This window comes from uncultured Tenacibaculum sp., from assembly GCF_947502995.1.
Classification (GTDB): domain Bacteria; phylum Bacteroidota; class Bacteroidia; order Flavobacteriales; family Flavobacteriaceae; genus Polaribacter.
Map to the genome: position 1 here is coordinate 57,672 of NZ_CANNBW010000011.1, position 57,671 is coordinate 115,342.

A 57,671-nucleotide genomic window follows, 5' to 3' on the forward strand; every position below is an offset into this window, starting at 1 on the left:
ATCCTTTAACAAAACTCTTCGTTTTATTAAAAGCTTCTTCACTTACAGGTAAATCAATTACCTTTTCTTCTTTGTTCAGATTTACATATTTGAATTTCATAGCATTTATGATTTAATAAGCATCAACATCTAAAATGAAACGAATAGGGCGAAATTCTTTAACTGCTTCAAACGTAGTTCTAATTCTTTGAATCTCTTGTTTCGTTTTTAGTAATGATTGTTTCGGAGGAATTTTTATTACTAAATTTTTTATGTACTGATTTCGTACTCTAGAAACTGCAGGAGCAGTTGGTCCTAAAACATTTTCTCTGAATACGTTCTGTAAGGATTTTGCTAACCAATTTATACCATCGTTTACTCTAACATAATCTCTATGTTTTAAAGTTATCTTGATTAAACGATAGTAAGGAGGATAATGATATTGCCAACGATCTTGCAATTGTTCTTTATACATTTCCTCATAATTATTTGTAGAAACTTGCTGTAAAATTTGATGATAAGGATTATAGGTTTGTATAGCTACCAATCCTTGTTTTTGATATCTTCCTGCTCTACCAGCAACCTGAACCATTAATTGAAAAGCTCTTTCATGTGCTCTGAAATCAGGGAAATTCAACATTGTATCAGCACTTAAAACACCAACTAAAGTCACGTTTTTAAAATCTAAACCTTTAGACAACATTTGAGTTCCTACTAAAACATCTATCTCCTGAGCATCAAAAGCCTCGATAATTTTCTGATAACCAAATTTTCCTCTAGTTGTATCAGAATCCATTCTTCCAATATTATGATTTGGAAAAAGCTCTTTTAGTTCAAGTTCTATTTGCTCTGTTCCGAAACCTTTCGTGTCTAATGTAGAACTACCGCAAGCTCCACAACTGGTTGGCATAGCTCTTTGATAATGACAATAATGACACTTTAATTGATTGTTATACTTGTGATATGTTAAACTAACATCACAATTCGGACACTGAGGTGAATTCCCACAAGTTGTACATTCTACAATTGGTGAATATCCTCTTCTATTTTGAAACAAAATTACTTGTTCTTTCTCCTCTAAAGCTTCATTAATTAATTGAATTAATCGATCAGAAAAATGTCCAACCATTTCTCTTCGCTTTCTTTTTTCCTTTACATCAATCAATTCTATTTTAGGCATCAAAACATTTCCGTGTCGTCTTGTTAAATTGACCAATCCATATTTTCCTTCTAAAGCATTAAATTTAGATTCGATAGAAGGTGTTGCTGAACCCAAAAGAACTTTTGCTTTATGAATTTTACCTAAAACAATAGCTGAATCTCTAGCGTTATACCTTGGTGATGGTTCAAATTGTTTGTAAGAAACTTCATGTTCTTCATCAACAACGATTAATCCTAAATTAGAAAAAGGGAGAAAAACAGTTGATCGAGCTCCTAAAATAATTTGTGCTTTTGTTTTTTGGTTAAGTGTATTATTCCATACTTCTACTCTTTCATTCACTGAATATTTAGAATGAAAAACAGAAATTTGATTTCCGAAGTAATTCTGTAAACGCGTAATGATTTGAGTAGTAAGAGCAATTTCAGGCAACATGAATAACACTTGTTTTCCTTCAGCTAAAACTTCTTTAATCAATTTTGTATACACTTCTGTTTTTCCAGAACTTGTTACTCCATGTAATAATGTAATATCGTGGTCATTAAAAGATTCTTTAATGTCATGTAATGCTTTCTCTTGAAATTCATTAAGGTCTTTTAACGGATTTTCATCTCCTTTAAATTGAACTCTATCTGTTTGAATATGATAAAATTCAAAAATCTCTTTATCTACTAAAGATTTTAATATTTGACTAGAAACTCCTGATTTCTCTTGTAAAGTTTTAGCCTTAATAGGTTTTTTCTCTGTTTTTAATTGAAAAAAGGTTAAAACAGCATCTCTTTGTTTTTTTGCACGAGATAATTCTGATAATAAAGCTTGCAAACCTTCTTCATGTTCATAAACTTTATTAAGCCTCACATATTTGATTAACTTAGGTTTGTATGTTTCGTAAATTTCCTCTTTTACATACAATACAGATTTATCTATCAACTGGTTTATAACGGGGAATACTTTTTTTCGATCTAAAATCGCCGTTATTTCATGAATTGTTAACTGTGATTGACGTTGTAAAGCTTCATAAATCAAGTATTCTTCATCATTTAAAACATCAATATCAGTAAATGTTTCATTTTTATGAATTACAGTTTCACTTTCCAAAAGAAATGCAGAAGGAACAGCTGCTCTGTATACATCTCCTAAAGAACACATGTAATATTGTGAAATCCATTGCCAATGTTTTAACTGTCTTTCATTTACAATAGGTTTTTCATCTAAAATTTGATGAATCTCTTTAGCCTCGTAAAGTTCTGGAGGATTTTGATGGATATTAAAAACTAAAGCTGCGTACATTTTAGTTTTACCAAAAGATACAGCAACTCGCATTCCTTTTTCAAGGAAATTTGCCTCTTCTTTAGTTACCGAATACGTAAATGTTTTTTGTATTGGTATAGGTAATATGACGTCTATAAAATAAATAAGAGAAAGATTTTATTATATCAAAACTAAGCAAAATTCACTACATTGTTTACATATTTTTAAATAAGATTATGACTTCAAATGAGTGGCTAAAAAAAGGTGAATTTAGAACTGTTTTTAATCATAAAATTTTCACTGTAGATGCTGGTGAAAAAGACAAACCAATATTAGTTATTTTGCATGGTTATCCGACTTCATCTTATGATTATTATAAAGTTTTAAATCAACTTACTAAAAAATATAGAGTTATTGTTCACGATCATTTGGGCTATGGTTTCTCTGACAAACCTTTAGATTATTCCTATTCTCTCATTGAACAAGCTGATGTTGCCTTAGCATTATGGAAACAACTTGGTGTTTCTAAATTTACTTTACTCGCTCATGATTACGGTACTAGCGTAGCTACAGAAATAATTGCTCGTCTTAATAAAAAACAAATTGATATTACTATTGAAGAATTCATTTTATGCAATGGAAGCGTACATATTGAACTTTCGCAACTACGATTGATTCAAAAATTATTAAAGAACAAACTTACTGGTAAACACGTTGCTAAACTATCTAACGAGTTCATTTTTTCTAAAAACATACGAAATGTTTATTTCGACAAAAATAAAGTAACCAACGAAGAACTCAAAGAAATGTGGCTACAACTTACTCATAATGATGGTAAAGCTGTAATTCATAAATTATCCAACTACATTAATGAACGTTATTTTTTCTGGCATAGATGGATTGGAGCTTTAAAAACAACGACTATACCAACTAAAATAGTTTGGCCTAAAAATGATCCGGTAGCTGTTTACAAAATGGCTGAATTACTTCATAAAGAAATACAAAATAACACATTATACACTCTTAATAATTCAGGGCATTTTCCTATGCTTGAAACTCCTGATGAATGGGTTACGTTAATAATGAAATAAAAAGAAAATAATTTAAAGTAGAATTAATTCTTAATAGCTTAAGTTTTGTATATTAGTTATTCATAAAATTATTTAACCAAAACCTTCTATTATGTTAAAAAACTTAGGAAAAAAATTAACGAAAGAACAGCAAAAAAGTATCAATGGTGGTTACACAAACATTTTTTGTAACACGCATAGAGATTGCTGGGAAAGTATTCCTTATGCTTTTCCTGGAGACTTTTCTTGTGTAAAAAGATATGGTTCTTTTTACGGAACTTGTGTTCCTAACTAAAAAACATAAAAGAGTATGATTAGCTCCGCCTATTGGCGGAGTTTTTTATTAACTTATATTACTCCAAATCCCACTGGTACGTTGTAAAGATGTAAGTCGTTTTAACATCAAAGCGTTTTCTTCTTTTTTAAGCCCAGGATCGTCATTTAATATTTTTATAGCACATTGTCGAGCATTATATAAAATCGGACTATCTTTTACAACATCTGCGATTTTAAGATTCAAAACACCACTTTGTTGTGTTCCCATAATATTTCCTGGTCCTCTTAATTTTAAGTCTACTTCAGCAATTTTAAATCCATCAGAAGTTTCTACCATGGTTTTAATTCTAGTTTTGGCATCAGAAGACAATTTTACTCCGGTTAATAGAATACAATAACTCTGTTCTGCTCCTCTACCTACCCTACCACGTAACTGATGCAATTGACTTAAACCAAAACGCTCAGAACTTTCGATAACCATTACAGATGCATTTGGAACATTTACACCAACTTCAATAACAGTGGTAGCCACCATAATTTGAGTTTCTTTTCTTAAAAAACGTTCCATTTCATAATCTTTGTCTGCAGGTTTCATCTTCCCATGTACAATACTAATTTGATACTTTGGTGACGGAAATTCTCGAACAATACTTTCGTAACCATCCATTAAATCTTTATAATCCATAGCCTGTGACTCTTGAATTAATGGATAAACTACATACACTTGTCTTCCTTTCTCTATTTCATCTTTTAAAAATCGAAATACTCCTAAACGATGACTATCGTATCGATGTACTGTTTTTACAGCTTTTCTTCCTGGAGGTAGTTCATCTATCACAGAAACATCTAAATCTCCATAAACAGACATTGCTAAAGTTCTAGGAATTGGAGTTGCAGTCATAACTAAAACATGTGGTGGAACTCCTTCAATCTCACTTTTTTTCCAAAGTTTACTTCTTTGTGCAACACCAAATCGATGTTGTTCATCTATAATTGCTAACCCTAATTTTTTAAATTGAACTTTATCTTCTAAAATAGCATGTGTTCCTATTAAAATATGGAGTGATCCATTTTCTAAACCTTCATGAATCTCTCTTCGTTTTTTTGTTTTGGTAGAACCCGTTAATAACTCCACATTAATGGTAGTATTAGCAAGTAACTCTTTTATTCCATTGTAATGCTGATTTGCCAAAATTTCTGTAGGAGCCATTATTGTTGCCTGATAACCATTATCAATTGCTAATAACATCACTAAAAGTCCAACTATAGTTTTACCCGATCCAACATCTCCTTGTAAGAGACGATTCATTTGTGCACCAGTTCCCGTATCTTTTCTAATCTCTTTTAATACTTTTTTTTGAGCATTTGTTAAGTCAAAAGGTAAATGATTATTGTAAAAGGTATTAAACTGCTCTCCTACATTTTCAAAAACATATCCTTTAATTCTCGATTTATTGATTAGTTTTTTTACTAACAACTGTAATTGAATATAAAACAGTTCTTCAAATTTTAATCGATATTGTGCTTTTGCTAATAATTCTTGACTTTTAGGAAAATGTATGTTAAGAATCGATTCTTTTTTATGTAATAACTGATTTTCAGTTCTAAAATCAGTTGTAAATGTTTCTTCTATACTATCAAAAGATTGTTGTAATAAATTTTGAATCATGGTTCTCATGACTTTATTACTAACACCTTTATTTGATAATTTCTCGGTAGAAGGATAAACAGGTTGCATTGCCATTTGTATCTTACTTTTATATTCAGATACTAATTCCATTTCAGGATGCGCCATGTTTGCAGTTCCTTTGAACCAGTTTAATTTTCCATAAACTACATAAGGTGTGTTTACTTTTAAACTGTCTTTAATCCATTTTACACCTTTAAACCAAACTAATTCCATTGTACCAGTTGCATCAGCGAATGTTGCAACTAATCTACTTCCTCTTTTCTGTTTTACAGTTTTAATTCCTGTAATTTTACCAACTACCTGAACTTCTGAACTATTCTGATGTAATTGATTGATGGTGTAAAACTGAGTTTTATCAATATAACGATTTGGGAATAAGTGCAAAAAATCATTACAGGTTTTTATTCCTAACTCAGAATACAACAATTCTGCTCTTGCAACGCTAACCCCCTTAATATATGTAACTGGTTGATTTAAGTTCATTCAATAATTAAAAGTTAATGATCTTTTTTGTCTTCAATCTCAAATTTAATTTCTTCTCCTTCCCAATCAAAAGCACAAGATTCAACAGTCTTTTTAATGTAATCTTTTTTATAATCAATAGTTTCACCTACTTCTCTAATAAAAACAATTTTATCTTCTACCCCTTCTTTATCATTTGGAAATACTATTTTTTCCTCGAACCAAGAACCTCCATCAGCAAAACTAGAAAATGCAATACCTTTCTTTAAGCTTCCATCATTAAACCAATAAACTCCCCCACCATCTACTCCACAAGCTTCAGCTATAGCATCTACTAAAAAAATAGACTTAATATTCTTCAATCCTTTATTTCCAAATACTCTAATTTTAAAAGTTGTTGCACTTCCTAAAAAACTTGAATTTTCTTCATATTTATTAGTTTCTTTATTAAATAACCTAACTACAACTTTATCATTTTTGTTTTTATCTTTTCTAATAGACACCAAATAAAGGTCTTTATCATAAACTTTATAATCTAAAGACAATAAACTTTCATACACATATCCTTCTATGTTTTTATATTTAACTTTATACCATTCCCAAACTATTTCATTATCAGGTATTGGTTTTTCATCTTCTATTCCAGAACTTAAAACTGTAACTTCCTCTCCTATTTTTAAAGTTTTTAAAACTTTAGCATTCATATTTGGTTCTTCTCTTAAACGAACATTATCACCAAATAACATTACAGTTTCATTAATTTTAAAACGTTCACCATACATTCCTATATACTTTCCTTCTTGAGAAAAAACATTTAATACACTAAACAAAACGAATAAATAATTCAGCACTTTCATAGACAAAGTTTTAAGTTTTTACACGAAAATACAAAAACCCAATAAATCGTAGTATCTTTGCAGCCCAAAATAAAACGAATGAGACTACATAGAAATTTAGTTTTTGCTGTAATAGACAGTCTAAGAGACATTTTCAACGAAGGTGTTTATGCTGATAAAGGTGTTGAAACAGCTTTACGAAGAGACAAGCGCTGGGGCGCTAGAGACCGTAAATTTGTTGCTGAAACTATTTATGAAATTGTTCGTTGGAAACGATTATACGCAGAAATAGCTAATGTAAAAGAACCTTTCTCACGTCAAGATTTATGGCGTTTGTTTTCAGTTTGGTGTGTTTTACGCGGTATTCAATTACCAGATTGGAACCAAATTGAACCTACTCCAAATAGAAGAATCAAAGGAAAATTTGATGAATTATCAAAAATCAGAAAGTTTAGAGAATCTATTCCTGATTGGATTGATGATGTTTGCTTAAGTGAACTAGGTGAAGAAGTATGGACTAAAGAAATTGCTTCTTTAAACAAGCAAGCTGAAGTTATTTTAAGAACTAATACTTTAAATACTACTAAAGAAAATCTAAGAAGTAAATTACAATCTGAAGGTATTGATACTGAATTTATAAAAGGATATCCTGATGCATTAAAGTTAGTAGAACGAGCTAATGTATTTAAAACAGAAAGTTTCAAAAAAGGATTTTTTGAAGTTCAAGATGCTTCTTCTCAATTAGTTGCCTCTTATTTAGAAGTTGAACCAGGTATGAAAGTAGTAGATACTTGTGCTGGTGCTGGAGGTAAAACATTACACCTTGCTTCTTTAATGAAAAATAAAGGGCAAATTATTGCCATGGATATTTATGAAAGTAAATTGAAAAAACTAAAAGTTAGAGCTCGTAGAAATGGTGTTCATAATATCGACACTAGAGTAATTGACTCTACAAAAGCTATTAAAAAACTTTACAATAAAGCAGATCGTGTTTTAATTGACGCTCCTTGTTCTGGATTAGGTGTAATTCGTAGAAATCCAGATAGTAAATGGAAATTACAACCTGAGTTTTTAGATAACATTAAAAATGTTCAGCAAGAAGTATTACAGAGTTATTCTAAAATGGTTAAATCTGGCGGAAAATTAGTATACGCTACTTGTTCTGTTTTACCATCAGAAAATCAACAACAAGTCGAATTTTTCTTAGCATCAGACGCAGGAAAAGATTTTACTTTTGTGCATGATAAGAAAGTATTATCTCACATTTCTGGATTTGATGGTTTTTATATGGCGTTATTAGAAAAAAAGTAATTATGACAAAAAAACTATTCTTTTTAATCTTATTTATTTACTCTTTTGTTGGATTCTCACAACAGAGTTATTACAATGATGTAGATTTAACTAAATCTGGTTTGGCCTTAAAAGACGAATTAGCATCTAAAATCACATCTACTCACACTAACTTTTTAGTATATACTCCTGGCGTTTGGGAAGCATCTAGAAAAACAGATGTCAATCCAGAAAATGCTAATGAAGTTATTTTAATTTATGGATATAGTACTTCTGGCATAACTGCGAGAACAAGAGGTATAAACCTTAGCGGTGGTGATGCTGGTGAATGGAATAGAGAACACGTATATCCTAGAAGTTTAGCTAACCCTTCATTATCTACACGTTCACCTGGAGCAGGAACTGATGCACATAGTTTACGTCCATCTGATGTAGATCATAATAGAGATAGAGGAAATTTAGCTTTTGTAGAAAGCTCAGGAAACTCTCGAAGAGTAAATGGTGGTTGGTATCCTGGTGATGAATGGAAAGGTGATGTAGCCAGAATGATGATGTATATGTATTTACGTTATGGAGATAGATGTTTACCTACAGTAGTTGGAATTGGGAGTTCTGCTAGTACACCTGATGACATGATCGATTTATTTTTAAAATGGAATGCTGAAGATCCAGTTTCTGAAATTGAAGATAATAGAAACACTTATCATGGTGATACAGCCAACACCTATGCACAGGGAAATAGAAATCCTTTTATTGACAATCCGAATTTAGCAACTCAAATTTGGGGTGGACCTGTAGCAGAAAACAGATGGGCAACAGCTAGTATTTCTGAGGAACAAACCTTAAAAGCTCGTGTATTCCCTAATCCATCAGTTAACGGTAAAATTACTATTTTCTCTAACGAATCTGAAATTAATGATATTAGAGTATATTCTATTTTAGGAAAAGAAGTTTACGCTAAAAAGAATCCTAATTTTGATGATAAAGCTTTTGACATTGAAAATTTAAATAGCGGAATTTATCTCTTAAAAATTAAAAACAATAATAAGTTTACTATAAAGAAGATTATTATAAATTAATTTAGAAAAGGCACTCTAACGGGTGTCTTTTTTTGTATAGATTTAGATTATAAATGTAAAAAAGCCCAAGGTGAATTCCTTGGGCTTTTCAATCAACTATCAAAAACTAACTAATCACTAACTTACAGGAAGTAATTACATATAAGACGACCAATTACCAATCTAGTTACGCTTTTGAAATTGAATTAACTTTTTTTTAAGAAGTTCTCTTATTGATTTCCTAAAATTATAGGCATTCCGTTCTTTCCAGAACCAATTAATACCACTTTACTATTAGAAGACTCCGATAACTTTAATGTAGCTTCGATTCCTTTTTCTTGTAAAATCTTATCCGTTAAAGAAGCACTTAAAATACGGTTTGCAGCGGCTTTACCTTCAGCATCTATTCGTTGTCTTTCAGCTTCTTTTTTAGCTTTAGCAATTCTAAATTCATATTCCAATGCTTCTTGCTCTTGTTTTAATTTACGTTCAATTGCATTTTTAATTGTTGGAGGTAATTCTACATCACGAACTAAAACTTCATTTAATTGAATATATTGTTTGTCTAAAATTTTCTTAGTTTCAATAAAAATCTCTTGTTGAATTACATCTCTCTTACTTGAATATAATTGCTCTGGAGTATAACGTCCAACTACACTTCTAGCAGCAGATCTAATTGCTGGTTTAATTACACGATCTAAATAATTTTCTCCTTTTTCTTTATGTAATCTTGCTAAATTATTAATCTGTGGCTGATACCAAGCAGAAGCATCCAATCGTATCTCTAATCCGTTTGAAGATAATACTTGCATTTGCTCAAACAATTCTTGTTGTCTTACTTCGTAAACGTAAACTTTATTCCATGGCAATACAAAGTGAAAACCTTCATCCATATAAGGTTCATCTACAACTACTCCACCTCCAAAGGTTTTATATAAAACACCCGCTTTTCCAGAGTTAATTGTTTCTGTTGATTTCGCTATGAAAATCATTAATACAAATGCTATTGGTATTAATAATATTCCTCGCTTAGGAAAATTTAAATTTGGTTGTCTATTATTCATAATTTTAAATTTATTTTTTTTCTAATCTATCTTTAACGTATTCTATTTTAGTTTTTCCATGTGGCACAGGATTTCCTTCATCATCTAAACTTACCATAATAATTTTATCAATTGTAATAATATCTTTCCTTGTAAGTTTGTTTCGCACCTTACAACCTAAAGTAATTGAAGTTCTTCCAAACTTTACTACATCAATTCCAATTTCAATAATATCTCCTTGACGAGCAGAACTTACAAAATCTATTTCCGACATAAACTTTGTTACTGTTCTTGGAATTTCTAATTGTATAATTGCATACAAAGCAACTTCTTCATCTATCCATTGTAATAATCTTCCTCCGAATAATGTTCCATTAGGATTTAAATCTTCGGGTTTCACCCATTTTCTTGTATGAAATTTCATAAACTATTCTATTGTTCTATATTAATTGCTTGAAAACCGACTAATTCTCCATCATCAAACTGAGTAGTAATTTGAATAGGGTTACAACAAATTTCACAGTCTTCAATATATGTTTCTGATAAACTTGGATCTAATAACATTGAGATTTCCTCCCAACAATACGGACATTGAAAAAAATGTTCTTTCATTAAATTTTACCAAAGATTTTTCGTGTAAACCATTCTATTGCTAATAAAGCAATTGCTAAAAACAAAATCCATTTCCAATTAATTAGATCTTGTTCTCTCTTTTCTAACTTTTGAATTGTAACCAACTTTTCATTCGCTACTAAATCTTGTAGTAATACTTCTTTTTGATCTTTAAAAAACAATTTCCCCTCAGAATTTTCTGCTAAAACGTTTAGTTTTTTATGATTTGCATTGGAGAATTGTTCTTCTATTTGAAAATCTGCAACTTTAAACTTTCCTGATTTAGATACAGTTTGCCCAAGTACATTTACTCGATAAGTATAATCTCCAGAATCTAAACCTTCGATACTTACTTTATAAGAACTGTTCATCAAAGAAAAAGGATATACTTTCTGTTCTTTTGTTTCCTCGTTTTTCACTAGAATCTCTAAAGAAGCTCTATTATCAAACTTGTAATTTTTATCCAAATATAAAGCTGAAACATTAATCTTATCATTAGCTAAATACAAATTGTCTAGTTTTACATCTAAACGTCTTCTCTTTTTATTTGAATCTAAATATTGAACTAAGTTTCCTAAAAACTCGTCGAAAACTTCAAAAGAATTTTCTCTTATAAAACTAGAAGCTCTCCATTTCCAGATTCCTTCTCCAAAAAGTACAGCATATTTTGTATCATTTTTTTCAAAAGTCGTTAATAAAGGATTGGAAGTATTTATTCCTTTTAATCTTTGAAATAGTAATGGACTATGTTCTTTAATTGCAATTGATCCGAATTTATCTTTTAGTGGCGGAAAACCATCAAAACCAATATCTTCCTGTAAATAGGTTAGAAAGTTAGTATTGTAAACCGGGCGATAATTTTCTGTTTGATTAATTACTTTTTTATTAAAACTGTACCCTAAAGAATTAATTAAATCCCAATTCGTTTTAGAGCCTGTTACTAAAAGAAAATTAGATTGTCTTTCTTGTAAATACTTTTTAAAATATGCATTAGGTTGATAAAAAACGACTAATTGATAATCTTTTAAATCTCCTTTAAATTCATTTACTTGAACAAGTTCTAATTTTCTTTGCTTATTACTTTCTATAGATTTTTTAAGCGCACCTAAATCAGGATGAACAATTGAAGAAAGTATTAAAACTTTAGATTGCTCATCTATTACTTCTACTGTAAAATTCTTTGTGTTATTTCTTACATTTTTCTCTTTATCTAACTTAGTTAATGACGCAGAATAATAATGAATTCCTTCTTTATCTGAATTTAATTCCGCAGTAATTACAGTCGACTTTTTATTTGGTGATAGTTCAACAGTTTTACTAAAAACTTTTGTTCCTCTTTTATAAATAGAAAAAATAGATTTCACTTGTGCTCTTCCTTCATAATTAATGAAAGCTTCTACCGGAAATTTATTATTTAAATAACTATACTTATTTACGTTTAGTTGACTTATTCTAATGTCTTGATATTGAATGGTATCTCCTAACACAACAGGATAAACAGTTTTTTGAGAATTCAAAAACTCATAATCTTCACCTAAAGTCTGGTTTCCGTCTGAAAGTAAAACTATAGTTCCTTCATTGTTCTTTTGTAACTCATTGATAGACTTTATAGCCTTAGTAATATTCGTGTTTTTATCAGAAAAAGTTACACTATCTAATTTTTCAACCTGATTACCAAATGTGTAAAATTCAACATCAAACTTATCATTAACAGCATCATTCTTTTTTAAATCTTCTACAAAAGAATTCACAAAATCAGTTTCTTTAAAAAATTGAGTTGATGATGAGTTATCAACCAAAACAGACAATGATGGTTTTACATTTTTAGTGGTTGTTAATTCTATTTTCGGATTTATTAATAATAATAGAATTAAGAAAACACTTAAAACTCTTAAAAAGAATAATAAAACTGTAATTTTTGGTGTCTTTTTTACTTTAAAGAAATATTGAAAAAAGCCAACACCTAAACTTACTAATAAAGCTAAAATGATATAAACTAGAGTTTCTGTTTGCACATTAAAAAATTTGAATTGTGAAGATATGAATAACCTTTAACATAATTTATTTGAAATCTTCCTAAATATGATTTTGGTCATAAAATTTTAACTTTTCTGAAAGTAGCTTTGTATTAAAATTAAATATTATGATCACAACAGATAACACCACAATTCAAAATATTACTTACACAAAGTCTACTAATATTATTGACTTAATCAACAATAAAATTAAAGCTGAACAAGAGAATGCTTTTGGAATCACTGTATTATTTATCATGATAAGCACAATGATCGCTTCTGCTACAGCTGCATTAGCTATACATCATCAATTCTCTTTTGTTTATTTAGCATTAGCTTTAGTAACAGCTATGGGAACAAATGCAACTGCATTTAGTCAAAGTCCATTTAAATATGTAGCCTGGGCAGGAATTATTAGTATTACAACTAATATTGTTTTAATTCTAATGCAATTAATTACCCTATATTTTTAGGCTTATTTTCATAAATTTTAAAGAAGAGCATAGAAGCTATATTTCGTGCTCTTTCTTTAGCTTGATGAGCTTTTTCTCCAATAAATAATTCATCAATTGTAGTAAACCATAATTGCAACCATCTACCAAAATGTTCCTGAGAAATTTTAAAGTTAGAATTTTCATCTACATCTCTATGTTTCTCAATTGGATTTCCTTTAAATTTTCGAACAAAAAACAAATTAGTTTCCCAAAAATCAGTTAAATGTTCTAAATGATTATTCCATTCACTTTCAGGAATTGCATTGAGAAAAAAATGTCCTATAATTTCATCTTTTTTTATTTTATCATAAAAAGAAGAAACTAATAAATAAACATCTGCTCGATTAACTATTTCTTTTTTATTCATTGATCGAAATATATAAATTACTGTGGTAAAATTATATCTTTAGTACAATTAAACTTTATGATTATAGTCATAACATTATGATACCTGAAACACTTTTAATTGAATATAATGCTACTTTGAAAACTTTTGATAAAGATGAGATTATCTTTTCAGAGGGAGAATTTGCTAGAAATTATTATCAAGTTAAACATGGAATTATCAAAATGAATAACTTTAATGATGATGCTAAAGAATTCATTCAAGGTATTTTTTACAAGAGACAAAGTTTTGGTGAACCGCCTTTATTCATTGATGTTAAATATCCTGCAAATGCAACTGCTATAGAAAAAAGTACAATTTATATTTTACCGAAAGAAAAGTTCTACGAATTACTCCAAAACAATAAAGAAGTACATTTTAAAATCACAGAAAGCCTTGCAAAAAGATTATACTACAAAGCCATAATTGCTTCAGAAATTTCTAGTCAAGAACCATCACATCGAATTTTAAGGTTTTTCGATTATCTAAAAAACGATGTTTTTAAACAAGAAGGAAAATTCACATTAAAAATAAACTATACACGTCAGCAAATATCAGACATTTTAGGCTTACGAGTAGAAACCGTAATACGTACTATAAAGCAACTTGAAAAACAAGGAGAAGTAAAAATTGAAAATAGAAAGGTTTATCGTTAAAATAAAGATCTAATTATACAAAAAATACTATTTGGATTTTCTATTTTTGTCGTTTGAACACAACACACTAATATGAGTTTAACTACATTAAATGCCATCTCTCCTATCGATGGTCGATATAGAAACAAAGTAGATCAACTAGCAAATTATTTTTCTGAAGAAGCACTTATCAAATACAGAGTTAAAGTAGAAATAGAATACTTTATCGCTTTATGTGAAATTCCTTTACCTCAATTACAAGATATTAATAAAGATTTATATCCTGAATTACGTAAAATATATACTGATTTTAATGCAGAAGATGCTTTAAAGATTAAAGATATAGAAAGTGTAACAAATCACGATGTTAAAGCCGTTGAATACTTTATCAAAGAAAAATTTGATGCATTAAACTTATCGCAATACAAAGAATTTATTCATTTCGGTTTAACTTCTCAAGACATTAACAACACAGCAATTCCTTTATCTATTAAAGATGCTGTTGAAGAAGTATATTTTCCTACATTAGATAGTTTAACTTCTAAATTAGCTGATTTAGCAAATGAATGGGAAAATATTCCAATGTTAGCCAGAACACATGGCCAACCAGCTTCTCCTACAAGATTAGGAAAAGAATTATTCGTTTTTGTAGAACGTATTAATCAGCAAATATTATTCTTACAACACATACCAAATGCAGCTAAATTTGGTGGAGCTACAGGAAATTATAACGCTCATAAAGTTGCTTATCCTGATATTGATTGGAAAGCTTTTGGAACTTCATTCGTAGAAGAAGTTTTAGAGTTACACCACTCTTTTCCAACTACACAAATTGAGCATTACGATCATATGGCTAGTTTATTCGACGCTATGAAACGTGTGAATACTATTCTTATTGATTTGGATCGTGATATTTGGACATACATTTCAATGGATTATTTCAAGCAAAAAATTAAAAAAGGTGAAGTAGGTTCTTCTGCAATGCCGCATAAAGTAAATCCAATTGATTTTGAAAACTCTGAAGGAAACTTAGGTATTGCTAATGCTATTTTTGAGCATTTAGCTGCTAAATTACCTGTTTCTCGTATGCAACGTGATTTAACAGATAGTACAGTTTTACGTAATGTTGGTGTTCCTTTCGGACATACTTTAATTGCTTTTAAAGCTACTTTAAAAGGTTTAAATAAGTTATTACTAAATCAACAAAAATTTGAAGATGATTTAGAAAACAACTGGGCTGTTGCTGCTGAGGCGATTCAAACTATTTTGCGTAGAGAAGCATATCCAAACCCTTATGAAGCCTTAAAAGGTTTAACTAGAACTAATGAAAAAATTACGCAACAATCTATTGCTAATTTTATAGATACTTTAGAAGTTTCAGATGCCATAAAATCTGAACTAAAACAAATTACTCCATCAAATTACACTGGAATTTAATGAAATATTTAATCTTATCTTTTCTAGCTATAGTACTAACTTCTTGTAATATAAATACAGAAGGAAATCCAGAACGTTTTAAATACGGAACTTTTGAAATTCCTGCTGGAAATAATTACAGCAAAACTATTATAGTTAGAAAAGATAGTTTACAAATAGAATATTACACTAAAAAAGTAACGATTTCTACAGATAGTACTGTAATTGAAAAAGAAATACAGAAAATAGATACTTTATTTATTACTTGGAGAAACAACTTTTCATATACATTGAAAATGAAAAACCCTAAGACTGAATTAGATAAAGATCCTATTAATGTACAGATGAGTAAGGTTACAGATTCTTCTTACAACTACGTTTCTAGAATAGGTTTTTCTAAATTTAAACCTAAAGGAACTGTGTACATTAGCAAATCAACTATTAAAAACTAAGTTAATAAATTGGTTATTTAAAATAAATCTAGTTAATTTGCGAATTGATGAAGGTGTTTAAGAAATATTTATCCGTAGGGATGCTCTTATTTTTATTACTAAGTCCATTAGTAATACAATTAGCGCATTCTTTAGATTCTGACCATATGGAATCTGAGATTTGTATGTCTGAGGATGATAAACACTTACACGAACATGAAGTTGATTGTGAAACTTGTGAGTTCAATTTTAACAGTTTCATGTCTAACGAATTTGCCTTCATATCTTACATAGACACACAAGATATTGACCAACCTGATAGTCAATACACTTCACTTGAACAATTTTTCAACTTAAATTTTACACTAAGAGGTCCACCTGCTTTAGTTTAATTATTCGTATTAGCAAATAATTCAAACTAAACAATCATAATGAAACCTAATCACCATATTTTGATTGTATTATTGTTTTTAATTTCAAATTCAATAATAGGTCAAAATTGTAAATATACTTTTTCTGGGCTTGTAGAAGATTTTCATGATAAATCACCTATAATTGATGCTACTGTTTACATCAAAAACCTTAATAGATATGCTGCCACTGATTTAGATGGTAAGTTTAACTTTAAGAATTTATGCAGTGGTAAATTAATCGTAGAGATTTCTCATGTGGCATGTGATACACAAACTATTGAAATCAATTTAACTAAAGATACATATAAGGTTATTGATTTAGAGCATCACATAGAAGAACTTAAAGAAGTTCAAGTAAAATCTTTAACAGGAATCAAAACTAAAACATCACAAGAAACTTTAATCAAAGAAAAAACGATTGATGCATACAGTGATGCTAGTTTAGGAGATGCCTTAAAAGAAGTATCTGGTGTGTCTTCATTAAATACTGGAAATTCTATAGTAAAACCTATAATTAACGGACTACATAGTAGTAGAGTACTTATATCTGTAAACAATGTTAGATTACAAGATCAAGACTGGGGAGTAGAACATGCTCCTAATATAGATATTAGTTCTGCTGGAAGTATTTCTGTAATTAAAGGTGCAAATGCTCTTGAATATGGTGGTGATGCAATTGGAGGTGTTGTTGTTGTTAACCCTCCTAAAATTATTCTTAAAGATTCTTTATACGGAAAAACTATAGTATCTCAACAAACAAATGGTAGGCTTTCTTCAATAAGTACATCATTACATAAAACTTTTGAAAAAGGTTGGTTCGTAAATGGCCAAGCATCACTTCGTAGAGCTGGTGATTTTGAATCTGCTAATTACAATTTAACTAACACAGGTTTAAAATCACTAGGCTTAACATTAAGCGGTGGATTCAAAAGATTTGACAAAGGATTTGAGATCTTTTATAGTAGAGTATCTAATGAAATAGGAATACTAAGAGCGGCTCACATTGGAAGTACGTCTGATTTAGTTAATAGTATTAATAATGAAATACCATCTGTTATTAATGATTTTAGCTATGACATTAACAATCCTAAACAAGATGTAACTCACCAAATAATAAAAGCTAACTTTTACAAGCGATTTAAAGGGCTTGGAAAGTTTACATTACAATATGATTTTCAACACAATCAGCGAAAAGAATTTGATATAAGGCGTGGTGGTCGTAATTCAATTGCGGCATTAGATCTTACCCTAAAAAATCATAATATAAAAGCTGATATGAAGTTTGATGCTAATCCGAACAAGATATTCAAAATTGGGATTTCTGGCGGATATCAAAATAATTTTCCTGACCCTTTAACAGGGGTAAGACGACTAATACCTGATTACGATAAGTATAATGTGGGAGTTTATACTTTATCTGAATTGATTTTTTTTAATGGTTTAATTTTTTCATCAGGTATCAGATACGACTTTAACCATATTAACGCAAAGAAGTTTTACTTAAAATCTAGATGGAATTCACTTAATTATGATCAAGATTTTAGTTCTATAATATTAGAAGACAGAGGAACACAATTCTTAACCAATCCAACTTTTAATTATCATAATTTATCAGCTTCAGTTGGTTTGTCTTATGAATTTGATCCTAAAAACTCTTTACTGTTTAACTATGGATTATCTAACAGAGCTCCTAATCCTTCTGAATTATTTAGTGATGGTTTACATCACTCTGCAGCAAGGATCGAGTTAGGAGATTTGCGTATCCGTCCAGAATCTTCCCATAGAATTTCTAGCACCTATAAGTATACAGGTGAGAAATTCAAAGCCTCTATCGAAGGCTTCTATAATTTTATCGATGACTTTATTTATTTAGAACCATCGGGAACAGAAACTACCATAAGAGGTGCTTTTGTTACATGGTCTTACAAACAAATAAAAGCCAATTTATTTGGCTTAGACACCGATTTATCATACCAAATTAATGATAATTTTTCAATTAGAAACAGATCTTCTTTTATAAAAGGATACGATCTTAGTACTAATAGAGCTTTAATAGATATTCCAGCATTTAAAACAGTTAATACTTTACAGTATAATAAAGCAAACTGGAATAATTTTTACGCTACTTTAGAAAGTGAGTTTAATGCGAGACAAAATGAGTTTCCAAATAATAACTTTACTACATTTATAGCTACTACTAACACTAATGCTTTAGTTGACATTAGTACTCCTCCTGATGCATATCATCTGCTTAATTTTTCTACAGGATTAAACTTTAATCTGTTCAAAACGAAAATGGGTATTAATTTATATGTCAATAATGTTTTAAATACTTCCTATAGAAATTACTTAAATCAATTACGATTTTTTGCAGACGACTTAGGAAGAAATTTTAAACTACAATTAAAAATTAATTATTAAATAAATAGAACCTTAAATAAATTAAACAATTATATTATTATGAAATCAATCAAATTATTAGCATTCTTATTTATTTCTACATTAGTATTTACTGGATGTTCTGATGATGAAACTCCTGAGCAAGTAAACGAAGAAGAAGTAATTACAACAATGACTATTACATTAACTCCTAATGGTGGTGGTACTGCAATTGTATTACAAACTCAAGATTTAGATGGTGACGGACCTAATGCTCCAGTTATTACTCCAGCTAATGCTACTTTAGCTGCTAATACTGTATATAACGGATCTATTGTTATATTAAATGAAACTGAAAGTCCAGCTGAAGATATTACAGAAGAAATCGAAGAAGAAGCTGATGAGCACCAATTCTTTTTTACTGCTGTAGGACCAAATATTGCATTTAACTACGAAGCTCCTAATGACTCTAACGATAACCCAGTAGGTTTAAACTTTAATCTTGTTGCTGGAGCTGCAAGTACTGGTACTATTACTGTTACTTTAAAGCATGAGCCTACAAAGCCAAATAACGGATTAGTTGAGCAAGCAGGTGGAGAAACTGATATTGAAGCTACTTTTAATGTAACTATTCAATAATTAGTTCATACGAATTAATCAACCAAATAAAAAAAGAGCTTCCTTATGAAGCTTTTTTTTTATTTATATGAGTTTATTTTAATCAACTCAAAATATTGTCATCTATAATTATTACAAATAAAATGACATCTATTTTAAGATACATACTTTGTCTTTTTTAAACTAAGTAAAACTACTAATGAAGCTAAAAAGAAAATCGCTAAAGATAAAACACTCCATTGCATCGAATTTGTAATAGCATTTAGTAATCCGTAAACAAAAGTTCCAGTTACAATAGCTATTTTCTCAGTTACATCGAAAAAACTGAAATAAGTAGCATGATCGTCGGTTTCTGGTATTAATTTAGAATACGTTGATCTTGCTAAAGATTGAATAGCTCCTAAAACTAAACCTAAAACTCCACCTAATAAATAAAAATAAACTAATATATTATTTAAGTCTTTATGTAAAAGGAAAGCCCCAAAACAAACGAACATCCAAACAATAATAGTAATCGTTAACGCTTTTATATTTCCAAATTTTTCTGATATTCTAGAGAAAAGAAAAGCTCCTAAAATTGCTAAAACTTGGATAATTAATATGGTTCCTATTAAATTAATCTTCCCTAATTTTAATTCAGCCGTACCAAATAAAGTAGCTGTTAAAATAATTGTTTGAACTCCAACACTCAATAAAAAGAAAGCTATTAAAAAGCGTTTTAAAACTGGATGATCTTTTTTTACTTCTTTCAATACTTTTTTAAGTTCTTGAAAGCCTTTCCATAAATAACCTTCTTCTAATTGATCTTTTGGTATTTTTTTATCTTTTGGTAATCTTTTAAAAGTTATTTGAGCAAAACCTAACCACCATACCCCCACAACTACAAAAGATAAACGTGTAGCCACTCCTTCTGTTAACCCGAAAGAATCATGAAACATTACTAACGATAAACATAAAAGAAGTAGTAATATAGAGCCGATATATCCATTTATAAAACCTCTTGCACTTACCCTATCATGATCTTCAGGATGCGCTATCTCAGGCAAGTATGCATTGTAGAAAACAATACTTCCCCAGAAACCAATACTTGCCAAAATACTTGATATAATACCAATCCAAGTTGTAGATAAGCCTTCAAATAAATACAAACTCATTACAGATAAACTTCCTAACAAACAAAAGAATTTCATAAAACTCTTTTTATTTCCCCTGTAATCAGCAATACCAGATAAAATTGGCGAAATAATAGCTACAATTAAAAATGAAAACGATAATGCATATGTATATAAAGAATTAGGATGTTCCCACTCTATCCCTAAGAACTTTACAAAATTACCTTCGGTAACAGCATCATAATACATCGGAAAAATTGCTGTACTGATTACTAAAGAATAAACTGAATTTGCCCAGTCGTAAAATGCCCAAGCTTTTATAACTTTTGAATCTCCTTGTATTGTTTGCATAATGTGTAAAAATTAAAAAACCGTTCTTGTACAAGAACGGTTTGCAATATACTTAAAAAGTTATCGTATTATTTTTTTACTCCTATATTTTTTGTTTGAGCGTTATACTTTGCTGCTAGCTGTTTTGCAGTTGGCAAATAAGCTTTTAAATCTGCAATTCTTGTTTGATTGTGTGGGTGAGTACTTAAAAATTCTGGAGGAGCTTTTCTTCCTGTTTTCTTAGCATTTTCACTCATTCTTTGCCATACATAAATAGCTTCTTCTCCTTTATAGCCTGCCATTATCATAAAAACTAAACCTAATTTATCTGCCTCTGTTTCATGAGTTCTACTAAATTTCAACATTCCTAATTGAGAACCAACACCGTAAGCCATATTCCATAAATTACGTTGTTTGCTATTTGCAGTTCCTAAAGCTACTGCTAAACCTCCCATTTGTTGCATTTGAGCAGAAGACATTCTTTCTTGACCATGCTTAGCAAATGCATGAGCTACTTCGTGTCCCATTACAGCTGCTACTCCGTTTGTATTGGCGCAAATAGGCATTATTCCTGTGTAAAAAACTACTTTTCCACCTGGCATACACCAAGCATTAATAGTTTCATCATTAATTAAATTAAATTCCCATCGATAAGAATTAGCTTCAGAAGTCATTTCATTGGCTCTCATAAAACGATCTACAGCTCCAGCTATATTTTTTCCAATTGTTTTTAATTCTCGAGCTTGTTTGGTATTATTAATAATTTTGCTCTTATTTTCTTTTAAGAAACCATCATACTGCTGAAAACTCATTGGTAAAACCTGAGAGTCGCTAACAAAATTCACTCTTTTTCTACCTGTAATTGGTACAGTTTCACACTGAATAAATAATGACATTATTCCTATAAATACTAATATTCTTCTCATCTGTTATGATTTTTTACACTACAAAGTTATGACTCATTTTCGAAGTAAAAGTCACTTTCTATGAAATTAAAAATACAAATTCTATCTTTACCATAAAAATCAAATATTTTAATGGAAACTAGTCAGAACAGAATCTTACCTTCAAGTATGCCTATACCAAACAAAATTAAGAAGATAAGCAGATTCATTCAATTTGTATCCCCTAGCCTAGTAACAAAATTCTCTTTAAAATTATTTTCTACTCCTATAAAATTTCCTTTACCAAATCGAGAGAAAACTATGTGGGAGAGTGCTCAAAAAAGCAGATTAAAAGTTTCTTCGATTGATAGGGAGATTGATGTATTAACTTATGGATATTCCCCTAAAAAAGTACTTTTAGTACATGGATGGTGTGGTAGAAGTACTCAGTTGTTTATGGTTGCTGATAAATTATTAGAAAAAGGTTATATGGTAATTTCTTTTGATGCGCCTGCTCATGGGAAATCTGAAGGAAAAACAACATTAATGCCAGAATTTATTGAAGCTATTCATGAAATAAATAAAGAACACGGGCCTTTTGAAGCTGCTGTTGGTCATTCTTTAGGCGGAATGTCTTTATATTCAGCATATGCAGATGGTTTTAAAACAAATAAAATTGTATCTATTGGCTCTGGAGATACTATCAGTGAAATTCTAATGAATTTCACTAACAATCTTACAATAAAACCTAAGATTGCTAAAAGAATGAAAAATTATTATGATAAGAAATTAGGTAGAGATATCGATTTAAATGCTAGCTCTGAAACAGCAAAACAAGTAGATATACCTGCTTTAGTTGTTCATGATTCTTTAGATGGTGATGTGGCTGTAAGTTGTGCATACAGTATTCGTCAAAACTTAAACCAAGGTTCTATTTTAATTACGCAAGGTTTAGGACACACAAAAATCTTACGTGATAAAGAAACCATGAATAGAGTTGTTGATTTTATAATTTCTTAAGTATGAAAAAAATATTTGTTTTATTCGCTGTATTAACCTTAATTTCTTGTGAATCTATTGCACAGAAAGATAAAGCTTCATCGAAAAAATATAAAGTTCAAAAAACGGATCAAGAATGGAAAAAAGCTTTAACTCCAATGCAGTATTATGTATTGAGAAAAGCTGGAACAGAAAGACCAAACACAAGTGAATTTAACTACTTGAAAGAAAAAGGAACTTTTGTTTGTGCAGGTTGTGAAACTCCTTTGTATAAATCGGAACGTAAATTTAATTCAGGAACAGGTTGGCCTTCTTTTGACAAAGCTATTGAAGACAATATTGAAACTGATGTAGATTATAAGATTGGTTATGCCAGAACAGAACTTAAGTGCAATACTTGTGGCGGACATTTAGGACATCGATTTAATGATGGGCCCAGAGAAACTACAGGATTGCGAGATTGTATTAATGGTGTAGCTTTAAAATTTATTCCTTCAAAAATATAACGTAAATTAAGAGTTGAAATTTCAACTCTTTTTTTATGGCCAATTCTTACTTAAATAGCGCTATCAAACAATTTGAATATTACAAAAGTTTAGGAGATAAAACGTTTCATCAACTTAGTAATGATCAATTTTTTTGGATAGCCGATGCTCATGAAAATTCTATAGCAATTATAGTAAAACACATGGTGGGAAATATGTTATCGAGATGGACAAACTTTTTAACTGAAGATGGTGAAAAAGATTGGCGTAATAGAGATCAAGAATTTGAAAATTCATTCACAACTAAAAAAGAAGTAATTGATTATTGGGAACAAGGTTGGCAATGTTTATTTGATGCAATTACTCCACTTAATACAAATGATTTAGAAAAAATTATTTACATCAGAAATCATGGTCATACTGTTACAGAAGCAATCAATCGTCAGTTATGTCATTATTCTTATCATACAGGACAAATTGTATTTTTAGGAAAAATGCTAACTAACGAAAAATGGCAATCTTTATCAATTCCAAAAGGGAATTCAAAACAATACAATCAAGAAAAATTCTCAAAAGATAAAATGCGTAAACACTTTACAGAGGATTTATAATTGTTTGCGTTGTTGCTCTTTCACATAAAGAAGAATAAATTACAGTTGCTTTATTAGCTGATGTATCTTTTTTACTCAGTCGATCTAAGAGTTGTTTTGCTGTAGTTCTTCCTAAACGCTTTCCGTGTTGATCAATTGTGCTTAAACTTGGTTTTAAATGTTCAGAAATTTTAGTACCTGCATAACCGATCATCAACAACTTTCTATCTTCTAAAAGTTGTCTTTTACTTGCTATTCTATAGGCAGCTAAAGAAGCTTCTTCATCTAAAGCAATAATTCCATCGACTGCTTCTTCATCAAACAAAACATGAAATTCATTTTCAATATACATTTCATTTCCCTTAACAATAAGAGGTTCTTGTTTATCGTCTTTAATTGCTTCTAAATATCCTAATAATCTTGCATTTTCATCACTTAAATTTTTATTCGATGAAGCTAATGCAATATTAGAAGCTCCTTTAAATTTTAAATGTCGAACTGCTTTTTGTACAGCTTCAAAGTCATTAACTAATACTTTATCACATGCTACAGAATTATCAACTCTATCAAACATAATTAAATCAATATTATCTGAAATGTCACTTAAATGACTAAAATCTTGTTTTAATTGTGTTTCTTCTGTAACAGCTATAATAATACCGTCTACCAATCCGTTTACTAATGTTTCTACTGCTTTTACTTCCTTCTCGTAAGATTCATTAGTTACAGTAATAATAATATTGTAATCTGTATCCGCTAATACACTTTCAATACCTCTTAAAGCTCTAACTAAAAAGAAATCTTTAATACTAGGTAAAACAACACCAATAGTATTCGTTTTTCCCGATTTTAAATTTAATGCTGCTCTATTAGGCCTGTAATTGTATCTTTTGGCAGCTTCTTCAACTTTTTTCTTAGTTGCTTCACTAATCTCGTAACTATCATTTAAAGCTTTAGAAACTGTAGATGCAGAAACATCAAGAATCTTTGCCAACTCTTTTAGCGTGATACTTTTTTTCATAAAAATTAATATTTGTTCGGTTCCTTCGGTCGTAAATGTATTAATTTGCTTTTTGTGATCAAAAAAAATATGGTTTCACCATTATAAAATTATACCAAATGAACTCTTACATCTTTACTTCAGAAAACTTAGGATTTAGAAATTGGAAAACTAGTGATCTAGATGAATTACATCGCTTAAACTCTAATACTGAAGTAATGCGTTTTTTTCCTTCTACAGCTTCTAAAGAACAGTGCGAAGATTTTATAAAAAGAATGCAACAGCAATTTGAGACTCATAAATATTGCTATTTCGCTACTGAAAAATTAGAAACTCAGGAATTTATTGGTTTTGTGGGGCTTTCTTTACAAACTTATGAAGCTGATTTTAATCCTTCTACAGATATTGGTTGGCGTTTATTACCTGATTTCTGGGGAAATGGTTACGCTACTGAAGGCGCAAAACGTTGTTTATCATACGGATTTGAAACTTTAAAATTATCTGAAATTGTTTCTGTTGCTCCTTCAATTAATATCCCTTCAATAAAGGTAATGGAGAAAATAGGAATGCAAAAAGCTAATACTTTTAATCATCCATTATTGAAAGAATACCCTAATCTTGAATCTTGTGTTCTATATAAAATTAAACAATAACATCTTGTAACAAAGTTTAAACATACTCGTCTCCGTTTTTAGTAACCAAGTAAAAAATTAGAGATGAAAAATAAACTATTACCGCAGTTGTTTATTATATACACTAGGTATTTAATAGGATTTGCTTTTGTATTTGCCAGTGTGAAAAAAATTCAAGGACGACGATTTACTTCCGTTAGCGGTGCAGAAAACCCAATAAATACGTCTTGGCATTTTTTTGAAACTTTATATCAATCTGGTTTGTATTGGAAATTTATAGGAGTCGGACAATTAATTGCAGGATTGTTATTAATGACACAACGTTATTCTAAACTAGGCGCTGTTGTATTTTTTCCTGTGATAGCCAATGTTTTTGTGATTACAGTTTCTTATGATTTTAATGGAACACCAATTATAACTGGACTTATGCTTTTAGCTAATGTTTTGTTGTTGGTTTGGGATTGGGATACCTTAAAAGTATTAGTAGACAAAGAACCAAATTTTCCAGATGTAAACAGACTAGAATCAGATACTATTTGGACCTTTATGGGTTTCGCTTTTCTTTTGATTATGATGTGTGTTGGTTTTATCAAAAATGGAAGAGATCTCTTACTGCTGTTGATTGGTATTTTATCTGTTAGTATTGGCGGATTAATTTTAGGAATAAAAAGACATAAAAAACGAGCTATTTAATAGCTCGTTAATTTCAATTTCCTTCAAACCAGTTTTTAAAAATAGCTACTTTTTCTCTACTTACTATAATTTCTTTTTCGAGTTGAAATGATGTTATGATTTTTAATCTACTATTGGAATAAACTAACACATCTTTTATGGAATTTATTCCAACTATAAATGTTCTATTTACTCTAAAGAAATTTTTAGGATTTAAAACTTTCACCAAATCTTCTAACTTAAAATCTAAAATGTATTTTTTTCCTGAATTGGTTACTAAATACACCGTTCTTCCTTCAGCATAAAACAAAGAAATTTCATCTGTTTTTAATGAGTGAATATGGTTTCCTAATTTCACTAAAAAGCGATCTTTAAATTTTCTTGTAATTAAATCTTTAGCAACATTAGATACGGCTTCTGTTTTTTTGAAAAGATTTTGCATTGACTTTAATTTAGTCATTGCTTTAGAAATATCAGTGAATGTAATGGGTTTTAAAATATAGTCTATACTATTCACTTTAAAAGCATCTATCGCGTATTCATCAAAAGCTGTAACAAATATGATAGGTTTATCAATCTTAGTTTGATTAAAAATCTCAAAACTTAGACCGTCTGTTAATTGAACATCCATAAAAACAACATCAAATTCATTTTCTGATTGAAAAAATTCTACTGCGCTTTGAATACTATCTAGTTTCGAAGCAATTTCAATAGTTCCGTCGTACTTTAAAAGATAACGTTCTAGTTTCTCTACTGCTAAGGATTCATCTTCAACTATTATTATTTTCATTTTAGTTTTCTTCAGTTTTGGTAGTTAGTTTTGGTAGAGTTATCGTTCGTTTAAGATCGGTTGTAATAAGTTGTATTTCTATATCACTATAAATCTTATAAACTCTTTCTATCTCTTTAATATGCTGTAATGTAAAAGGTGCTGTTATTTTATCATTGGTTAGATAAGTAAGAATAAAACTGTTTTCAGTTTCTTTTAATTCTATTTTTAATTCTAAATTCGATGAGATAATTGTTGTTCTAATAATTTGTTCAATTGTAAAAAGTAAGCTTCTTGGTACGACTAAGAAATCGCTTTTTACTTCATTTATCATTGTAATATTTCTGTATGGTAAATAATTAAAAAGATGTACCAGCTCGTTTGTAGTTTCTAATTCCTCTTGAATTGTTACTAATTGTTTTTCCTTACTTGATAAAATATAACGATATATAGTTGCTAAATGATCAATAAAATCATCTGCTAAGTCAGTATCATTTTGAATTAATACTAATAAATTTTCTAAACTTTCGAATAATAAACTAGGGTTGATTCCTTGTTTAAATTCTTGAAAATCTTCTTCAATAAATTGAAGATATTGTTGCTCTTCCTTTAATTTATCTGTATTTATTTTATGTAAATATTCGTGGCTAATAAAAAGTAAAATATAAATAGCACTTACTACACTAAAAATACTATTGAACAATAATAATTCTTCAAAATTTGGTGAAAACCCTAATACTTTCTTGTAATAAATCGTCATAAATAACGATACGATTCCAATACATAATAATATAGTAACGAAGACTTGAATCAGTATAAAAACAGGAGTACTTAATGATTTAAGAAATCTTTTAAATTGTAATAATGAAAATCTTAAAAACTCTTGTACGATGTAAGATAACCCAATACACACATACAATTCTTGCCCTAAAAATTCTTGTTCAATTTGTGCTACATTATTATTCACTAAAAGAATTAATAAATACACCACTACTCCACTAAAAACAGGACTTAGTAATCGAAATAAAGGTTTATGTATAAATAACTTTTTCATCGTATAATTGGCAATTTTACTAGAAATTTATCTCCGTTACTCATTTCTATATTTTTTCCTGTTAAAAGCAAATACCTGTTATTAATGTTCTTCAATCCTATTTTAAAAGAACTAACATTTTTAGGCTTCGATGTAATGTTATTTTGAACATAAATAAATTCCTCATCGTTGGTAATTTTCATCATCAAAGGTTTTTCAATACTTAAAACATTATGTTTAACAGCATTTTCAACCAACATTTGTATAGATAATGGTGGAATTTTAGTTCCTGATAAGACAGGAGATAATATTATTTCACATTTAAATTTATTTTCGAATCTATTGTTAATTAAGAAAATGTACGACGCTACTAATTCCATTTCCTTCTCTAATTCAGTAAGTTTTGTATAGTAACTTTTTAAAACATAATCGTACATTAAAGCTAACTTTCTAATAAATAAAGAGGCTTTTGTTTTGTCTTTATGAGTTAATGATGAAATTGCGTTTAAACCATTAAATAAAAAATGTGGACTCAGTTGTGATTTTAAAGCTTCTAACTGATGTTCTATTTGATTTCTCTGAAGTTTTACTGTTTCTATCTGTAAAGTAGCGTATGCATAATATGAATATAAAGCAAAATAAACTACTTGAAACAATATTGAAATTATAAAAAGTATAATACTCAATTTTATTAAAATCAATGAATATTCTGATAGAAAATCAGAAATAGGATTCAATGCCAAAAGATAGAAGTAAAAAAGAGAAACACTAATTAAAAAAGTAATTACAAAATGTAAAATTATTCCCAGAAACAATCGTGTTCCTTCATTAGTCTTCCATGGTAATTGCCTATCTAAAACTTTGGAAATAATCAAATTTGAATATCCGCACACTATCCCTAAACAAGTTAATAAAAAGATGTTGATTATATTAATCTCTTCTCCTTTTTGCTCTCCAATTAGTATAAAATACCCCACTGATATTCCTAATGTTAGACCAGTTATAATAGTGAGAAGATGTATTTTCATTAGTTTCATGTTTGATAGTTGATATAACACAAATAAAGTAACTAAAAATCAACATGATATTTAGTTACTTTATGGTTTTAATAAATTGCTTTCATAGCTTTACCAAAGTAATGATCTGAATCTATACTTTTTGCCCTCTTTAAATAAGCATCTTTTACACGCTGTGAAGCTCTTTTAACTTTTGGTGCAAAAGCTACTAAAGAAGAAGATAAATACGTATTAGAATCTATTGTTTTTAAAGAATCTAAAACTCTTAAAAGTTGATCTTCTGTTAAATTTCTTTTTGCTATTTTTTTGTAAACATCTGATGCATAATAATCTGAATCTACATTATTCTCTATAAGTGTAATTAATTCATTTAATGATTTATCATCTAACTCTTTTTTAAGTAAATCTTTTATAACACTAGATGCATAATAGTCAGAATCTACATCTCCCATAGATTTGATAAATGCGTTATAATTTTCTTTAGATAAGTCTTTCTTTTTCAACGCATTTTTTAATATCTGACTTTTGTAATAATCAGAACTAATTTGATTAGATAACATCATAATTTTACTCATATTTGATTTATTTAAATCTCTATGATCTAAAATTTTAGTCAATACTTCAGTTAAATAATAATCTGAGCTAATATTTTTAGAAATTTCTAATAATTTTTCTAATTGATCATCAGTTATAACCATATTATCTATAGCATTTGTTAATAACTGAGATTTGTAATAGTCTGATTTTATAGTTTTAGTTGCGTTTATATAAGCCGATGCTCTTTGTTCATTTTGTAATAATATATCTTGATTCTTTTGAAGAACATCTGATAAATAATAATCTGAATCAATTGTTTTTCCTGCTAAGTTGATAAACTTAACTATTTCAGAATTATTTAAATTCTTATCTGATAATAATTTAAAATATTTAGCCTCTGCATAATCACCATCAATTTTTTCTATTTCATTAAAAACTGCATTCGCTCCTCCTCTATTATAAAATCGATCAACCCTAGCTTCAGCTGCTATACCTGTATGTCTAATAATTTCCGGTAAAATTTCAGCTAACCAAACTTTTCCTTCAGGTTCAAAACTTTTTTCGCTCCAACCGACATAATACCTTTTCCTTAACGTACCATTTTCAGCCTCAATTACTAACTTTCTCTTTTTTCCAAAACTTGTTTTTTTAATCTCAATAAAACCACCTCTAGTTATAGAAACAATATCTTTATCATCATCAGAAACTTCTATTTCACCTTCATATTCTATCTGAAATTTTCCCTTTCCTTTTATGAATAAAGTAATGTTACCTACGGCTTTTTTAAGTTTTCCGTTTTTCCCATAAATTTTAACATTTGTCTGTGCTGTTGCATTAAATGCTACAGAAGATAATATTATGAACAATGTTAATATGATCGATTTTGTTTTCATAATTACTATTTTTTGTTTTTATAGCTTCAAAAGTATTTGATGATTAGACTTTAAAAAAACGAAATGTAACCAACTGTATTTTTATTGTAGTCAATTGTAAAATTTAATTTTATATCTTTAAAATACATTTCATTTTAAAACTTTCATGGATAAAAAATCAATTTCAAATTTATTAGAAGAGAAGCACCAAGAATTATTTAAATGGATTGAACAACAAGAGGGAAATTACTGGAAAAAAGGGCCAGAAAATAGATGGACAGCCGGGCAACAAATTCAACATCTTGTAGATTCTATAAAACCATTAAATCTTGCTTTAAGTTTACCCTCGTTTATTTTAAAAGCAAAATTCGGAACAACCAATCGAGAATTAAGAACTTATGATGAAATTGTAAAAAAATACAATGAAAAGTTAGTTCAATACAAAGACAAAGCTAGAGATTTTAATAGTAAAGTGAGTACACCAGACGAAAAGAAACTAATTAAACTGGTAACTACACTAAAAAAACACAATAAAAAATTACAAAGTAAGACTCAAAAATTAAGCGATCATAAACTAGATAATTTAATTTTACCTCACCCATTACTAGGAAAAATGCCGCTTCGTGAAATAATTATGTGGACAGCACATCATACTGAACATCATACAAGAGATTTAATTGAAAACTACTCTTAAAATACCTATATTTGTGCCTCTAAAAAATGTAGCAGACATCGATGTTTAATAATTTAAGTGAAAAATTAGATAAGGCTCTACACTCGCTGAAGGGTCATGGTAAGATAAATGAAGTTAACGTTGCCGAAACTTTAAAAGAAGTTCGTAGAGCACTTTTAGATGCCGATGTTAACTTTAAAATTGCAAAACAATTCACAAACTCGGTTAAGGAAAAAGCCATAGGACAAGACGTATTAACAACGTTAAATCCGGGTCAGTTAATGGTAAAAATCGTAAAAGATGAATTAACTGAATTAATGGGTGGAGATACTGTAGGTATCAACCTTGGAGGAAGTCCGACTGTAATTTTAATGTCTGGTTTACAAGGATCGGGTAAAACAACTTTCTCTGGTAAACTAGCCAATTACTTAAAAAACAAGAAAACTAAACAAGTATTATTAGTAGGTTGTGATGTGTATCGTCCTGCCGCTATTAATCAGTTACAAGTTGTTGGAGAACAAATCGGTGTTGAAGTTTATGCTGAAGTAGGAAACCAAAATCCTGTTGAAATTTCTCAAAATGCAATTAAGCATGCAAAAGCAAACGGAAAAAATGTGGTGATTATTGATACCGCTGGTCGTTTAGCTGTTGATGAGGAAATGATGACAGAGATTTCTAATATTCATAAAGCTGTAAATCCAAATGAAACATTATTTGTTGTAGATTCTATGACAGGACAAGATGCAGTAAACACTGCAAAAGCCTTTAATGATGTTTTAAATTTTGACGGAGTTGTATTAACGAAGTTAGATGGTGATACAAGAGGTGGTGCTGCATTATCTATTAAATCTGTAGTTGATAAACCAATTAAATTTATTGGTACAGGTGAAAAAATGGATGCAATTGATGTATTCCATCCGAATCGTATGGCAGATCGTATCCTTGGAATGGGAGACGTTGTGTCGTTAGTTGAGCGTGCTCAAGAACAATACGATGAAGCTGAAGCTAGAAAATTACAAAAGAAAATTGCTAAAAACCAATTTGGTTTTGACGATTTCTTAAATCAGATTCAGCAAATTAAAAAAATGGGTAGCATGAAAGACTTAGTTGGAATGATACCTGGTGCTGGAAAAGCATTAAAAGATGTAGATATTGATGATGATGCATTCAAAGGAATAGAAGCTATAATACGTTCTATGACTCCAGAAGAAAGAAGTAAACCTTCTGTTATAAACGCAAGTAGAAAAAAGAGAATCGCAAAAGGTTCTGGAACCTCGGTACAGGAAGTAAATCAGCTCATGAAACAATTTGATCAGATGAGCAAAATGATGAAAATGATGCAAGGCGGCGGAGGCAAAAGAATGATGCAAATGATGCGAGGAATGAGATAAAAAATTACAGAAGAGAAGTGTGCCCACTTCTCTTTTTTATTTACGTAACATAAACAACACACTAACAACAAGAAATGATTTTATTAGACGGAAAAAAGACTTCTGCAGACATTAAAGAAGAAATTGCTTTAGAAGTTGGAGAGTTAAAGAGAAATGAGAAAAAAGCACCACATTTAGCTGCAATTATTGTCGGTAACGACGGAGCAAGCTTAACGTATGTAAATGCTAAAGTAAAAGCATGTGAGCGTGTAGGTTTCGAATCAACTTTAATTCAATTGCCAGAAGAAACTACTGAAGCTGAATTGTTAAATGAAATTGAAATCTTAAATGTCGATAATGATATTGATGGATTTATCGTACAGTTACCTTTACCTAAACATATCGACGAACAAAAGGTATTATTAGCTGTAGATCCTGCTAAAGATGTAGACGGTTTTCACCCTGAAAATGTTGGTAGAATGGCTTTAAATTTACCAACTTTTATTTCTGCAACTCCATTCGGAATTTTAGAATTACTAGACCGTTATGAAGTTGAAACTTCAGGAAAAAATGTAGTCGTTATTGGACGTAGTCATATCGTTGGAAGTCCGATGAGTATTTTACTTTCTCAAAAAAGAAAAGTAGGAAATGCTACAGTTACTTTAACACACAGTAGAACTCAAAATTTAGAAGCAATTACAAAAGAAGCAGATATTATTGTTGCTGCTATTGGTATTCCTGAATTTTTAAAAGGTGATATGGTAAAAGAAGGTGTTGTTGTAATTGACGTTGGAATCACTAGAGTTGCTGATGCTTCTAAAAAGAGTGGATTTAGATTAGTTGGAGATGTTGCTTTTGATGAAGTAGCAGAAAAATCTTCGTTCATTACTCCTGTTCCTGGAGGTGTTGGACCAATGACTATAGCAATGTTATTAAAGAATACACTTATCGCTAATAAACGTAGAAATAGTTAATACTATATACATTATATAAAATAAAAAAGGAAGCAAATTGCTTCCTTTTTTATTTTACTTTTTAATTCCCGGTAATCCTTTCGGTTTTTTTGTTTGCCAATAGAATGTTTCAGCTTTTTTCTCTTTAGGCCAAACCTCATCTAATGTATCTCCTTTATAAACTTTACCATTTTTAATTACATGAGTAATTGTATTAGTATTACGTATATTTTCTAATGGATTTTTATCTAAAATTAAAATATCTGCTAGTTTCCCTTTCTCTATACTTCCTAAATCTCCATCTAAACCAATAGCTCTTGCTCCTAAAATCGTTGCTACTTTTAAAGCATCAAGATTTTTCATTCCTCCACTAGCAACAGACCAAAGCTCCCAATGATATCCTAAACCTTGTAATTGTCCGTGACTTCCAATCCCTCCAACACCATCAGATTCTATTAAATCTTTCATAAACTCAGCATGCTTTTTAAACACATGCTCTTCATCCATAAACCAACCTGGTCTTCTTCTAGATTTCTGAGCCAATTCTTCGTAAGGTGTGAAATATTGGATTTTTTTATCTCCCCAAACGTTTTCTCTCGAATAATAATAATTTTCAGCCCAAGGACCTCCATAAGAAACTAATAGTGTTGGTGTTACTGCCATTTTAGATTCAGCTACAGTTTTAGTAACATCTTTATATATCGGATAAATTGGGAATGAATGTTCATGACCTGGGTAACCATCTAAAAGTTGAGTCATGTTTAATTTAAAATCTAATCCACCTTCAGTAGTAGGCATTAATTTTAACTCCTTTGCAGCCATAATAATCCATTGGCGTTGCTGGCGATTTCCTACTAAATACATTTTAATACTCTTTGTATTATAATATTCACTGTATTGCTTTAGTACATCTTTAGCATGATCTAAACTTTTAATTTGATATTGCCAAAAACCTACACCTGGCCCAGTACTATAAACTCTCGGACCATGAAGCATACCCGAATTTACCATATCCGCATATGTTAATACATCTGTAGTACCAGTTTGAGGATCTCTAGTTGTAGTAACTCCATAAGCTAAATTTGCAGAATATAACCAAACCTGATTTTTATGTAATCCCCAATATGGCCACATATGTGCATGTGTATCTACAAAACCAGGAACAATTGTTTTCCCTGTTATATCTATTATTTTAGCTTTTCTTGGCACATTTATAGTTCCAGACTTACCAACAGCTTTAATTCTATTATTCTCTATTAATACATCACCATTTTCTATAACTTCCTCACCATTCATAGTAATGATTCTTCCTCCTTTTAATAATAATGTTCCTTGAGGAATATCTTGTATATATTTTACCTTAATTTTAAACTCTTGTGCTTTAAACTTAGGTGTTTTTTTCTTCTTAGCTTTTTTGTTTTTACTATCTTTCTTATCGCCTTTCTTTTTCTTTTTGAGCTCCATTTCTTTTTTCTTGGCAGTAACAAGACTATCTTTAAACTTCTTACCTGCATTTAAATCGTATTTGAAATGACTGGCTCCTAAAGACCAATGTACTTTTTTACTATCTGAAGACCAAGCAGGAAATTCTCCTCCTAAAATAGTTAATTTCATTGCTGGGAAAGATGCACTTTGTGGTCTTGCTAATGAAATTGAAGGTGTTTTTCCAAAACGAGGAATAACAACAGTATAAATGTTATTATTAATTTGTGCTAATGCTGATTTTCCATCTGGAGAAATTTGAATTTCTGAAGGTTTAGATGCCTTACTACTTTCTCTCCATCCTTCTTCATTACTTGGCATTGCTGTATGTGGATGATCATCATTTGCATGATTATGTCCCTTTCCGAAAACATCACCAGAACCGTAAGTTGTAATTCCTGATAATTTTAAATGCTGTTTTTCATCTGTTCCATCCCAACGAATTGAAATTAGTCCTTTCGTGAAATGATTTAAATAAATACGATTATCTATTTTAGTAAAATGAGGTTTTCCTCTTCCTTTTGTTTTATCTATGATAGTAATAGCTCCACCAGCTGAAGGAATCCAAGCTAAATCCTCTTGTACTCTACTTGTAAAAGGACTCACTGCATCATCATAAACTTGTGCAGCTCCTTTAATAAATACAATTCTATCCGAAGAATACGACCAACTAGGTTCTGTGTAAACACCAACTTCTTTTGTTAACTGAACTGGTTTTGCTCTACCTGTACTATTTATTTTATATAAATGACCTCCACCTTGTTTCCAAGTTGTAAAAACAATGCTTTTTCCGTCAGGAGACCAAGCTGGATGCGCTTCAGTAAAATCATTTTTAGTTAATCTTCTAGGCTTACCGTTAGGCAAATCCATAACATATAATCTATTTAAAGCCGTAAATGCAAGTTTGGTTCCATCTGGTGAAGGTTTTGCGTCTCTAATTTGAGTTACAAAAGCTTCTTTTGTATCTTCTATAGGGTATTTAAATTCTAATCTTGGTCCCATATCTAGGTTTACATCTACTGAGAAAGGGATTTCTTTTGCTGATCCTCCTGAAACAGGAATTGAATAAATTTTTCCTCCGTAAGAAGTTATTAAATTTTTACTATCTGGAGTAAAAGACATAGCTGGTAATACTCCTAAAGGAGCAATTGACTCTTGTTCATCTCTTTGGACTGGATAAGCTAACCATCTTTCTTCTCCTGATTTTAAATTACGTAAAATTAAACCTGTTTCATCTTCAAATCGAGTTCCGTAAACCATCCAATTTCCATCATTTGATAATGTAGGAGTGAAAGCTGATCCATATCTTGAGGTAATAACAGATCTATCACCATCTTCCATATCATAAGTTCCTATTTGATATTGAGGCAAACTTGCGTTATAATTCCATGAGCCAAAACGTTGTGAAAAGTATAATAATTTTCCGTCTGGACTAAAAGCAGGATCAATTGCTTTTATTGATTTAGGCTTCCCAAACAATTGTGATCCTGAACCACTATCCTTATGATAAATGTGCAACTTTATATTTCTTCTTCCTTTTCCTCCAACTATATAATCTCCATCTGGAGTCCATTCTGCTGAAAAGAAATTATGTTTACTTTCTTTAGTAATTTGTTTATCCTTCTTGGTTTTTAAATCAAGTGTCCATATATTATCAGAACCACTTTTATCAGAAATAAACACTAATGATTTTCCGTCTGGACTATATTTAGGGTGCACATCATAAGCTAATCCCTTAGTAATTTGAGTTGCTTTTCCTCCAGTAATTGGAATTGTGTAAATGTCTCCCATTAAATCGAAAACAATCGTTTTACCATCTGGACTAACATCTAAAGAAATCCAAGTTCCTTTATCTGTAGTAAATGAAATTGTTCTCTTAGGCTCAAGCGGGAGTGTTTTTGTAGCCTTTTTCTTAATAGAATCTTTCTTCTTTTTTGTTTCTTGAGCAAAAATACTATGTATACTCGTAAACAAAAATAAGAGTACGAATACTCTTATTTTACTTTTAATTATCATATTTATCTGGTTAATATTCTAACCAAAGATATTGATTTTTCAGTTTATTATAAACACCTAAAACTTTAATTAACAAGGTTTATAATAATCGTTTTCTAATTTCAGCTAAACTATCATCAATTAATAATTTTCCATCTCTATATACTTCTCTTAGTTCACCTTTTTGTTCTTCTTCCCAAGAAACTTGATCAACTAATTTATATGCATCATTTTCTTTTTCAATTTTAATTAATCCTTTCGCTGATTTTTTAGTTCCGTCATCTGTAATTGGATCTTTAAAAATCTCTCTTCCTTCTCCGTCTACTTCTCCGTACGTTGCTTTCATAGCAAACCCGAAAGTATCTCTTGTATTATATTGATATGTAAAAGAACCGATTCCTAAAACAACATTAGTAGATGCAAATCCTTTTTGTTTTAATCGCTCACAAATTTGAGTTGCTCTAGCTAAAGTGATACTATCACCATAAATAGCTCCGATGTGCGCATCTAATTCTTTATATCCTTTTTCATTTGTAACTCCATCAAAAATATCCCAGAGTAATTCTACTACTCCTTTTTGTTCGACTTCTGAAGTAGCGTTTGGATTTCCACAAATAATATCAACTGGATCTCCACTATCTGGACGAATGACTACTTTTCCATCTCTAGCCAAAACCTCTTCTTTTAAGTTCGGAAGATATTCTGTTAATACTTTCCATAAATCCCAAGTATCAGAAACGATAGAAACAATTCCTTTAGGATATACTTCTGTAATTAATCTTTTAAAAGTTTCTTCTTCTCCACTATTTGTTCCCATACACATTACAGAGTGTTCGGTTGCTGCGACAGATCCTCCGATTAATTCTGTATCAGAATTTGCATTATAGTATTCTTCTAAAAAATCTACTGATGGAATTGTATCGGTTCCTGTAAAGCTTAGTAAGTGACCAGATGCAGATAAAACAGCAGCTTCTAATCCTGCCATACCACGCATAGAAAAATCATGACCTTGCCAGTCTACAAATTCAGGAATTGAAGAAGTTTCTAAAGCATATTTATCTAAAATCTTTCTGTATTGCTTCGCTATTGTTGCTGAATTACAAGGCATCCAAATTGTTGTAGATAATAAAGTTTCGAAATAATTTGTTAACCAAAAGAACTCAGGTAATGTATTATACATGGTAAACATTGGCACACGAATCGGTACTGAAACTCCTTCTGGTAAAGCTTTAATTACCATTGGTAAAAATCCTAAATCGTGTAATGCTTCAATATGCGCTATCCCCACTTGATTTTCGCCTAAATAATTATTGATTCTTCTCGCATATCTTTTTGAAATCTCTTCCTTTGGTTGCTGAAAGAAATTCTTTGAAAAATCTTCAATTATATATTTTTTAATGAAGTATTGTAATCCAAAAAACACAACTTCATTTACACCTTCAATTCTACTTTTCCTTGGTGTCCAGTTAGAATATACTAAAGTAGTATTATCAGGATATTGTCTTCTGTGATCTACTTTGTATCCGTCTGTATATAATAAGGGATTCATATGTTTATTTTTTTAATTGCTGTTGATTCTGCACCGTAAGAGCCATAAAATTCATCAAAATGTTCTTTTAATAACTCCCAATTTAATTCTGGTTGATATTGATCTAAACACGTCATTACTAAAGTTGATTTCTTTGATTTATTATAAATCTGATCGATATTTTTCGCATGTAATAATAACGGTATGTTTAGTTTAGCTGTTCGTAAATGTTTCTGAAATTCGTTGTAAACACAGGTTTCTTCTTCAGTATTTACCAATTTTAATTCTTCTTCATTTAGCATCCAACCATTTCCATGTCGTGTCGCATAAGATCTTGTGATATAATAGGTTTCTATATTTTCAATGTTTAACTTTTCACAAATCTCAATGGCATTTTTTGCTGTTGTATTTGCATAAGTGACATTAGGAAACGTACCATGATTCATATCTAACAATACTCCTTGACTACCTTCGAAAATAATGGTTTCATATGTATTTAAAAAAGAATAGTCTTTAATTTTTATATCTAAATCGGAAACACAATCTAAAAAATATGTTACTTCAGCACTTAATTCTGGAATATCAAATAATCCATAATAGTTTGCAATACTGTTTAGTTTTTCTAAAAGCATAGATTTAGGACCTACCAAATCGATTGCATACAATTTATACGGACCTTCATTTCTCTTCATCGTTGCTCCTATTCCTTTACCACAACTTCCGTGAGCTAAATTTTTACTGTTTTTCCTATTCGACCAAACATCGAAAGGAGTCGTTACTTTTGCCAATGGATGAACTGACAAAGTAACGTTGCCTTTCTTCTTTTTTAATTCTTGTAATTCTGTATGCAAAAAAGTAGGATGAATAGTACAGTGTTCGCTAAAATACGAAGGTAATCCGCGTAATGCTCCACTACAAAAGCTAGAGTGTACGTGTTTTCTATCTCCTATTTTAACCGTGTGTGCTGCTTGTTGTCCGCCCGAAAAACGGACTACTATAGCTTCTGGATTTTTAGTACACAAAAAATCTGTTGTAATACCTTTTCCTTCGTCACCAAAACCTAATCCTATAACTATTTTTGCTTTTTTCATCTTTATAACATTTCTATATCATCAAAATTTACTCCTGAAATATCTGTTTTTCCACTTGCTGTTGGATAATTTTCACATACTACTTTTGTAATAACTTCAGGAATTGTTCTATAATCACTTACAGAAATACAATTGTCTCCTAATAATTGTTTCCAGCCTTTTTCTGCTTGAATAGCTCTTCCGGAATGATTTACACTAATATGAAAAACATCATATTTCTTTTGAACTTCTTGAAACAATTCCATTTCTGAAAATGTTTGCTGACCGCTTCCCATAATTTCTTGTATTGCTGAAGCTGGTAAATGTTTCAAATTAGGTTCGTCTCCAATCGTAAATAAAATTCCTTTTTGATTTCTCTTTTCAAAAGCATCTGTTCTTGTATGAAAAGCAGCGAAATACCATGATAATAAATAACTTTCACCTGCATTTCCACCTCCACCAGATTCGATATAAGTTCTCGTTAACCACATATCTAATTCTTCATCTCCAGATTCAAACTGACCAACTTGTAATGGATAACTATCACATTCATGATCTCCAATTCCTAAGAATAATAAAGCGACATCTTCTGCTCCATTTTGAATAATTCCTCCCATTAACTTAGGTAAACCTTCTTTAATTAAATCATGTGGAATATGTCCCATACTTCCAGTAACATCTAACGCTAAGATTACTGGAAATGAATTTGGGTGTACTTCTGAATCTCTTGCTTCTCTGAAATCTACTCCATTCGGATTCATTGAATTGTGTGCACGTCTTTCTCTATTTTGCTTAAAGATTTCATTTATTGATTTACTTGCGTAACCTTCCTTTTGTGCTTTTAAAGCTCTTTTACTTAAATTGTATCTAGTTCCTCCCATAATTATATTTTTTTACCGAATAAGTGTTCGTATCGTTTTTGTGCAATTTCTAATTGAATGTTTAAGTTTCTGATTTTTAAGGATAATTCTATGTCTTTTATCACAAAACTTTCCGGATCAAAATCTGCAAACGTTAAACTGTTTTTATCTAATGGACTGATGTCTATCGCTCCTTCTTGTTCTCTAGTTAATCTTTTAATTTTTAACTCGATGTCTTCTACTCTTCTTCGATAGATTAATTCTGCATCTTCTCCAATAGTTCTAGCTCTGTCTTCTCTAATTTGATCGTTATTCCTTCGTAAGGCATCAACAAATCTTGGTTTTAATTCTTCACTCATACTATTTTATTTTATCACAAACAAATGTATTTGCGTAATTACAACACAAATATAAATCAAGAAAACAGATTTACAAAATATTTTGCGTTATTTTTACGCAATAAAATTTTATCCATAAAAAAACCATCCTAATTAGATGGTTCTTTTAAATTGAGTTGAAATAACTTATTTTTTATTCTTTACATATTTATCTAGCCATTGTTCTTGCTCCCATAAAAGATGTAATATTGATTCTTTCGCTCTATAACCATGACTCTCTTTTGGTAACATTACTAATCTTGCAGTAGCTCCTAATCCTTTTAATGCATTGAAATATCGTTTACTCTGTAATGGATATGTTCCTGAGTTATTGTCAGCTTCTCCATGAATTAATAGTAAAGGAGTTTTCATTTTATCAGCATGCATAAAAGGTGACATTTTATAATACACTTCTGGTGCATCCCAATAACTACGCTCTTCACTTTGGAAACCAAAAGGAGTTAATGTTCTATTGTAAGCTCCACTTCTAGCTATTCCTGCAGCAAATAAATTTGAATGAGATAAAAGATTAGCTGTCATAAACGCTCCATAAGAATGTCCACCTACAGCAACTTTGTTTCTATCAATATATCCTAATTTGTCAACAGCATCTATAGCTGCTTTTGCATTTCCTACAAGTTGCTTTCTAAACGAATCGTTTGGTTCTTCATCTCCTTCACCTACAATTGGGAAAGAAGCATCATCTAAAACAACATATCCTTTAGTTACCCAGTAAATAACTGATCCCCAATAAGGATAAGTAAAAGAATTTGCATTTGAAGTTGATTGACTTGCACTCTTTTTATTTTTAAATTCTCTTGGATAAGCCCAAAGTATCATTGGCTTTTTCTCTTTCTTATTTTTATCATAACCAACTGGCAAATACAATGTTCCTGAAAGTTCTAATCCATCTTCTCTCTTATATTTAATTACTTCTTTATGAACATTTTGAAGACTCTTAAATGGGTTTTCAAAATTTGTAATTTGCTTTAATTTGTTATTCTTATTAATATTTCGAATGTAGAAGTTAGGATAATCATTAGCAGATTCTATTCCAACTAAAAATTTACCTTTCTTTAAATCTAAAGCAGTATAAATCTCTTCTTTTTTATCTTTATATGCAGATTGATACACTCTTTTTGTCTTTTTATCTTTTAAAGATAACTTGTCTATAAAAGGAAATTGACCTTCTTTTGTATAACCATCTCCATTAAGATATACTTTCCCTTTTTCAATATAAACTACGTTTCTTCCTAATTCATTTTTAACAGTTACAAAACTTCCTGGATCGCTATATCTATCTTGATAATTATAGTCGAATAATATTTCTGGTTTTTTACTGTTATTCTCTGGATCGAATAAATACGTTTTTAAGTTTCTTGTATTCCACCAATATCCGTAAGCTAAAGCTTTATTTTTATCATTCGTCCATAAAATCCCACTAAATCTGTTTACTGTTTTTAAAATAGATCTAGGTGTTCCTGAAAATGGTGCTTTTAATTCAAAAACTTCATCTCTGTGAGATACTTCAACACTAGGATCTCCTCCATCTAAAGCTTCTGCCCATATTAAAGTAGCTCCTTCATCTGCTCTCCAACTAAAGCTTCTTTTTCCTTTAATTGTAGACATAAACCCTTTTGGACGAACCTCATCATTTTCAACTTTGTTAATTGTCTTAAAGAATGTTCCATCACTTTTATAAATCTTTGTTTCGTGTGGAAAACGAGAATAAGGCACTAAGTACGAAAATGGTTTATCTAATTCTGTAGTCATTATATAAGAACCATCTGGAGAAAATGACATTCTCCAATACATAGCAGTATTTGCCCATTTACTTTTTTGTCCTTTTAAGTCTACTTTATAAATATCTGATCTTACTAACTGTTCGAAATTATGTTCGTCATTAGGGTTCTTTAATAAATCTTGATATGTTCTGTTTTGAGCTTTAACTCCTTCACTCACTGAAATTGTTGGTCCAGAAGGAACAGCAGTAGCTTGATTTATTAATTCTTTTTTATCGTTTGGTAAAACTTTTACTAATAATGCTTCATTATTTTTAAACCATAAAAAAGGACTTCCCATATTAGCATTTAAATTTGCTTCGGTGATTTTATGAACTGTTGCAGAAGCAATATCTAAAATCCAAAGTTCTACACCTGTACTTACTGTATTGGTAAATGCAATCTTTTTGTAGTTTGGTGACCAAGAAAAGTTTGCTAATCTTGGTGAAGTAGGTAAACCTTTCACTTCTTTGATAGTTTCGCTACTTGTTTTTTTGAGTTTAATATTATTAAAATATGTAGCTCTACTAGAGATATTTGTTTTAGGATTAATTCTAAGTCCTCCTAATCTCATTTCTTTTTCAGATAATTCTTCTATAGACTTGTAACTGTCTCTGTATAGAAAAACTAAGTTCTCTCCTTTATCATCTATTCGTATAGATGGAGCAAGAGGAACATCTACTAAATCTAAAATTTCTTTTGAAGGTTTTTGATATCCTAAGTTTTGTTGTGAAGTAATGCTTTGCATTCCGGAAAAAATAAGCGCAAAAGTAATAATTTTGAGAATTTTCATAGTTTAAATTAATAGGTTTTTGACTTTGCATATTACCCATTATTTTTTAAACAAATCCTAATTTTTTCTTAAATGGTCTCTAACTTCCATTAAAACAAAGCCTAACAAATTTAATCCTTTCCACCTGTTCGGATTTTCAATATTCTTGTAATCTGAAGCCAAACCAACTCCCCATACTTTATCATACGGACTAGCTTCTACCAAAATTCTATCTTTAGTGTTCATTAGAAATTCTTTTAATGCGTCGTTTTGAGAGAACTTTCCTAAATTTCCTTTGTAAACTATTAAGTATTTCTGATTATCCCAAACTGATGAATTGAATCCTTTTACTTTTCGTCCTAGTTGTTTCACATCATGCGGATGATTTGAGGATAATATTTCTTCTAAAACCTCTTCATCGTTAAACAATCTAGCTTTTTCTGCCATCATATAATGTTCAGCAGTTTTGTATGTAATTCCGTTAATCACAAAATCAGACTCCCACCATTGACTGAAACATGATTTACTTATACTTCCATCTTTATTGGGTTGATGTCCCCAGAAGAAAATATATTTTAAATGTTCTCCTGTATTATATCTTTCTTGTATAGTTGTATTTGAATATTTCATAGCTTTTATATTTTATAATCTTCCTTCTATTTTCATCTTAATCAATCCAGCGTGAGATAGAGGTTTCTTGGAATTTTCGATTTCTTCATTAGTTTCATAATCTAAAAGAACTAATGTTTTACTTTTAGACAATTTAGTTAACTCTCTTAATTCTTTTTGTAAAACATGATCTAAAACCCAATTATATATTGGCAAATAAATTTCCTTTCTTGCTGATATATAATCTAACAATTCCTCTCCTTTCACTCCTTTTCTATGTCCTAAAGGCTTTCCAAATTTTCGAACTGTTCTTTTTAAACCTTTCATAGAAGTCACCTTAAACTTTGATTCATCTACATCTTGTGTTTCAAAAACTTTTAATCCTTGCCATATTCCTTCTACAGAAGCTGAATATTTACCTTCAGAAAAAGAAATTGGAATATTTCCTACGGGATAAAACGGACTAAATTTTACCATTGGCATTTCTCCTTTTGAAGTTACATCAACTATAACTGCATCTGGAAAATCTTTTAAAATGTTTTCTACCTTTCTTCTTTTACTTTGAATAACAATCATGAGATTAGTTTTTGAATTTTAGTATTAAACGATAAATATGTTTTAACGTCATTCCGAATTTATTTCGGAATCTCATGTTACCCATCTTATTTTGATGAGAACCTGAAATAAATTCAGGTTGACGTTTGTTCTTAAATCAAATATTTAGAATAATAAACTTAAATCACTAAATAGGGCATTGAATTTCTACCTTTTTCTTTAGGATATAGTTTTCTGACCTCTTCACTTTGTATAAACTCTTTCGTATCGATATTTAAGGCCGTTAAACGTCCTTTAAAAGCTGCTCCAGTATCTACATTCCAAACATTAGCTCCATTCATAGGTTCGAATTGATTATATCTTGTTGTTGGTGTATGCCCGATATAAATCTCATTAAATAAGGTCAATCGTTTTGGATATAAAGGTGAATCTTTATCTAAAGTTTTATCTAAAGAAATTGCCGTTTCCCAAAGTGTTCGATCCCAATTAAAATTAGATTCATACATTTCTTTTTGCGGTCCGTGCATTGATGAAAATCCAGCATGAATAAACAATCGATTATCAGCATCAATATGAAATAACTTCATTTGTTCTATAAACTGTAAATGCTGTAGTTTATCATACTCTGTATATCCATCATAACTTTCAATTGTTTTTACACCTCCATGAAATAACCAAATATCATTCGTTATTCCACTTCTTAACCAGTTTTCGCAATATTCATCGTGATTTCCTTTGATGAAAATACAATCATGCTTTTCTCTTAATTTCATTAAATAATCGATAACCTGAGCAGATTCACTCCAACCATCTACATAATCTCCTAAAAAAATTAAGGTATCGTTTTGCTGTAACTCTAGTTTATCAATTAACTGACGTAAGCCTAATAAGCCTCCGTGTATATCTCCTATGGTAAATGTTCTTGGTTCCATTTTATAATGCTTCTTGAAATTGTGTTAAAAAATCTAGCGCTGTACCTCTATACTTGTAAAACTGCTTTTTATCTCTAAAGTTTTCTGTAAAGTTGTTATCTTCTAGATTTACGTCTATTACAGCTCCCCCGTATTTAATTGTTTGTTCTACTAATCTATTCGGTAAAGTAGTAGCTCCAGAACTGCCTAAAATTATTAAAACTCCAGAATTTTTAGCTATTTTTAATGTTGTGTGAAGTTTAAAATTTCGTTCATTATAAAACTCGTCAAACCATAAAATATTCGGACGCGTATCTGTTCCACATTTTGGACACAATAATAATTTCTTTTCATCGTAACTTAAATCTTCATCTATAGCTTTTAGTTGAATCTCTTTAGGCATTTTATAAACATCTTTCGAACATTCATCTGCACAACGCATTTCTCTTAAATTACCATGTATTTCGTATACAATTTTAGATCCCGCTCTTTGATGCAAGTTATCTATATTCTGTGTGATTAAATGAAAACGATCTTGTAAAGTGTTCTCTATTTCAACTAATTTAAAATGCGATGCATTCGGTTTAGCTTCTGCAAACATTTTCTTTCTAAAAAATGTGTATTGCCAAACTTCATCTGCATTCTTACTAAAATGTTCAAAAGTTCCAAACGATTCGGGTTTGTAATATTTCGTTCCTTTTATCCATATTCCATCGGTTCCTCTATACGTTGGAATTCCACTTGCTGATGATATTCCTGCTCCAGTTAGGAATGTGATGTTATTTCTATTATTCTTTGAATTTACTTTAGTTAGTATTTCTTTTAACTCTTTCATTTTATTTCTTTATTAATCATTCTTTTTTCCATTGATGAAAAAAGAATCAAAAAATCTAGCCTTAAGATCATATCACTCTAAAAAAGAATATCCTCGATGAACTCGTTTCACTCAGACAGCTTTTCATTCTTAACGCATCTTGTGGTAGATTTTTAGGTGTATTATCTTTATGACACTTCTCATAATTAACTTTTAAACTCTTTTGTACATCATAACTATTTCTAGTGTATAATTTATCTCTAAAATTATCTTATGCCTATTTTATCTTCTAATGAAGAAGGCAATTTATAAATTCGTTCTTTGGGAAGAAGTCTTTTGGCTTCGGTATATTTTCCTTTCTTTCTCAGCTCATTGATTTTCTTCGTTAAAGGTGTAAAATCAACAATTTCTTGAATCCATTCTTCATTAAATTCATGTATTAAGCACCTACTGATTCCTACTTGAATAGATCTATGTTCCAATTTATTTCCTCTAATATTTCGTTCTGGATCCCATTGAATATGAACTTTAGCTTCTTTAAATTTTTGTTCCCATTCCATTCCACTTTTATAAACTTTAGTATCAGGATCTGTTAATACCCCCATTTCTAAAGCTTTCTCCCATTTAATTCGTTTTATTTTAATTCCCAAAATATAATCTTGATTACTTTTTGTTCCCCAATTACTTCGTTCCATTAACCATAAATATGATGGTTTAATCCATGTCATTCTGGTAAATGAAAAAGGCGATTCAAATCGATTATTTTTAAGAGCTTTCGTTGCTATTATTTTGTTATAAGCCTGATAAACAGTTATTGTGTTTTTATCATAACTGGCTCTTATTTCCTGATAATTAGCCATTTTTTAAATTTTAATAATCCCAGATCAATCCTTTTTCATTTAATCGATATTGGAATTTTTGTGTGTCTCCAAAAGTTTTATAGTCTTTATAATTTCCTAAAACAACCTCGTCGTATGCTAAAAACATTTGATTTGCTGCAATATCAAAAGGCATTCTTCCACAACCTGTACATAAACCTGGAACAGCAATGATATGAATTTCTTCGTGTTTTTTTGCCGCTATTAAAATTGCTTTCATTGCTAAATAAGCGTTCACCGAAGTTGCGATATTAAAACTCATAGGAACTCGCATTGTTGGAGCAGAAATCAAATACGGGATTTTTTCATTCTCCGTTGGAATTATCATTGACTGCCCTACCAACAATTCTCTTTCATCTAATAGCGCTATTCGTTTCTGTAATTCATCTTGAATATGCCAACCTAAAGTTTCTGATAAATGAATATCTAAACCTCCATCCATAAAACCAAAAGAATTTGCTGGACTAACAATTGCGTCGCAAGCAACCTTAACTATATCTTCTTCTATAATTTCAACATCTTCATATTCTGAAAAGTAAGATTTCCAAGCTTTTCCTAATTCTGGTTCTTTATATACTAGTTTTATTTTCATGCTTTTATAAATTATTATTCTTTTTTCCATTGATGAAAAAAGAATCAAAAAAATCTAGTCTTGACCTGTTAATCTTAGATTGTCAGTTCGAGTGCTTTTTAGGTACGAAAAAGTGTATCGAGAACTATTTCTAAGTTAAAATTCTTATTCTCGATACAATTTTTCTTCATTTCATTTCGATAAATCACTCGAATTGACAGAATTTTACTCCAAATACACAACAGATTAATCTTAATTAATTTTTTGAACTCTTTTGTACATTACATCTGTTCTTAACACATACTTTACTCCTGAAATTAATTCTTTTCCTTCATGACGTAATCGATGTCTGAAAACTAAAACAGTTCCTTTCTTTGGTTTTATTGTACCAATGTTTCTAAAAGCTGTTTCTCCTCCTTCAAAATCATCATTCAAATAAATCAAAAAAGAATAGAAACTTTGCTCTTCTAAATTCCTTCTGTAACTTCCATCAATGTGCATTTTAAAGCGTTGACCTTTGGTGTACTTATACACTCGAAACATTTCATTTAAGCCAATTCCTTCATAAAATCCAACTTTCTTAGGAATAAAATCTTGTAATCGATTCCAGAAATCTTGCCCTAAATCTTCATCAAAAAACAAATAACGATCGTTATTACGAACTCCTTTATTCATTACCTGATTTCCATCTACAGAAATTTTTGCTTCTTCAAATTCTACTGTCTGATATTTTAGTAAATACTCAAAACACTCTTCTTCTGAAAGGAAGTTTTCTATTAAAAATATTTCGTCGTGTACATTAATTTTTTTCATAGTCGTTTTATTAAAATAATATTCAAAGACTATCAATAAAAAGATCACTTCGTCATTCTTCCTCCTGATGACGGAAATCTAGTTTGACATACTTTAATATTTCTTCTATTTGAATTCTATAAAATTTGCTGGTACATGATCTGTTAACCACACTCCATTTTTAGATTGATAGAATTCGAATCCTGCTACATGCATTGCTCCTGAGCGAACAGTTAAAATCGTAGGAACTCCTCTTCGACTTCCCACTTTTGTTGCTGTCTCTAAATCTTGACTTAGATGCACATGTTGTCGGCTCATTTTTTGCAATCCTTTTTCTCTTATTGATTGCATAAACTTTGGTACCGTTCCGTGATATAAATATTCTGGTGGTTGAATAGCTTCTAATTTTAAATCAATCGTTTTTAAAGAATGACCTTGATTGGCTCTAATCTTTGTTTGATCTTCATTAAAACTAAATCTCTTTTTATCGTTTGTTGCAACTACTTCTTCTAGTTTTTCTATTGAAAAGTGCTTTCCTTTTCTTTTCGATTTTTCAATAAGTTCAGCTACATCTGCCCAACCATTTTTATCTAATTTCAATCCGATTAAATCAGGTTGATGTCTAAGTAGTAGACTTAGAAACTTACTTATACTTTTTATTTCTCTTTCGTTCATTTTGTTTTGTTTTTAATTGATCTCGACTGCTTCGATTTGGCACTCTGCACTTATATCACAATCTCGCGTTTTAACTATAGTTAATTCAAAGGTTTTTGATTTAAAATATCTCTTTGAGATCGACCTAAAGGAACTCTAAATACTGGTATTTTAATATTATAGTATGTAATGAGTTCTTTAATCGTTTGATCGATTTGTTGCATATCATATCGTGATGAAAAATGACCTAAAATCAGTTTTTCAATATTGATCTGACTGACCATTTCTAACACTTCTTCTAAAGAACTGTGTTTGTTTTTATCATTACCTTTTTCTACTTCTTCTTTCTTTAAAAATGTGGCTTCATGAATTAACACTCCACACTTATCATACTTTGAATAATCATATACTGGTGTATCTCCTGAATACACTAGAATTGAGTTTTTAATCTTTTCTTTGATGAAATCTTCTCCTTTATCTTGTTTTATACCGATAATCTCTTTTGAAGACAAATTTGTAAACTCTTGCTTCAATTTATGCTTTGTTTCAAATACTTGAAAGGACAAACTTTTCAATTGATCTTTCACATCTATATGTTGATTTTCGAAACATAAAACTTCGATACCAGATTTTATCTGAATAATTTGTTTGTCTTCTAAACTATTCCATATTGTTCCTGATGTATGTGGATCAAATTGACTAGTGAAATTTTGAATAAATGGAAACGATCCTGAATCTTTCGGATAATAAATATTTGGCTTACGATGTGCAAACAATTGATTATACTGAAAAATTCCACCTAAATGATCTCTATCTGCATGTGAGATAAAAATGTTTTTTATTTTACCACACTTCCCTAATAAACAAGATATTAATCCGTCACCAGCATCAAATAACAATCCAAGTTCTTCAATAAAGTACCATGTTGAAAATAATGCTGTTGAATATCCATGTATTGTTAATTTCATTTCTTTTATATTTTATCTCTTTCATTTCTTTATCATTTTTATTGAGAGTTTACATCATATCATCTGTTGTATTCATTTTGTCTTGATACAAAACGAATCAAAAAATCAAGACAGATGATAAAAAGCTAAGAAAATACTACGGTATCTCCAGCCACAGATGAAAAGAACTCGCTATCGCTCAAACAGCTTATCATCTTTTCTTCCAATACTGTTATCTTGATTTTCAAACTTTTTATCAATATGCCATCTTTCATTTCAAAATCTCCTTATAAATCGTAAAATTTTCTTCATCAAAACAGACAAAAATTAGCTTTTCTACAACTGGGTATTCTTTTACCGTTTCAATTGCTATTTCTGCTGCTAATTGCTTCGGAAACTTATAAATCCCTGTACTAATATTCGGTAAAGCAATCGTTTTTAAATCATGCTCTTTCGCTAATAACAGACTATTTTTATAATAGTTGATCAATAATTCTTTTTCCAACGCTAATCGACTTCCTCCATTATAAACCGGACCAACAGCATGGATTACTTTTTTAGCTGGTAAATTTCCAGCAGTTGTAATTACTGCTTCTCCGGTTTTACATTTTCCTTGTCGATTTCGAATCTCTTGACAAGCTTCTAAAATAGCTTTTCCTCCTGCTCTATGAATTGCTCCGTCTACTCCACCACCACCTAATAAACTAGAATTTGCTGCGTTTACAATTGCATCTACTGCTATTTTAGTAATATCTCCTTTATGTAATTCTATTTTCATATTTCTTGTTTTATTGTCATATCGAGTGATTCCAATATATTGGAATTGTATCGAGATATTTTAATTTGTTCTCGATACAATTTTCTTCCGATTTCGATAAACTCAATCTTCAGAAAAATCACTCGAACTGACATATTACTTAATTATGAATATTCTCTACAGTTTTCATAATTTCATTTACAAGTAGACTTTCACTAGTTTTATAATCTTTACCGATATAAACTTTAAGTGTTTTTATTTCTCCTTGTATTGCTTCATTAAAACTTTCCAATTGATCTGCTGGAACCCATAATTCATTATGAATTTTCCCTCCTACATTTTCGATTGGATATTTTTTAAACTCATCTTCAGAAATTTCAAAAGCTGTTACAAACCCTAAATAGTTACCAAAAGGATCTGTGGTATTCCATTTACTTGCTATTTCTGAAGCATATTCTTCATTTAAAACAGGATAAAAAATAGGTTGCCACTCCAACCTTGATGGAAATTTTTCAAATCCACTTTCAGCTATTAATAACATTTCTTTTTCTCCTACTGGTCTATATAACTTTATCTTTTTCATTGCTAAAACTCTTTATTTATAAAAAATACTCTCGTTCCATTTTTCTACATCATTTTCCCATTGTTTTGGAACTTTACTTTCTTCTGAGCACATCATATTAATACCTCCTACAATTGCACAAGTTGTATCTCTATCTCCTAATGCAGAAACTGTATTCCAAAGTGACTCTTCAAAATCTCCTAGATAGTGATATACATTCCATAAAGCAATTGGAACAGTATCTTGAGCTAACATTTTTGTTCCGTTTCCTAAAGCTGTAACTATAGTTCGTATATCGTACGATTTAGGTAAATACTTAATCTTTTTGATTTTGTATTTTAAATCACTTTCTGGTGTAAAATCAATAATTGTATCTAACCAAACTTCTTTATTTAACTCATTACTTTTTGTACATAAGGCAGTAGCAATTGCTACACTTATTGCTCCGGCTACAGCTTCGTTGTTATAATGCGTTATTTCTGATGAAAGTTTAGCTTGCTCTGCAACATTACTTAAATCATCATAAAAATATGCACCAATTAATGCAACTCGCATTGCACTACCATTTCCCATCGATCCAGTACCATTAAAACTTGATTTTGATATTTCTAACCAATTTTTATTTGCATCAATCTCTAATAATTTTCTGTGCATTGAAGGTCCGTAACCTCTATGTCTGTCTTTTAAAAAGTTTTGAGCGAACTGATCTGCAACAAAATCTTGATTTATTTCTCCATACAACTCTAAAGATTTTAATAAAGGAATTGCCATAATTGTATCATCTGTATATCTCCATTCTGTTTCTGGAATGAATCTATTTTCTAAAGCAGATTCTACAATTACTCTTTCTCTAAAAAAACTATCACCAAAAGCATCTCCTATTGCTATTCCTGTTAGTGATCTTTTTGCTAAATCTATTCTATTTTTCATTTTTCTAAACTTTTTGAAAATCGATGTGATAAATCGATTATTTCTTCTCTTTTTACTAAATCATGTAACCAATCTTTTGGTATACATTCTTCTTCATAATATAATCCTGCTAAGGCTCCGGTAACACAAGCAGTTGTATCTGTATCTTCACCTAAATTCACAGCTTTTAAAACTGCTTCAGCATAAGAATCTGTAGTTAAAAAACTCCACAAACTCGCTTCTAAAGTATTTAATACATAACCCGATCCACAAATCTGTTTTTCTGCCAATTCATATACAGGTTCAATTGTATAATCACCTATTGGATTTTCTAATATTCTATGAAACTTATTGATTTCACTTTCAGAACAAATCGCATTTTCATTTAAAAAATTATTTATGGTTTGTTGCATTCTTTTATAAGCTTCATACTTTTCCAATCCGCTTAATAAAGCTAACATGAACTCCACATAAATGAAACAACTCAGTACAGAACGGATATGCCCATGTGTGATTGAAGAAACCTCTTTCACTTTTTGAAATCGTTCTTCTATTGACATATCTTTTACATAAAATGCTAACGGACTAATTCTCATTAAAGATCCGTTTCCATTATCAAATTCATCTGTTCCACCTGCTAATTTTGCTGGCGTTCCATTTGCAAAAGAATTTATAGCCGAATTTGTTGCAATTCCGATATCAAAAACTTCTCCGTGTGCCGTCCAATAATTATCTCCATACCAACGCACAAAATTTGTTGCTATAGATTTTGTGTCATAACCTTTACATAAACTTTCAGCCAAACAAAATGTTAAAGAACTATCATCACTCCAAGTTCCTTTGGGTTGATGATGAGAACCAAACGCTCGCATTGTTTTAACTGGAAATTCTTGTAATGTTAGTCTAGATGTAAATTCTACTGGAACTCCCAATGCATCACCTACTGCTAATCCTAAAAATGTTTGTTCTATTTTCTTTTTCATTTTTGTTTGTTTTGAATTTTTGTAAAATAATAATTCATTTATTTATGATGAGAACCTGAAACTAGTTCAGGTTGACGAACATCATTTAATCAAACTCTTTTTGAAATGCTTCTATAAACTTTTCATTTTTTGAATAAATCGCAAAGACTACTCTTTTAAATTGATTTTTAAATTTATTGTCAAAATGCGATTTAAACAACTTAGCAATATCATTAGGATCATTCTGAAAAACTCCACATCCCCAAGCTCCTAAAATCAAAGTATTATACTTCTTTTCGGCACATAAACTCAATAGTTTTTCAATCCTAGTATTCATTACTTCATTAACCTTATCAACTAAATGCAGTTCTTTACGTTTAACTACACCATAATTAACAGCCGCTGAAGTTACCAATCCACATACTGAATAATCAGCTACCAATTCTCCTCTTCTATCTCTAAAAACTGGCACATTTGGACTATGAATCATTGCGTCAGTGTATATACAAGATTTCATACTTCTATGTGTATCATAAAAATCGAAAGCACTCATTTGACTTCCATACAACGCTGATGAAACTGCTAAACTTTCTTCTTGTGCTAAAGCTCCGTTTAAAAATCCTCCTCCAGGATTCTTTGCTGAAGCAAAATTTAAACACATCACTTTTCCTTCTTCTTCTTGATGTATTCTATGAATAGCGCTAACAGAATCTTCATGTGTTACTTCAAATACAGTATTTTGATTATTTTCTAATTTTAAATTTCTTTTTACATCATCTAAATCTTCTGATAAATACAATTCAGTATTATCGATACAATGATCTATTTCTTCTTTAATATCTATTTTTTCACCTAAAGGCATTGTGTAATATCCCTTTTCTATGATTTCAATAGTCTGTTCTGCTTTTAATTTTCGTGTTGACTTTTTCATCTTCTTTCCTATTTACTCTTTTCGCCTTAGATTTTAAATCTAACCTATCTTCAAAAACCGATTTACTTCTTCATTAAAACTCAAATATGGTTTTTCTTCTGGAAGCTCTAAGGCATCTAAATTTTTGTTTAACACAAACTGATATTGTTGATTTACATATGCTGATATGTCTTCTATTTCAATAATATCTTCTTTACCAAATTTTACTATTTCTTCGTTTCTGATTCCTAATTGAATCGCTCTACGTTCTAGTTTTGCTCCATACGGATCATGATCTGGATCCCACTGTAATCGAATGTTTGAATTTTGAACTTCTTCTTTCCAAGCTTCTTCATTTTCGTACAAATGCGATTGATAACTCGAATATACAGCCTGACTCAAATAGCGTTCGAAAGCTGTTCTTTTTAAATGAATTGCTAAAACAACTTCTTGACCTTCTTTTGTTCCCCAACCATTTCTATACATCATCCATAGAAAGTTTGGTTTAATCCAAGTCATTCTTGTATACTTAAATGGACCTCCAAAAAATTGGTTTCTCACAGCAAAATTCCCGATCGCTGGTCTGTATGACTGATATACAATTACTTTTTCTTCATCGTATTGAGCCATGATATGATGACCTGATTCTGGCCATTCATTCAATTGTTCTTTATAATTTTTAAATTTCAATTTCATTTTTAATTTATTTTTGTCACTTCGAGTGAAATTATTTGTAATACGATGACAAATAATTTTTTATCGAGAAGTTTTCATCTCTTAAATAGTTCTCGATACAATCCCGATAAATCGGAATTACTCGAACTGACATTATTACATAAGCGTTTCCAATTTAATCTGCTCAACTCCTTCAACATCTTTAAAACTATCTGTTGTAAACACTTTTGTAAACTTTTCTTTTAAATGTTCTACTCCTTTACTAAAAATTCCGTGACTTACAGCTAAATATAAATCACCTGCATTTTTCTTTTTCAATTCATCTGCTAACCCCATAAAAGTTCCTCCACCATCACAAATATCATCTACAATTAAGCAATTCTTCCCACTTAGATCTTCTTCGTAAACTTTAAAACCTTCCAGTTTTCCGTTTGTTACATTTCTCTTTTTCGAACATTCTACTACAGCAATTCCCCCTAAATATTCCGACACTTTATATATCTTTTTCAAAGCTCCTCCGTCAGGAGAAATTAATAACACTTCAGATCCAATTTTTTCAATTACTTTTTCAATGAACTTATAATTAGTTACTACTTTACAATCATTTAAAACTGCTGGAGTAACTTCAGAATGTGGATCAAAAACAGTAATCTCATTTAATTTCAAACTATTTAACAAATCCGCATACACTTTTACTGTTAATGGTTCTCCAGGTATCATAACTCTGTCTTGTCTTGCGCCTGGAAAATATGGAATAAAAAGATCGATTATTTTTACTCCACATCTTTTAACAGCATCAACTGCACACAATAACAATCCCATATCATTAAAAGAAGTAACTCTAGTTGTTATCGTTACTTTTTCAACATTAGTTAAATCGGACGATATTTTAATGTGAGGTTCTCCTCCTGAAAAAGCGAACGATTTAAATGTTACTTGGTTACCTCCTAATGGTTCAAATGTTGAATCTAAATTGAAAATCATTTTTGTGTTATTTTTACGCAAAACTAAAACATAAAAACAAACTGACAAAATAATTTGTGTAAAAATTACACTATCTTAATTTCAAAGTGGAATCCTTCTTGTACTAATTGATCGTATTTCTTTTTATTAAACTTAAAGAGTTTGGCAGGTCTACCGCTGCCTTGCTGATGAATTTTATCGGTTTCTTCTACAATTTCAAAACTCAATATTTTTTTTCTGAAGTTTCTACGATCAATCTTGTGTTCTAAAATTGTAGTGTATAAATTTTCTAAGTCTGAAAACGGAAATTCTTTATTTAATAGATCAAAACCTATAGGTTGATATTGCAATTTAGCTTTTAAACGATCTTTAGCCATATCTAAAATCATTTGATGATCGAAAGCTAATTCTGGTAAATCATCTAACGAAAACCATTGTACATCATTAGCATCTGTATCTGCTTTAATAGTGAAGTGATTAGGACGTACTAATCCAAAATATGTAATAGATACAACTCTATTTCTAGGATCTCTATCAGGTTTTCCAAAAGAATACAACTGTTCTAGATAATCGAATTTAACTCCGGTTTCTTCTTTTAATTCTCGTTTCACAGCATCTTCTAAAGATTCATCATCCATAACCAATCCACCTGGTAATGCCCAAGAATCTTTAAAAGGTGCTACTCCTCTTTTTATTAATAAAACCGAAATTTTTTTGGCTTCGTATCCGAAAACAACTGCATCTACAGCTACCTTAATATTCTGAATTGCTGGCATAGGTTTGTGTTAATAAAACACAAAATTACAAATTATTCAATTTTTAACTCAATGTTTCCTGTTTAATTACGGTATCTGTATCTAATTCTACAGCTGCTACATCCTTTATAAACAAACGAGCAGTATACTCTCCTTTTAATAAAATTTGATTGTCAGTTACTTGTAACCAACTTCCTTCACGTAAACCTAAAACAGGAATTTCATTAAAAACATGATATTCTTTAATTCTTGTTTCTCTAGTTTCACCCATATGTTTCGATGTTGGATCTGGATCTAAATAATGTGCATTGATATTAAAAGGAATTAATCCCATAGTATCAAAACTCGGTGGATATACTATTGGCATATCATTCGTATTCATCATGGTTATTCCACAAATATTACTTCCTGCACTAGTACCTAAATAAGGTGTTCCGTTTTCAATAGTTTCTTTAAGCGGATTAATCACATTATTCTTGTACAATTGATTGACCAATTCAAAAGTATTTCCTCCACCAGTAAAAATTCCTTCAGCATTTTTAATTGCATCTACAGGATCATCAAACTCATGTATTCCTTTTACTTTTATTCCTATTTTTTCAAAAGCTTCTTTAGCTTTAGCAGTGTAAACATCATAAGAAATACCACTTGGGCGCGCATAAGGAATAAATACAATTGTATTTACATCTTTAAAAAAAGTAGATAATTCTGGTAAAATATATTCTAAGTATCCGCTACCATGAACGGTTGAAGTACTTGCTACAATTAATCTTTTCATAATTCAAATTAACAAAAATTTACAGCCGTATTAAAACTTTTTAAGAAGGATAGTTCTTTTATTTGTAAATCAATTGATTGTATGCAAAAACTATTACTTTATCTTATTTTATTATTTTCTATCCTTTCTTATTCTCAAAACAAAAGAATAGAAATATCTGGTACGCTTTCAGATAGTGCTGGTAAAGTTGTAGATGCTCATATCATAAACGTTACTTCGAAACAAGGAACTTTTTCGGATGAAGATGGTAACTTTGTTATTCCTGTAAAGTTAGGAGATGAATTAAAAATTACTTCCATACAACATAAAGAGGAAAACCTAATAGTTGCTAATGTTATCATTAAAAACAAACGGTTGGATTTAAC

60 protein-coding genes (2 of these 60 cut by a window edge) are annotated in these 57,671 nt (G+C 30.1%); 20 read left to right on the plus strand and 40 right to left on the minus strand.

All coding sequences use genetic code 11. From position 1 onward, the window contains the following. Together Q1A46_RS10445 and priA are read right to left on the minus strand one after the other, a co-directional pair. A protein-coding gene (locus Q1A46_RS10445) for a hypothetical protein (RefSeq protein ID WP_299677822.1) crosses the window boundary here: on the minus strand, positions 1-100 show its 5' portion. The gene continues 587 nt to the left of window position 1, outside the view; the window shows 100 of its 687 coding nt (coding positions 1-100); the start codon lies at positions 98-100; its stop codon lies off the left edge, out of view. Positions 101-112: 12 nt separating this feature from the next. Beyond that, positions 113-2,536 (minus strand): primosomal protein N', encoded by a 2,424-nt coding sequence (priA, locus tag Q1A46_RS10450; RefSeq protein ID WP_299678113.1) that lies wholly within the window; start codon positions 2,534-2,536, stop codon positions 113-115. Positions 2,537-2,625: 89 nt separating this feature from the next. Here priA and Q1A46_RS10455 point away from each other — a divergent pair, with 89 nt between their 5' ends. Both Q1A46_RS10455 and Q1A46_RS10460 read left to right on the plus strand, forming a co-directional pair. Next, the gene (locus Q1A46_RS10455) at positions 2,626-3,480 is read left to right on the plus strand and encodes an alpha/beta fold hydrolase (RefSeq protein ID WP_299677825.1); all 855 of its coding nucleotides are present in this window, start codon (positions 2,626-2,628) and stop codon (positions 3,478-3,480) included. Between the two features lie 91 nt (positions 3,481-3,571). Beyond that, on the plus strand, positions 3,572-3,754 hold the full coding sequence (locus Q1A46_RS10460) for a hypothetical protein (RefSeq protein WP_299677828.1): 183 nt from the start codon (positions 3,572-3,574) through the stop codon (positions 3,752-3,754). Positions 3,755-3,802: 48 nt separating this feature from the next. Here the strand turns inward: Q1A46_RS10460 and recG are convergent, their stop codons facing one another. Continuing rightward, positions 3,803-5,908: an ATP-dependent DNA helicase RecG gene (recG, locus tag Q1A46_RS10465; protein ID WP_299677831.1), complete on the minus strand. Its 2,106-nt coding sequence runs from the start codon at positions 5,906-5,908 to the stop codon at positions 3,803-3,805. Between the two features lie 14 nt (positions 5,909-5,922). Next, on the minus strand, positions 5,923-6,744 hold the full coding sequence (locus tag Q1A46_RS10470; RefSeq protein WP_299677834.1) for an SH3 domain-containing protein: 822 nt from the start codon (positions 6,742-6,744) through the stop codon (positions 5,923-5,925). 78 nt (positions 6,745-6,822) lie between these two features. Between Q1A46_RS10470 and Q1A46_RS10475 the strand changes: the two genes are divergently transcribed. After that, positions 6,823-8,034 carry an RsmB/NOP family class I SAM-dependent RNA methyltransferase gene (locus Q1A46_RS10475; RefSeq protein WP_299677837.1) on the plus strand — a complete coding sequence of 404 codons (1,212 nt, stop codon included), beginning with the start codon at positions 6,823-6,825 and terminating at the stop codon, positions 8,032-8,034. A gap of 2 nt (positions 8,035-8,036) precedes the next feature. Further along, positions 8,037-9,092, plus strand: coding sequence for an endonuclease (locus Q1A46_RS10480; RefSeq protein ID WP_299677840.1), 1,056 nt, complete (start codon positions 8,037-8,039; stop codon positions 9,090-9,092). Between the two features lie 209 nt (positions 9,093-9,301). Here the strand turns inward: Q1A46_RS10480 and Q1A46_RS10485 are convergent, their stop codons facing one another. Genes Q1A46_RS10485 through Q1A46_RS10500 form a run of 4 tightly spaced genes read right to left on the minus strand, consistent with a single transcriptional unit; the run spans position 9,302 to position 12,741 of the window. Further along, entirely contained in the window at positions 9,302-10,135 is an 834-nt protein-coding gene (locus Q1A46_RS10485) for a prohibitin family protein (protein WP_299677843.1), read from the minus strand. A 10-nt stretch (positions 10,136-10,145) separates the two neighbouring features. Beyond that, on the minus strand, positions 10,146-10,538 hold the full coding sequence (locus Q1A46_RS10490) for an acyl-CoA thioesterase (protein ID WP_095072394.1): 393 nt from the start codon (positions 10,536-10,538) through the stop codon (positions 10,146-10,148). Between the two features lie 8 nt (positions 10,539-10,546). After that, positions 10,547-10,726 (minus strand): CPXCG motif-containing cysteine-rich protein, encoded by a 180-nt coding sequence (locus tag Q1A46_RS10495; RefSeq protein WP_299677848.1) that lies wholly within the window; start codon positions 10,724-10,726, stop codon positions 10,547-10,549. Next, positions 10,726-12,741 carry a VWA domain-containing protein gene (locus tag Q1A46_RS10500; protein WP_299677851.1) on the minus strand — a complete coding sequence of 672 codons (2,016 nt, stop codon included), beginning with the start codon at positions 12,739-12,741 and terminating at the stop codon, positions 10,726-10,728. Before Q1A46_RS10500 ends, Q1A46_RS10495 begins: the two co-directional genes overlap by 1 nt. A gap of 128 nt (positions 12,742-12,869) precedes the next feature. On the opposite strand from Q1A46_RS10500, the gene Q1A46_RS10505 reads away from it, so the two are divergent. Further along, positions 12,870-13,214 carry a hypothetical protein gene (locus Q1A46_RS10505; protein WP_299677854.1) on the plus strand — a complete coding sequence of 115 codons (345 nt, stop codon included), beginning with the start codon at positions 12,870-12,872 and terminating at the stop codon, positions 13,212-13,214. Here the strand turns inward: Q1A46_RS10505 and Q1A46_RS10510 are convergent. Continuing rightward, positions 13,198-13,602, minus strand: a complete 405-nt coding sequence (locus Q1A46_RS10510) for a group III truncated hemoglobin (RefSeq protein WP_299677857.1) — start codon at positions 13,600-13,602, stop codon at positions 13,198-13,200. The two genes, Q1A46_RS10505 and Q1A46_RS10510, sit on opposite strands and share 17 nt — an antisense overlap. 77 nt (positions 13,603-13,679) lie before the next feature. Here Q1A46_RS10510 and Q1A46_RS10515 point away from each other — a divergent pair, with 77 nt between their 5' ends. From Q1A46_RS10515 to Q1A46_RS10540, 6 genes are all read left to right on the plus strand, one after another. Beyond that, positions 13,680-14,276, plus strand: a complete 597-nt coding sequence (locus Q1A46_RS10515) for a Crp/Fnr family transcriptional regulator (RefSeq protein WP_299677860.1) — start codon at positions 13,680-13,682, stop codon at positions 14,274-14,276. A gap of 72 nt (positions 14,277-14,348) precedes the next feature. Continuing rightward, positions 14,349-15,692, plus strand: a complete 1,344-nt coding sequence (gene purB, locus Q1A46_RS10520) for an adenylosuccinate lyase (RefSeq protein ID WP_299677863.1) — start codon at positions 14,349-14,351, stop codon at positions 15,690-15,692. After that, positions 15,692-16,123 carry a hypothetical protein gene (locus Q1A46_RS10525; protein ID WP_299677866.1) on the plus strand — a complete coding sequence of 144 codons (432 nt, stop codon included), beginning with the start codon at positions 15,692-15,694 and terminating at the stop codon, positions 16,121-16,123. The genes purB and Q1A46_RS10525 overlap by 1 nt, the downstream gene beginning before the upstream one ends. A gap of 47 nt (positions 16,124-16,170) precedes the next feature. Next, positions 16,171-16,494 carry a hypothetical protein gene (locus tag Q1A46_RS10530; RefSeq protein ID WP_299677869.1) on the plus strand — a complete coding sequence of 108 codons (324 nt, stop codon included), beginning with the start codon at positions 16,171-16,173 and terminating at the stop codon, positions 16,492-16,494. Positions 16,495-16,533: 39 nt separating this feature from the next. After that, positions 16,534-18,936 carry a TonB-dependent receptor domain-containing protein gene (locus Q1A46_RS10535; RefSeq protein WP_299677872.1) on the plus strand — a complete coding sequence of 801 codons (2,403 nt, stop codon included), beginning with the start codon at positions 16,534-16,536 and terminating at the stop codon, positions 18,934-18,936. A gap of 39 nt (positions 18,937-18,975) precedes the next feature. Next, positions 18,976-19,533 (plus strand): type 1 periplasmic binding fold superfamily protein, encoded by a 558-nt coding sequence (locus tag Q1A46_RS10540; protein WP_299677875.1) that lies wholly within the window; start codon positions 18,976-18,978, stop codon positions 19,531-19,533. Between the two features lie 134 nt (positions 19,534-19,667). Here the strand turns inward: Q1A46_RS10540 and Q1A46_RS10545 are convergent, their stop codons facing one another. Together Q1A46_RS10545 and Q1A46_RS10550 are read right to left on the minus strand one after the other, a co-directional pair. Beyond that, complete coding sequence (locus Q1A46_RS10545) at positions 19,668-20,975, minus strand: MFS transporter (protein WP_299677878.1); 1,308 nt, start codon at positions 20,973-20,975, stop codon at positions 19,668-19,670. Positions 20,976-21,043: 68 nt separating this feature from the next. Further along, positions 21,044-21,880 (minus strand): M48 family metallopeptidase, encoded by an 837-nt coding sequence (locus Q1A46_RS10550; protein ID WP_299677881.1) that lies wholly within the window; start codon positions 21,878-21,880, stop codon positions 21,044-21,046. Positions 21,881-21,991: 111 nt separating this feature from the next. On the opposite strand from Q1A46_RS10550, the gene Q1A46_RS10555 reads away from it, so the two are divergent. From Q1A46_RS10555 to Q1A46_RS10565, 3 genes are read left to right on the plus strand one after another with little or no spacing between them, the layout of a single operon-like run. Then, positions 21,992-22,858 (plus strand): alpha/beta hydrolase, encoded by an 867-nt coding sequence (locus tag Q1A46_RS10555; RefSeq protein ID WP_299677884.1) that lies wholly within the window; start codon positions 21,992-21,994, stop codon positions 22,856-22,858. Between the two features lie 2 nt (positions 22,859-22,860). Continuing rightward, positions 22,861-23,343, plus strand: a complete 483-nt coding sequence (gene msrB / locus Q1A46_RS10560; protein WP_299677887.1) for a peptide-methionine (R)-S-oxide reductase MsrB — start codon at positions 22,861-22,863, stop codon at positions 23,341-23,343. Positions 23,344-23,378: 35 nt separating this feature from the next. Further along, positions 23,379-23,933 carry a DUF1572 family protein gene (locus Q1A46_RS10565; RefSeq protein ID WP_299677890.1) on the plus strand — a complete coding sequence of 185 codons (555 nt, stop codon included), beginning with the start codon at positions 23,379-23,381 and terminating at the stop codon, positions 23,931-23,933. Here Q1A46_RS10565 and Q1A46_RS10570 read toward each other — a convergent pair. Next, positions 23,917-24,933: a LacI family DNA-binding transcriptional regulator gene (locus Q1A46_RS10570; protein ID WP_299677893.1), complete on the minus strand. Its 1,017-nt coding sequence runs from the start codon at positions 24,931-24,933 to the stop codon at positions 23,917-23,919. The two genes, Q1A46_RS10565 and Q1A46_RS10570, sit on opposite strands and share 17 nt — an antisense overlap. Before the next feature lie 98 nt (positions 24,934-25,031). On the opposite strand from Q1A46_RS10570, the gene Q1A46_RS10575 reads away from it, so the two are divergent. Then, positions 25,032-25,565 (plus strand): GNAT family N-acetyltransferase, encoded by a 534-nt coding sequence (locus Q1A46_RS10575; RefSeq protein ID WP_299677896.1) that lies wholly within the window; start codon positions 25,032-25,034, stop codon positions 25,563-25,565. A gap of 63 nt (positions 25,566-25,628) precedes the next feature. Continuing rightward, on the plus strand, positions 25,629-26,237 hold the full coding sequence (locus Q1A46_RS10580) for a hypothetical protein (protein WP_299677899.1): 609 nt from the start codon (positions 25,629-25,631) through the stop codon (positions 26,235-26,237). A gap of 13 nt (positions 26,238-26,250) precedes the next feature. Here Q1A46_RS10580 and Q1A46_RS10585 read toward each other — a convergent pair whose 3' ends face one another. From Q1A46_RS10585 to Q1A46_RS10600, 4 genes are all read right to left on the minus strand, one after another. After that, positions 26,251-27,006, minus strand: a complete 756-nt coding sequence (locus Q1A46_RS10585) for a LytTR family DNA-binding domain-containing protein (protein ID WP_299677902.1) — start codon at positions 27,004-27,006, stop codon at positions 26,251-26,253. A 1-nt stretch (position 27,007) separates the two neighbouring features. Beyond that, positions 27,008-28,039 (minus strand): histidine kinase, encoded by a 1,032-nt coding sequence (locus Q1A46_RS10590; RefSeq protein ID WP_299677905.1) that lies wholly within the window; start codon positions 28,037-28,039, stop codon positions 27,008-27,010. Next, positions 28,036-29,046 carry a sensor histidine kinase gene (locus Q1A46_RS10595; protein ID WP_299677908.1) on the minus strand — a complete coding sequence of 337 codons (1,011 nt, stop codon included), beginning with the start codon at positions 29,044-29,046 and terminating at the stop codon, positions 28,036-28,038. Before Q1A46_RS10595 ends, Q1A46_RS10590 begins: the two co-directional genes overlap by 4 nt. A gap of 77 nt (positions 29,047-29,123) precedes the next feature. Then, on the minus strand, positions 29,124-30,464 hold the full coding sequence (locus Q1A46_RS10600) for a hypothetical protein (protein ID WP_299677911.1): 1,341 nt from the start codon (positions 30,462-30,464) through the stop codon (positions 29,124-29,126). Positions 30,465-30,609: 145 nt separating this feature from the next. On the opposite strand from Q1A46_RS10600, the gene Q1A46_RS10605 reads away from it, so the two are divergent. The 3 genes from Q1A46_RS10605 (at position 30,610) to folD (ending at position 33,460) form a co-directional block, all read left to right on the plus strand. Next, positions 30,610-31,137 carry a DinB family protein gene (locus Q1A46_RS10605; protein ID WP_299677914.1) on the plus strand — a complete coding sequence of 176 codons (528 nt, stop codon included), beginning with the start codon at positions 30,610-30,612 and terminating at the stop codon, positions 31,135-31,137. A gap of 41 nt (positions 31,138-31,178) precedes the next feature. Further along, a complete protein-coding gene (gene ffh / locus Q1A46_RS10610) occupies positions 31,179-32,507 on the plus strand; it encodes a signal recognition particle protein (protein WP_299677917.1) in 1,329 nt (442 codons plus the stop codon). Positions 32,508-32,581: 74 nt separating this feature from the next. Further along, positions 32,582-33,460, plus strand: a complete 879-nt coding sequence (folD, locus tag Q1A46_RS10615) for a bifunctional methylenetetrahydrofolate dehydrogenase/methenyltetrahydrofolate cyclohydrolase FolD (RefSeq protein ID WP_299621968.1) — start codon at positions 32,582-32,584, stop codon at positions 33,458-33,460. A 54-nt stretch (positions 33,461-33,514) separates the two neighbouring features. Here the strand turns inward: folD and Q1A46_RS10620 are convergent, their stop codons facing one another. The 24 genes from Q1A46_RS10620 to pepE all read right to left on the minus strand — a co-directional run bounded on the left by Q1A46_RS10620 (position 33,515) and on the right by pepE (position 57,306). Next, positions 33,515-36,937 carry an amidohydrolase family protein gene (locus tag Q1A46_RS10620; protein ID WP_299677920.1) on the minus strand — a complete coding sequence of 1,141 codons (3,423 nt, stop codon included), beginning with the start codon at positions 36,935-36,937 and terminating at the stop codon, positions 33,515-33,517. A 79-nt stretch (positions 36,938-37,016) separates the two neighbouring features. Next, the gene (locus tag Q1A46_RS10625) at positions 37,017-38,465 is read right to left on the minus strand and encodes a nicotinate phosphoribosyltransferase (RefSeq protein ID WP_299677923.1); all 1,449 of its coding nucleotides are present in this window, start codon (positions 38,463-38,465) and stop codon (positions 37,017-37,019) included. Next, positions 38,462-39,535, minus strand: coding sequence for an adenylosuccinate synthetase (locus Q1A46_RS10630; RefSeq protein WP_299677926.1), 1,074 nt, complete (start codon positions 39,533-39,535; stop codon positions 38,462-38,464). The genes Q1A46_RS10625 and Q1A46_RS10630 overlap by 4 nt, the downstream gene beginning before the upstream one ends. Positions 39,536-39,537: 2 nt before the next feature. Beyond that, positions 39,538-40,395, minus strand: coding sequence for a hypothetical protein (locus Q1A46_RS10635; protein ID WP_299677929.1), 858 nt, complete (start codon positions 40,393-40,395; stop codon positions 39,538-39,540). A 2-nt stretch (positions 40,396-40,397) separates the two neighbouring features. Then, positions 40,398-40,733, minus strand: coding sequence for a hypothetical protein (locus Q1A46_RS10640; RefSeq protein WP_299677932.1), 336 nt, complete (start codon positions 40,731-40,733; stop codon positions 40,398-40,400). A gap of 165 nt (positions 40,734-40,898) precedes the next feature. Then, a complete protein-coding gene (locus Q1A46_RS10645) occupies positions 40,899-43,325 on the minus strand; it encodes a S9 family peptidase (RefSeq protein WP_299677935.1) in 2,427 nt (808 codons plus the stop codon). A gap of 57 nt (positions 43,326-43,382) precedes the next feature. Continuing rightward, positions 43,383-43,934 (minus strand): NADAR family protein, encoded by a 552-nt coding sequence (locus Q1A46_RS10650; protein WP_299677938.1) that lies wholly within the window; start codon positions 43,932-43,934, stop codon positions 43,383-43,385. Positions 43,935-43,946: 12 nt separating this feature from the next. Continuing rightward, positions 43,947-44,489, minus strand: a complete 543-nt coding sequence (locus Q1A46_RS10655) for a hypothetical protein (protein WP_299677941.1) — start codon at positions 44,487-44,489, stop codon at positions 43,947-43,949. A 158-nt stretch (positions 44,490-44,647) separates the two neighbouring features. Then, positions 44,648-45,400, minus strand: coding sequence for a metallophosphoesterase family protein (locus tag Q1A46_RS10660; protein WP_299677944.1), 753 nt, complete (start codon positions 45,398-45,400; stop codon positions 44,648-44,650). 1 nt (position 45,401) lies between these two features. Beyond that, positions 45,402-46,214, minus strand: coding sequence for a Sir2 family NAD-dependent protein deacetylase (locus Q1A46_RS10665; protein ID WP_299677946.1), 813 nt, complete (start codon positions 46,212-46,214; stop codon positions 45,402-45,404). 245 nt (positions 46,215-46,459) lie between these two features. Next, positions 46,460-47,053 carry a DUF4291 domain-containing protein gene (locus Q1A46_RS10670; protein WP_299677949.1) on the minus strand — a complete coding sequence of 198 codons (594 nt, stop codon included), beginning with the start codon at positions 47,051-47,053 and terminating at the stop codon, positions 46,460-46,462. 10 nt (positions 47,054-47,063) lie between these two features. After that, positions 47,064-47,663, minus strand: coding sequence for a macro domain-containing protein (locus Q1A46_RS10675; protein ID WP_299677952.1), 600 nt, complete (start codon positions 47,661-47,663; stop codon positions 47,064-47,066). Positions 47,664-47,894: 231 nt separating this feature from the next. After that, the gene (locus Q1A46_RS10680; RefSeq protein ID WP_299677955.1) at positions 47,895-48,455 is read right to left on the minus strand and encodes a 2OG-Fe(II) oxygenase; all 561 of its coding nucleotides are present in this window, start codon (positions 48,453-48,455) and stop codon (positions 47,895-47,897) included. Between the two features lie 105 nt (positions 48,456-48,560). After that, positions 48,561-49,109, minus strand: coding sequence for an RNA 2'-phosphotransferase (locus Q1A46_RS10685; protein ID WP_299677958.1), 549 nt, complete (start codon positions 49,107-49,109; stop codon positions 48,561-48,563). A gap of 80 nt (positions 49,110-49,189) precedes the next feature. After that, entirely contained in the window at positions 49,190-50,056 is an 867-nt protein-coding gene (locus Q1A46_RS10690; RefSeq protein ID WP_299677961.1) for an MBL fold metallo-hydrolase, read from the minus strand. A 250-nt stretch (positions 50,057-50,306) separates the two neighbouring features. After that, entirely contained in the window at positions 50,307-50,813 is a 507-nt protein-coding gene (locus Q1A46_RS10695; RefSeq protein ID WP_299677964.1) for an O-acetyl-ADP-ribose deacetylase, read from the minus strand. A gap of 139 nt (positions 50,814-50,952) precedes the next feature. Further along, positions 50,953-51,375 (minus strand): ADP-ribosylation/crystallin J1, encoded by a 423-nt coding sequence (locus tag Q1A46_RS10700; protein ID WP_299677967.1) that lies wholly within the window; start codon positions 51,373-51,375, stop codon positions 50,953-50,955. A gap of 12 nt (positions 51,376-51,387) precedes the next feature. Next, positions 51,388-52,284, minus strand: coding sequence for an ADP-ribosylglycohydrolase family protein (locus Q1A46_RS10705; protein ID WP_299677970.1), 897 nt, complete (start codon positions 52,282-52,284; stop codon positions 51,388-51,390). Continuing rightward, on the minus strand, positions 52,281-53,246 hold the full coding sequence (locus Q1A46_RS10710) for an ADP-ribosylglycohydrolase family protein (RefSeq protein ID WP_299677973.1): 966 nt from the start codon (positions 53,244-53,246) through the stop codon (positions 52,281-52,283). The genes Q1A46_RS10705 and Q1A46_RS10710 overlap by 4 nt, the downstream gene beginning before the upstream one ends. 85 nt (positions 53,247-53,331) lie before the next feature. Then, on the minus strand, positions 53,332-54,156 hold the full coding sequence (locus Q1A46_RS10715; protein ID WP_299677975.1) for a TIGR02452 family protein: 825 nt from the start codon (positions 54,154-54,156) through the stop codon (positions 53,332-53,334). Between the two features lie 39 nt (positions 54,157-54,195). Continuing rightward, entirely contained in the window at positions 54,196-54,831 is a 636-nt protein-coding gene (locus Q1A46_RS10720) for a DUF4291 domain-containing protein (RefSeq protein ID WP_299677977.1), read from the minus strand. 135 nt (positions 54,832-54,966) lie between these two features. After that, positions 54,967-55,794 carry a ribose-phosphate diphosphokinase gene (prs, locus tag Q1A46_RS10725; RefSeq protein WP_299677980.1) on the minus strand — a complete coding sequence of 276 codons (828 nt, stop codon included), beginning with the start codon at positions 55,792-55,794 and terminating at the stop codon, positions 54,967-54,969. Positions 55,795-55,859: 65 nt separating this feature from the next. Beyond that, positions 55,860-56,549 (minus strand): NUDIX domain-containing protein, encoded by a 690-nt coding sequence (locus Q1A46_RS10730; protein WP_299677983.1) that lies wholly within the window; start codon positions 56,547-56,549, stop codon positions 55,860-55,862. A gap of 43 nt (positions 56,550-56,592) precedes the next feature. Beyond that, positions 56,593-57,306, minus strand: coding sequence for a dipeptidase PepE (gene pepE, locus Q1A46_RS10735; RefSeq protein WP_299677986.1), 714 nt, complete (start codon positions 57,304-57,306; stop codon positions 56,593-56,595). Between the two features lie 81 nt (positions 57,307-57,387). On the opposite strand from pepE, the gene Q1A46_RS10740 reads away from it, so the two are divergent. Further along, positions 57,388-57,671, plus strand: partial view of a hypothetical protein gene (locus Q1A46_RS10740; RefSeq protein WP_299677989.1) — the beginning only. Its footprint extends 502 nt past the window's final position; only the first 284 of its 786 coding nucleotides appear in the window; its start codon is at positions 57,388-57,390; its stop codon lies beyond the right edge, outside the window.

Coding starts and splice junctions, on each gene's coding strand:
- Q1A46_RS10705 (WP_299677970.1), bottom strand. CDS start 52,284: ATGAAAAATAGAATAGATTTAGCAAAAAGATCACTAACAGGAATAGCA.
- Q1A46_RS10550 (WP_299677881.1), bottom strand. CDS start 21,880: ATGAGAAGAATATTAGTATTTATAGGAATAATGTCATTATTTATTCAG.
- Q1A46_RS10540 (WP_299677875.1), top strand. CDS start 18,976: ATGAAATCAATCAAATTATTAGCATTCTTATTTATTTCTACATTAGTA.
- Q1A46_RS10600 (WP_299677911.1), bottom strand. CDS start 30,464: ATGAAAACAAAATCGATCATATTAACATTGTTCATAATATTATCTTCT.
- purB (WP_299677863.1), top strand. CDS start 14,349: ATGAGTTTAACTACATTAAATGCCATCTCTCCTATCGATGGTCGATAT.
- Q1A46_RS10630 (WP_299677926.1), bottom strand. CDS start 39,535: ATGAAAAAAGCAAAAATAGTTATAGGATTAGGTTTTGGTGACGAAGGA.
- Q1A46_RS10480 (WP_299677840.1), top strand. CDS start 8,037: ATGACAAAAAAACTATTCTTTTTAATCTTATTTATTTACTCTTTTGTT.
- Q1A46_RS10635 (WP_299677929.1), bottom strand. CDS start 40,395: ATGGGAGGAACTAGATACAATTTAAGTAAAAGAGCTTTAAAAGCACAA.
- Q1A46_RS10515 (WP_299677860.1), top strand. CDS start 13,680: ATGATACCTGAAACACTTTTAATTGAATATAATGCTACTTTGAAAACT.
- Q1A46_RS10695 (WP_299677964.1), bottom strand. CDS start 50,813: ATGAAAATAGAATTACATAAAGGAGATATTACTAAAATAGCAGTAGAT.
- prs (WP_299677980.1), bottom strand. CDS start 55,794: ATGATTTTCAATTTAGATTCAACATTTGAACCATTAGGAGGTAACCAA.
- Q1A46_RS10570 (WP_299677893.1), bottom strand. CDS start 24,933: ATGAAAAAAAGTATCACGCTAAAAGAGTTGGCAAAGATTCTTGATGTT.
- folD (WP_299621968.1), top strand. CDS start 32,582: ATGATTTTATTAGACGGAAAAAAGACTTCTGCAGACATTAAAGAAGAA.
- Q1A46_RS10625 (WP_299677923.1), bottom strand. CDS start 38,465: ATGAATCCCTTATTATATACAGACGGATACAAAGTAGATCACAGAAGA.
- Q1A46_RS10590 (WP_299677905.1), bottom strand. CDS start 28,039: ATGAAAAAGTTATTTATACATAAACCTTTATTTCGATTACTAAGTCCT.
- Q1A46_RS10715 (WP_299677975.1), bottom strand. CDS start 54,156: ATGAAAAAGTCAACACGAAAATTAAAAGCAGAACAGACTATTGAAATC.
- Q1A46_RS10530 (WP_299677869.1), top strand. CDS start 16,171: ATGAAGGTGTTTAAGAAATATTTATCCGTAGGGATGCTCTTATTTTTA.
- Q1A46_RS10645 (WP_299677935.1), bottom strand. CDS start 43,325: ATGAAAATTCTCAAAATTATTACTTTTGCGCTTATTTTTTCCGGAATG.
- Q1A46_RS10585 (WP_299677902.1), bottom strand. CDS start 27,006: ATGAAAATAATAATAGTTGAAGATGAATCCTTAGCAGTAGAGAAACTA.
- pepE (WP_299677986.1), bottom strand. CDS start 57,306: ATGAAAAGATTAATTGTAGCAAGTACTTCAACCGTTCATGGTAGCGGA.
- Q1A46_RS10455 (WP_299677825.1), top strand. CDS start 2,626: ATGACTTCAAATGAGTGGCTAAAAAAAGGTGAATTTAGAACTGTTTTT.
- Q1A46_RS10685 (WP_299677958.1), bottom strand. CDS start 49,109: ATGAACGAAAGAGAAATAAAAAGTATAAGTAAGTTTCTAAGTCTACTA.
- Q1A46_RS10490 (WP_095072394.1), bottom strand. CDS start 10,538: ATGAAATTTCATACAAGAAAATGGGTGAAACCCGAAGATTTAAATCCT.
- Q1A46_RS10720 (WP_299677977.1), bottom strand. CDS start 54,831: ATGAAATTGAAATTTAAAAATTATAAAGAACAATTGAATGAATGGCCA.
- Q1A46_RS10460 (WP_299677828.1), top strand. CDS start 3,572: ATGTTAAAAAACTTAGGAAAAAAATTAACGAAAGAACAGCAAAAAAGT.
- Q1A46_RS10620 (WP_299677920.1), bottom strand. CDS start 36,937: ATGATAATTAAAAGTAAAATAAGAGTATTCGTACTCTTATTTTTGTTT.
- Q1A46_RS10650 (WP_299677938.1), bottom strand. CDS start 43,934: ATGAAATATTCAAATACAACTATACAAGAAAGATATAATACAGGAGAA.
- ffh (WP_299677917.1), top strand. CDS start 31,179: ATGTTTAATAATTTAAGTGAAAAATTAGATAAGGCTCTACACTCGCTG.
- Q1A46_RS10495 (WP_299677848.1), bottom strand. CDS start 10,726: ATGAAAGAACATTTTTTTCAATGTCCGTATTGTTGGGAGGAAATCTCA.
- Q1A46_RS10535 (WP_299677872.1), top strand. CDS start 16,534: ATGAAACCTAATCACCATATTTTGATTGTATTATTGTTTTTAATTTCA.
- Q1A46_RS10595 (WP_299677908.1), bottom strand. CDS start 29,046: ATGAAAATACATCTTCTCACTATTATAACTGGTCTAACATTAGGAATA.
- Q1A46_RS10565 (WP_299677890.1), top strand. CDS start 23,379: ATGGCCAATTCTTACTTAAATAGCGCTATCAAACAATTTGAATATTAC.
- Q1A46_RS10670 (WP_299677949.1), bottom strand. CDS start 47,053: ATGGCTAATTATCAGGAAATAAGAGCCAGTTATGATAAAAACACAATA.
- Q1A46_RS10485 (WP_299677843.1), bottom strand. CDS start 10,135: ATGAATAATAGACAACCAAATTTAAATTTTCCTAAGCGAGGAATATTA.
- Q1A46_RS10640 (WP_299677932.1), bottom strand. CDS start 40,733: ATGAGTGAAGAATTAAAACCAAGATTTGTTGATGCCTTACGAAGGAAT.
- Q1A46_RS10730 (WP_299677983.1), bottom strand. CDS start 56,549: ATGCCAGCAATTCAGAATATTAAGGTAGCTGTAGATGCAGTTGTTTTC.
- Q1A46_RS10605 (WP_299677914.1), top strand. CDS start 30,610: ATGGATAAAAAATCAATTTCAAATTTATTAGAAGAGAAGCACCAAGAA.
- Q1A46_RS10475 (WP_299677837.1), top strand. CDS start 6,823: ATGAGACTACATAGAAATTTAGTTTTTGCTGTAATAGACAGTCTAAGA.
- Q1A46_RS10510 (WP_299677857.1), bottom strand. CDS start 13,602: ATGAATAAAAAAGAAATAGTTAATCGAGCAGATGTTTATTTATTAGTT.
- Q1A46_RS10505 (WP_299677854.1), top strand. CDS start 12,870: ATGATCACAACAGATAACACCACAATTCAAAATATTACTTACACAAAG.
- Q1A46_RS10545 (WP_299677878.1), bottom strand. CDS start 20,975: ATGCAAACAATACAAGGAGATTCAAAAGTTATAAAAGCTTGGGCATTT.
- recG (WP_299677831.1), bottom strand. CDS start 5,908: ATGAACTTAAATCAACCAGTTACATATATTAAGGGGGTTAGCGTTGCA.
- msrB (WP_299677887.1), top strand. CDS start 22,861: ATGAAAAAAATATTTGTTTTATTCGCTGTATTAACCTTAATTTCTTGT.
- Q1A46_RS10710 (WP_299677973.1), bottom strand. CDS start 53,246: ATGAAAAAGAAAATAGAACAAACATTTTTAGGATTAGCAGTAGGTGAT.
- Q1A46_RS10655 (WP_299677941.1), bottom strand. CDS start 44,489: ATGATTGTTATTCAAAGTAAAAGAAGAAAGGTAGAAAACATTTTAAAA.
- Q1A46_RS10675 (WP_299677952.1), bottom strand. CDS start 47,663: ATGAAAATAAAACTAGTATATAAAGAACCAGAATTAGGAAAAGCTTGG.
- Q1A46_RS10525 (WP_299677866.1), top strand. CDS start 15,692: ATGAAATATTTAATCTTATCTTTTCTAGCTATAGTACTAACTTCTTGT.
- Q1A46_RS10665 (WP_299677946.1), bottom strand. CDS start 46,214: ATGAAAGAGTTAAAAGAAATACTAACTAAAGTAAATTCAAAGAATAAT.
- Q1A46_RS10690 (WP_299677961.1), bottom strand. CDS start 50,056: ATGAAATTAACAATACATGGATATTCAACAGCATTATTTTCAACATGG.
- Q1A46_RS10580 (WP_299677899.1), top strand. CDS start 25,629: ATGAAAAATAAACTATTACCGCAGTTGTTTATTATATACACTAGGTAT.
- Q1A46_RS10660 (WP_299677944.1), bottom strand. CDS start 45,400: ATGGAACCAAGAACATTTACCATAGGAGATATACACGGAGGCTTATTA.
- Q1A46_RS10700 (WP_299677967.1), bottom strand. CDS start 51,375: ATGAAAAAGATAAAGTTATATAGACCAGTAGGAGAAAAAGAAATGTTA.
- Q1A46_RS10680 (WP_299677955.1), bottom strand. CDS start 48,455: ATGAAAAAAATTAATGTACACGACGAAATATTTTTAATAGAAAACTTC.
- Q1A46_RS10575 (WP_299677896.1), top strand. CDS start 25,032: ATGAACTCTTACATCTTTACTTCAGAAAACTTAGGATTTAGAAATTGG.
- Q1A46_RS10470 (WP_299677834.1), bottom strand. CDS start 6,744: ATGAAAGTGCTGAATTATTTATTCGTTTTGTTTAGTGTATTAAATGTT.
- Q1A46_RS10555 (WP_299677884.1), top strand. CDS start 21,992: ATGGAAACTAGTCAGAACAGAATCTTACCTTCAAGTATGCCTATACCA.